The organism is Streptomyces sp. CRN 30 (genome assembly GCF_034105845.1).
The window spans coordinates 1-55458 of record NZ_JAVRHI010000447.1 but is presented as its reverse complement, the minus strand read 5'-3'; the positions used below and the strand labels follow the sequence as shown (position 1 = coordinate 55458).

The following is a 55458-nucleotide window of genomic DNA, read 5'->3' as shown; positions in this document are numbered from 1 at the left end:
CCGTGCACGTCGGCTCCCAGCAGATGACGGCCGAGGCGTGGAGCACCGCCGTCGAGGACCTCGCCGGCACCCTGCGCGCCCTCGGCCGCGAGGGCATCACCGTCGACCACGTCAACCTCGGCGGCGGCCTCCCGGCCCTCGGCTACCTCGACCGGCACGGCACCCCCCTCGACCCGCCGCTGGACAAGATCTTCGCGGTGCTCCGGGAGGGCACGGAGACGCTGCGCCGCGTCCACGGCGGCCCGCTGGAGTTCGTCGTCGAACCGGGCCGGTACCTCGTCGCCGACCACGGCGCGGTCCGCGCGCACGTCGCCCGGCTCGCCCGGCGCCGGGGACCGGACGGAGCGGACCGCCACTGGCTCTACCTGAGCTGCGGCAAGTTCAACGGCCTCTACGAGATGGACGCCCTCCAGTACCGGCTGGTGTTCCCCGGCCACCCGGACGGCCCGACCGTACCGGCCGTCGTCGCCGGACCGACCTGCGACAGCGACGACGCCTACTCCCACGAGGACGGCCTGGTCCGGGTGCCGGCGGCCCTCGCCTCGGGCGACCCCGTGTGGGTGCTGTCCAGCGGCGCCTACGCCCTCAGCTACACCACCCGCGGCTTCAACGGCTTCGCCCCGCTGCCGTACACGGTCACCGGCGGCACCCATGACTGACGCCGCCCAGGACCGCCGTACCGGTGACGCCGACGGGGACGCCGTCCACCAGCGCCGTACCGGTGACGCCGACAGGGGCACCGTCCACGACCGCCTTACCGGTGACGCCGTACGGGTGCGCGGCATAGGCGCCGGTGACTGGGACGCCGTGGTGGCGCTGGAGCGTGCCGCCTACGCGCCGCTCGGCCTCTCGGAGGGCCGGGCCGCGCTCCAGTCCCGGGCGGCGGCCTCCCCGGAGACCTGCTTCGTCCTGGACGCAGGCGGCCGCACCGCCGGATACGTCCTCGCCCTGCCCTACCCGCCGCTGGCCTGCCCGGACCTCGGCCGCGCCGAGGAGGCCGCCGCCGACCCGGCCGGCAACCTCCACCTCCACGACCTCGTCATCGCCCCCGACCTGCGCCGCCGCGGCCTCGCGCAGCACCTGCTGCGCCGCCTCGCCGGCACCGCCCGCGACCGCGGCGACGAGCGGATCTCGCTGGTCGCCGTCGGCGGCAGCGACCGCTGGTGGTCGGCGCGCGGTTTCACCCCCCACCCGGAGGTCGTCCCCGCCGGGCCGTACGGCGCCGACGCCGTCTACATGTCCAGGCCGGTGCCGGCCCCGCGCGAAGTGAGCTGACAAGTGTCCCGACCCCGCACCCCTTTCACGGACCCCTTCGCACGCGGTCTGCTGGCCACCGCCGCGCTGTTCTGCTCCCTCGGCTTCCAGTACGCCACCTGGGCGGCGCGGATACCGGCCGTCAAGGACGACCTCGGCCTGAGCACCGCCCAGGTGGGCGTCCTGCTGATGGCCGCCGGGGTCGGCGCGGCGGTGTCGTTCCCGCTGGTGGCCCGGCTGATGCGGCAGCTGGGCTCACGGCGCCTCGCCCTGCTCTCCCAGCTCTGCCTCGCCCTGCTCCTGCTCGCCCTGGCGGCGGCGCCGAACTACCCGGTGGCGCTGCTGGTCCTGCTCGCCGACGGCGTCTTCGTCGGCTGTCTCAACGTCGCCATGAACGCGCAGGGCGCCGCCCTGGAGACCCGGTTCGCGCGGTCCGCCATGGCGCGGCTGCACGCGACGTTCAGCGCCGGTTCGCTGCTCGCCGCGCTGGTCGCCTCCGCCATGACCGCGCTCACCGGATCGGTCGCGGCGCACTTCGCGGTGGCCGTCGCGCTGCTGCTGGCCCTCGGCGCGGCAGCACGCACGGGCCTGCACCCGTCCGACGGCCCCGACGAAAGGGCCGCCGCGCCCGGCGAAGAGGACGCCGCACCCGGCGAAACGGCCGCCACGGCCGGGACCCCCGGTGCCGAGAAGACCGGTGGCCGCCGCCGCTGGAGCGTGCCCGCCTCGCTCACCCTCTGGATGTGCTGCGCCATGGTCTTCGGCACGGTCGCCGAGGGCGCCATGAACGACTGGTCCGCCCTGTACCTGAAGGACGTCGCCCACGCCTCGGCCGGCCTCGCGCCGCTGGGCATCGCCGTCGTCTCCGGCGCGATGCTCCTCGCCCGGCTCTTCGCCGACGGCTGGCGCGACCGCTGGGGCGACCGGCGCGTCGTCCTCGCCGGCAGCGTCCTGGCCGGCACCGCCCTCGTCGCGGCCCTGCTGAGCGGCGGCGTGGTACCGGCGCTGGCCGGCTTCGCCGTCGTCGGCCTCGGCGTCGCCGCCGTGACCCCCTGCGTCTACGCGGCGGCGGCCCGCCAGGGCTCGGACGTGCTCACCCTCGTCGCCGCCATGGGCACCACCGGTCTGCTGGCCGGCCCGCCGCTCATCGGCTTCCTCGCCGACGCCAGCGGTCTGGCGTGGGGGATGGGCGCCGTCGCCGGGTGCGCGTTCGTGGTGGCGGTGTGCGCCACGCGCATCCGCTGGACCCCGGCCGGCTCCGCGGTCCCCGCCGGTACGGCCGCGGCTACTCCCGCAGAGCCGCCTCGGGTCCCATGACGACGACCGGCTCGCGGGCCGGGTCCAGCGCCCGCAGCAGGACGCGCATGTGCTCCTCGCTGAGGGACACACACGCGTTGGTCGGCCCGCCGTGGTCGACGTGGATCCACACGCCGCCGCCCCGGTCCTCGCCCAGCGGACGCTCCGTGTCCAGCGGGCTCGTCCCGGACACCCGGTTGTAGTCGACGGCGACGACGTAGTCGAAGGACCCCTCCAGCGGCTCACCGAGGTGCCCGTCGCCCTCGGCGGTGAACTCCGGGTTCTCGTCGTAGGGGAGCCGGGCGAACGGCGCGGGCAGCCGGCCCCCGGCGTCGCTCAGCGTGAACACGCCGACGGGGGTGCGCAGGTCGCCCGCCCAGTGGTCCCGGGTCCAGCCGCGCAGGCCGTTGTGGGCGGGCCACGGACCGGCGACGGCCCGCCAGCCGTGGTCGGCGCCCCGCTCGTACAGCAGCACTTCGGCGCGGTTGCCGTCCTCGGTGGTGCCGTGCACCACCAGCGCCTGCCGGGTGCCGGCCGGGATCCGGCCGCGCAGGGCGGGCCCGACCCCGGGCAGCGGCCGCTGCCCCGTCCGCTGCGGAGAGGCGCCCGGCGCGGGCGACCCCGCCGGCGAGGAGGAACCGCGTGGCTCCGGGGTACAGCCGGTTCCCAGCAGGCCGGTGCACACCACGGCGCCGAGCGCACAGGCCAGGACTTTCCTCAGGGTCATACCGATCTCCGACTCCGTACGTGGACTAGTCATTGCTTGACCGCTTCCGGTGCCGGTTTCCCGCGCCCCGCCCCGCCTCCCCCGTTCGGCGCAGACCGAAGGGCGCGGCCGTCACGGCCGCGCCCTTCCCGTACGGAGCCGGTGGCTAGGCCGCCGGCACCCGCGCCGCCGGACGGCCGCCCAGTACCGCGGAGAAGCGGTCCGTGACCTCGGCCAGCGCCTCGGCCGCCTCCGGCGCGACGGCCAGGCTCCCGTCGTCCTGGACGGCGATGCTCCGGTCGAGGGTGAACCAGCCCGGCACGATGTGTGCGGCGCCCATGGAGCTGAGCACCGGGCGCAGGGCGTAGTCGATCGCCAGGACGTGGGCGGTGGAGCCGCCGGTGGCCAGCGGCAGCACCGTCTTGCCGGTCAGCGCGTACTGCGGCAGCAGGTCGAGCAGTGACTTCAGCAGCCCGGAGTAGGCAGCCTTGTACACCGGTGTGCCGACCACGACACCGTCCGCCTGTTCGAACAGGGCCGCCGTCTCCACGATCGCGGGGTGGCGGAAGTCGGCGCCGAGCAGCGCCTCGGCCGGCAGGGTGCGGACGTCCAGCGGGACCACCTCATGGCCCTGGAGCCGGAGCCGGTCGTCGAGGTGACGCAGGAGCCGGGCGGTGCGGGAAGTGGCGGAGGGGCTGCCGGAGACGGAGAGGACGAGAGCCATGGGGGACCTTCCGGGTCGGGAGGAGGGGACGGTCGGGGCGGGGTCCCGCGCTCACCAGCTGCTGGACTCCACCGCGATCAGCGGCCGCAGCTCGTTGCGCAGGGTCTCCAGGAACGTGACGACCTCGGCGGCCACCGAGCGGTGCTGGAGGTCGTTGAGGACGTCGTGGTGCGCGCCGCGGACCAGCGAGTACCGGGCCCGGGGGAGCGCGGCGGCGGTCCGGGCGAGGGCCGCGTGGTCGGCGAGCGGGTCGGCGTCCCCGGCCAGCAGCAGGGCGGGGACGGTGAGGACGGCCGCGTCGGCCGCGGCGAGCAGCGCCTCGGGCACGGCGTCGTCGAGCGAGCCCCGGCGCACCCGGGAGTCGTCGGTGAGCACGGCCCGGTGGGTGGGGCAGGACGTACGGACGTCCAGCTCCTCCTCCCAGGTGGCGGCGGAGGCGGCGGCGGAGCCGCCCGGCAGCCCGGCGAGGACGACGGCGTCCGGCGCGACGGCGCCCGGGAACGCGCCCCGCCCCAGCAGCGCGGCGACCGCCGCGGCACCGGTGTCGGCGCCCACCAGGACGACGGGCCGGGCGACGTCCCCCTCGACGGCGGCACCCTCGACGGCCTCGGCCAGCCGGGCGCCGAGCCGCGTCAGCGACCCGTCCAGGTCGGCCGCGTCCAGATCGGGCGCGGCGACGACGCGGACGCGGTAGGCGTCGGCGGCGAGCCGCCGGCCGAGCCGGCCGTAGGTCGCGGGGGTCTCGCCCCGGCCGGGCACGACCAGGACCGTGCCGCGGGTGAGCAGTCCTTCGGGGGCGTGGTGGTCGGTGTACTCGGTCATGTCACACACTTCCTGAGGGGGCGGGGGCGGGGGCGGGGGCGGTCGGAGGGGCGGCGGGCCGGTGCCGGCCGGTCACGAGGTGGCGCGCGCCGCGGTGTGCCGGTTGGCCGGGACGGGCAGCCCGAGGTTGCCGCGCAGGGTGTCGGCGGCGTACTCGGTGCGGAACAGGCCGCGCTTCTGGAGCAGCGGCACGACCCCGTCGACGAAGAGCTCCAGTTCCCCGGTGGTGCGGAAGGCGAGGTTGACGCCGTCGAAGGCACCGGCGCGGAACCACTCCTCGATCGTGCCGGCCACGGTCTCGGGCGCCCCGACGAAGGGGGAGTGCCGGAACTCGTTGACGCTGTCCGCCACCTGACGCAGCGTCAGTCCCTGTTCCCGGGCCCGTTCGATGATCTTCGAGGCGCCGGTGCGGCCGCCCTTCTCGGCGAGGTGCGCCACGTCCGGGAACGGCGCGTCGAGGTCGTGGACGCTGAAGTCGTAGGCGCCGAAGGACCGGCCGAGCAGGGCGAGATTACGGTCGAAGTCGTTGTCCTCCTCGAAGATCTCGCGCTCGCGGCGGCGGGCCGCCGCGTCCGTCGCCGCCACCACCGGACCGCCGTGGATGAAGATCTTGATGTGCTCGGGGTCGCGGCCGTAGGACGCGGTGCGCCGCTTGATGTCGGCGTAGTAGTCCCGCGCCTGCTCCAGCGAACCGCCCGGCGCGTAGATGCCCTCGGCGACGCGGGCGGCCAGGTCGCGGCCCTCCTCCGACACGCCCGCCTGGAAGATCACCGGCTGGCCCTGCGGCGAACGGGAGAGGTTGAGCGGGCCGGCCACCTTGAAGTGCTCGCCCACGTGGTTCAGTTCGTGCAGCCGCGAGGGGTCGAGGAACACCCCGCGTTCCACGTCCGCCGGGAACGCGTCGTCCTCGTAGGAGTCCCACAGCCCGCGCGCGACCTCGACGGCCTCCAGGGCGCGCCCGTAGCGGGTGGTGTAGTCGAGGTGCTCGTCCAGGCCGTAGTTGCGGGACGTGCCGGTGTCGAAGCTGGTGACGACGTTCCACCCGGCGCGCCCGCCGCTGATGTGGTCGAGGGAGGCGAACCGCCGCGCCAGGTTGAACGGCGAGTTGTACGTGGAGCTGGCGGTGCCCACCAGGCCGATGTGCCGGGTGTGGGTGGCGACCGCGGAGAGCAGGGTGAGCGGTTCGAGCCGGTTCAGGTAGTGCGAGGGGTAGGTGGCGTTGATGAACTGGCTGTCGACGATGAACAGCGCGTCGAACAGGGCGTGTTCGGCGGCCTTCGCCTGCTGTATGTAGTACCCGATGTCGATGCTCGCGTTCTTCGCGACGCGCGGGTCCTTCCACAGTCCGTGCTGGCCGGGGCCGCCGACGCCGTAGGGGTGCAGGGCGAGGTGGAGCTGGGTGGTCATGGCTGTTCCTGTCTGTGTCGGGGTTCAGGCGTCCAGCATGGCGCGCAGCCGCGCCCGTTCGGCACGGTCGGCGGGGGCGCCGCGCAGCGTCGGCGCCGAGCCGACGAGCAGCCGGGTGTAGGGGTGCCCGGGGCGGTTGACGACGTCCGCGGCGGTGCCGGTCTCCACCAGCTCGCCCCGGTAGAGGACGGCGATCCGGTCGGCGGTCCCGGCGACGGAGCCGAGGTCGTGGGAGATGAACACCAGCGCCACGCCGCTGTCGCGCAGCTCCTTGAGGATGTCGAGGACCTGCACCCGGTTGGCCGAGTCCAGGGCGCTGACCGGCTCGTCGAGGATGACCAGCCGGGGTTCCGTGACCAGCGCCCGCGCCACCGCGACGCGCTGGCGCTGCCCGCCGGACAGTTCGCCGGGCAGCCGTGCGAGCAGCTCCTCGCCGAGCCGTACCCGGCCGAGGAACTCCCGGACGCGCCGGGCCGCCTCCTCGCGCGGGTCGCCCCGCACGAGCAGCGGCTCGACGAGGGACTCCTCGACGGTCAGGTCCGGGTCGAGGCTGCGCAGCGGGTCCTGGAAGACGTACTGGACGACACCGCGGCGGCGCAGGGCGCGCCACTGCCGCTCGTTGTGGCCGGTGACGTCCTCGCCGTCGACGACGACCGACCCCCCGGACGCGGGGACCAGGCCGAGGACGGCGCGGGCGAGGGTGGACTTGCCGGACCCGGTCTCGCCGATGACGCCGACGGTCTCGCCGGGTGCCACGCTCAGCGATACGCCGTCCAGGGCGCGGCGGCGCCGGCGGCGCGTGCCGTAGTGCACGGTGAGGCCGCTGACCTCCAGAACGGCGGCGGTCATGCGGTCTCCTCCGTGGGGTTCAGGAACTTCTCCAGCCCGTACTGTTCGTGCTCGGCGACGAGCAGCCGGGTGTACTCGTGCCGCGGGTCGTCGAGGACGGACCGGGTCGGGCCCTGCTCGACCACCTCGCCGCGCCGCATGACGAGCACCTCGTCGCACAGCTGGGCGACGACGGCGAGGTCGTGGGAGACGACGACGAGGGCCGTCCCGGTGGTCTCCCGCAGATCGGCGAGGAGGTCGAGGATCTCCGCCTGCACGGTGACGTCGAGGGCGGTGGTGGCCTCGTCGGCGATGAGGACGCGGGGTCCGGCGGCGATCGCGGCGGCGATCAGCACACGCTGGAGCATGCCGCCGGACAGCTCGAACGGGTACTGTCCCGAGACCAGTTCCGGGTCGCGCAGCCGCACCGCGTGCAGCAGTTCGACGGCGCGCCGGCGGGCCTCGCGGCGCTTCAGCCCGAGCTTGACCCGGACCACCTCGGCGATCTGCGCGCCCACCTTGACCGAGGGGTTGAGGTAGGACGCCGGGTCCTGGAAGACGGCGCTGACGGTGGCGCCCCGCAGCTGTGTCCACCGCGCGGGGGTGAGCGTCGCGATGTCGGTGCCCTCGATCTCCACGGTGCCGCCGGAGACCTCGAAGTGGGCGGGGAGGATGCCGAGCGCGGCGCGGCAGGTGAGGGTCTTGCCGCTGCCGGACTCGCCGACGATGCCGACGGTGCGGCCGGGGGTCAGCTCGAAGCCGACCCCGTGCACGATCTCCCGGCCCCCGGCCCGGTCGGTGATGCGCACGTCGCGCAGGGACAGCACGGGGGCGGCGGTCTCCCGAGCCGGCGCCCGGTGCGGCAGCAGGTCCTTGGACAGGGTCGTCATGACACGCCTCCGGCGGGAGCGGGGTCGGTCGGTGCGGAGCGGTGGGCGCGGGCCCGGCGGGCGCCCAGCAGGGCGCGTCCCGCCTCGCCGGAGACGTCGCGGAGGGCGTCGGCGAGGAGGTTCCCGGCCCACACCGTGGCCATGACGAGCAGCGCGGGGGCCAGCGGCGCCCACGGCTTCTGCCCGAGATAGCCGAGGTCGGAGGCGAGCAGCCCGCCCCAGGTCGGCTCGGGCGGCTGCACACCGATGCCGAGGAAGGTGAGGCTGGAGACGATGACGAAACCGGTGCCGACGGTCTGGGCAAAGGCCACCGCGATCGGCGGGAGCACCTTGGAGCGGACGTGGCGGCGGACGATCCAGCCGACGGAGGCGCCCGAGACGATCGCCGCCTCCACGTACTGCGAGCGGGCGACGTTGAGGGTGGCGGCCCGGGACACCCGGTAGAACAGCGGCGACACCAGGATGCCGGTGACGAGCATCGCCTGGCTGAGCCCGTTGCCGAGCAGCGCGATCACGGCGACCGCGAACAGCAGGAACGGCAGCGCCACCAGGGTGTCGGCGAGCCGCAGGGTGACCCATTCGAAGACCCGGCCCAGGTAGACCGAGAGGATGCCGGGGACCGCGCCGACGACCAGCGCCGTCACCGCGACCTCCAGCGAGCCGAGGACGCTGACCCGGGAGCCGTCGAGGAGCCGGCTCAGCTCGTCGCGGCCCAGGTTGTCGGTGCCGAGCCAGTGCGCGCCCGAGATCCCGGCCAGCGCGTTGTCGCTGGTCGCGAGGGGGTCCTGCGGGGCGAGCAGCGGCCCGAACACGGCGAGCAGGGCGATGAGGGCCAGTACGGCGACGGCGATACGGCCCGAGGTGAGGCCGAGGACGCGGCGCACCATGGTCACACTCCTCGCTGGGCGGCCGGCGTGACGCGGGCCAGCACCAGGTTGACGATCAGGTTGAAGGAGACGACCAGCGCGACGGAGACCACCAGGACGCCCTGGACCGCCGGTACGTCACCGGCCTGCGCGGAGTCGTTGGCGAACCGCCCGAACCCCTGCAGACCGAAGATCCACTCGGTGACGACGGAGGCACCGACCAGGGCGGGGAACTTCAGGCCGAGCGTGGCCAGCGTCGGCCCCAGGCCGTTGCGCAGCACGTGCGAGAAGAACACCCGGCGGGGACCGAGCCCCCGTACCACCGCGCCGGTGACGTAGTTCTCGCCGTAGGCCGTCACCAGGCTGGTCCGCAGCTGCCGGGCGACGTCGGCGACGACGTCCAGGCTCAGCGCGAGCGCCGGCAGCGTGATGTGCGACAGCCAGGGGCCCACGCCCTGTTCGGCGGGGACGTACCCGCCCGACGGGAACAGGCCGAGGCCGACGGCCAGTACGGTGACGAGCACGATACCGACGACGAACGCCGGCATCACCGACACCACAGTGACCAGGCCGGTGACGGCGCGGTCGATCCAGGTGGTGCGGCGCAGAGCCGCGACCGTGCCGAGGACGAAGCCCACCGTCACGCCGATGAGCAGGGCGAAGAACGCCACCGAGAGGCTGACCCCGAGGCCGAGCCCGATCAGGGTGGAGATGTCGGCGCCGTTGGTCCAGCTCGTACCGAGCTGCCCGTGCAGGACGCCGGTGAACCAGTCCCAGTACTGCGCGAGGAACGGCCGGTCGAGTCCCCACTGGGCCTCCACCCGGGCGATGGCCTCGGGCGTCGCCTCCTCGCCCAGCTGGATGCGGGCCGGGCTGAGGCCGCTGAACGACCGCAGCGCGAACGTCACGAACGTCGCGACGAGGAAGACCGGTACGAAGACCGCGACCGACCGGCCGACGACGGCGAGGACACGCACCAGGGTGTGCCGGGCCGGGGAGCGCCGGGTCACGAGGTGCCTCCGATGGTCACGCCGGTCCAGTTGAGGTGGGCGGGGTTCTTCGGCAGGTTCGAGACCGACTTGCTCTTCGCGATGAGGTTGGGCTGGGAGTACGTGAAGACCAGGGCCCTGCTCTCCAGACCGGCGCGGGTGGCGGCCTGGAGCGTGTCGGCGTAGTCGGGGTCGTCCAGCGGGGTGCGGCGCACCTCGGCCACCGCCTTCTCGAAGCCGTCCGGCTGGTAGGGCGAGCTGAGGTTCAGCGGTCCGTCGGGGCCGAAGTGGGCGGTGAGCGTCTGCACCGCGGAGTCCCGCCCGGTGGTGCTGTAGAGCGAGAACGTCAGGTCCTTGGCGAAGAACGGGGTGGCCCAGTTCTTGTCGATCCTGATGTCGACGGTGATGCCGACCTTGCCCAGCTGGGACTGGACGATCTCCGCCTGCGGGTCCTCCGCGGGGATGACCAGGTCGAGCTTGATGTCACCGGCTCCGTAACCGGCCTGGGCCAGCAGCTTCTTCGACTTCGCCGGGTCGTAGGGGTAGGCGTTCTCCGACTCCGGGTCGTAGGCCACGTACCCCTTGGGGAAGGGCTGGTCGGTGGCCTCGCCGTAGCCGAAGGTCAGTTTGTCGACGAACTCCTGGCGGTTGACGGCGTACCGGACGGCGTCGACGACCCGGTCGTCCTTGAACGGCGCCTTGTTGACGTTGAGGCTGATGTTGGAGGCGTTGAAGCCGGGCTGGACGAAGACGTCCAGGCCGGCCTTCTCGGCGCTCTCGGCCTGGCTGGGGTCGATGTCGGCGAAGTTGTAGACACCGGTCTGGAGCCCGGAGACGACCGTGGAGGTGTCCGGCGCGGAGGTCAGCTCCACGTTCTCGATGTGGATGTTGTCGGCGTCCCAGTAGTCCGGGTTCTTCTTCAGCAGCGCCTTGGTGCCCGGGATCAGCTGGGTGATGGTGAACGGACCGGCGCCGACCGGGTTCTGGTCCAGCTCCGCCGGTGACTTCGCCGCGGCGGGGCTGGCGATCTGAAGGACGCGTTCACCGAGCAACTGCGGGATCTGGTAGTCGACCTGGGTGAGGTGCAGTACCGCGTCCAGACCGTCGGCCTCCACGGACTCGATGGAGGTGAGGTCGCCGAAGAGCGCGGAGTTCTTCTGTTCCTGCGCCCGCTCGACGGCCGCCTTGACGGCCTTCGCGTCGACCGGCTCGCCGTCGCTGAACTTCAGCCCGGAGCGCAGGTGGAAGGTGACCTGGTCGCCCTTGTCGTTGTACTCCCAGCTCTTCGCGAGGTCCGGCACGGCCTCGCCCTTCTCGTCGATCCGGGTCAACGACGCGTACACCAGGGCAAGTTCGCGGAACTGTGCGCCGCTGCCGCCGACCACCGGGTCCCAGTGGGTGGGGAAGTAGGAGGAGGTCCACTTCAGGGTGGAGGCGCCGCCGGCCGCGGAGCCGTCACCCCCACAGGCGGCGAGCGCGGGCACGAGGACCGTGGTGAGTACGGTGCCCAGCGCGGCGGTGCGCAGGCGTCGGGGCGTGAGGCGTCCGGACATGTCTGTCTTCCTGGTGGGGCGGACCGGCACGGGGCGGACCGCGGACGGGGAGGGCGGGGAGCGCGCGCCGCACCGCCCCGCCGCGCGCCGGCCGCCGGACACAACGGCGGACGGCGGGGCGGGCACGCCGGACACGTCCGGCTCGGAGCGGGATGTCACGGCACGGACGGGGAAGGACGCGCAGGCGGCGGGGAGCGGCGGAGGAACGCCGGGAAGGCCCGAAGGCACCGGAACGGCCGGTGCCGGGGAACGTGGGTGGCGTCGGGTCAGCGACAGAGAGCGCTACAGGTGCGCCGCAGATCCACGTAGCGGCACACCACACCGGGGTGCGTCGTCAGCATGCGGCCATCTTTGGGGCAGGAACCACCGGCTGTCAATGGACACCGATCGATGTCTCATTGCGCGGGACGGGAATGACGGCTGATCAGCCGGGGTGCTCAGGGGCGCGGTGCGACCGCAGGGTGCACCGCCGCCTCGTCCGGGTGCAGCCACAGCGGCCCGCCCGCGGTGTCCACCCGCACGGCGCCGGCCGGGGGCCACGGCCCCCGCGCGTACACCGCCCGCTCCGGCTCGGTGAGACTCCGGTACCGCTCCAGCGCCTCCGCGGCGGACGGCGTCCCGGTGTCCGGCCGCAGCCCGGGGGAGACCGCCTCGACCGCCGCGGCGTACGCCTCGAACGGCCGCCACCCCGGCACCGCGCGGCACCCCCGCGCCCCCCGGAACAGCACCGTCGGCAGCGCGTACCGGTACCCGCCGTCGTCCGTCTCCTTCGCGGCACCGGGGTGCGGCGAGGCGTCGGCGACCGACAGCACCTCGGGCACCGGCCGGCGCGCCTCGGCCCGGTCGGCCCGCACCGCGTCCAGCACCTCGGCGCCGGCCGCGTCGGCGGCCAGCCGTTCCGCATCCAGGCCCGGGAGACCCCGTACGGCCGCGAGCGCCAGCCCGTGCGTGTCCGCCGGTTCGCCGAGGACGAAGACGGTCTCCCGCAGCCGGCGCAGCACCCGCTCGGCCACCTCGGCGCCCTGGCGCTCGGCCGCCCGCGCGAGAAGCGAGGCGGGCCACGAACTCGCCGCGACCCGCGCCAGCCGCTCCGCGCGCGGGGCGCCGGTGTGCCCGCCGACCTCGGCCACGTACCGGGCGTACCAGGCGGTCTCCGCCGCCGGGTCGGGTGCCGGGTCGTCGTCGTCATCGAAGAGGACGCAGTAGACCCGCCGCCAGGTGACCTTCCCGGCCAGCCCCGCGCGCAGCCGGCGGAAGACGGGCTCCGACCCCCAGGCCCAGGGACAGAGGGGATCGGTGTACTCGACCACCTCGACGCCCCCGTCCCCGTGGGCCCGCGTCGTCACACCGCCCCCTCGGCGGCCGGTTCCCGTGCGGGTGTCCCGGCGGGGAGCAGCGCGGCGACGGTCACCCCGGCCAGGACCGACACGGCGTCCGCCTCGATACGGCGCCACACCCCCGGCAGCCCGGTCGCGGGCCCCGGATAGTCCAGGGCGCTCAGGTTCTCCCCGCGCAGCATGATCACCTCGCCGTCGACGGCACGGACGACGTCCAGCAGGGTGATCTCGTCGGCGGGACGGCCCAGCCAGTACCCGCCCTCGCAGCCGCGCTGGCTGCGGACCAGCCCGGCCCGGCGCAACTCGCCCACCACGGACTTCAGGAACCGGAACGGGATCTGCTGACAGGAGGCGATCGTCTCGCAGGTGAGGGGACGCGCGGGTTCACGGGCCAGCTCCAGCAGAGCGCGCACGGCGTAGTCCGCCTTCGCGGAGATATGCATGCCCACATCATGCACGAGCGGGCCCCGCGCGGTGTCCGCTCCGGACGATCCGTGTCTCCTGTTGCGGGAACATTGCCGCAGGTGAAGCGCAATGGACACCCCTTGACATCCTTTTCGGGGCGGCTCTAGCGTCGCCGTCATGAGCAAGCCGTTGACGACCGCCGGTGAAGGCTTCCACCCCCATCTCCCCGACACCCGTGAGGAGTCGGCGGCGCCGCTGCGCTCCCGGCTGCACCACATCCGCGCCGACTCCCTGGACGGCGACACCGCGCAGACGGGCGGCATGCGCCGCTTCGCGGCGGTCAGCGGGCGGGCCGTCGGCTCGGAGAAGCTCTGGATGGGCCAGACCCACGTCGCGCCCTCGACGTCCTCCTCCGACCACCACCACGGGGAGTCGGAGACCGCGATCTACGTGGTCGAGGGGCACCCGGAGTTCGTCTTCCTCGACGGCTCGGGCGAGGAGCCCGAGGAGGTGCGGCTGCGGACCGCGCCCGGCGACTACATCTTCGTCCCGCCGTTCGTGCCGCACCGCGAGGAGAACCCCGACCCCGCCGAGGAGGCCGTGGTGGTCATCGCGCGCAGCACCCAGGAGGCGGTCGTCGTCAACCTGCCCGGCCTGTACGCCCTTCCGGCGCCGGAAGCCTGACCGGCCCGGGAGGTCATCCCTCCCGCAGGTCCTTCACCCGCTTCAGCTTCCCCACCGAGCGTTCGAGGGTCTCCGGCGGGACGATCTCCGCCTCCACCGTCACCCCCACCCCGTCCTTGACCTCCTTGACGAGGGACCGGGCCGCCGCCTCGCGCAGGGCGGGCGGTGTGTCCGCCCGGGACTCCACCCGGACGGTCATGTGGTCCATCCGCCCCCGCCGGGTCAGTTCCACCTGGAAGTGCGGCGCGACGCCCGGCGTCCGCAGCACGATCTCCTCGATCTGGCTCGGGAAGACGTTGACACCCCGCAGAATGATCATGTCGTCGCAGCGGCCGGTGATTTTCTCGATCCGCCGGAACGCGGGCCGCGCCGTCCCCGGCAGCAGACGCGTCAGGTCCCGGGTGCGGTACCGGATCACCGGCATCGCCTCCTTGGTGAGCGAGGTGAACACCAGCTCGCCCTCCGCTCCCTCGGGCAGCACCTCGTCCGTGAGCGGGTCCACGACCTCGGGACGGACGTGGTCCTCCCACACGTGCAGCCCGTCCTTGGTCTCCACGCACTCCTGCGCGACGCCCGGACCCATCACCTCGGACAGCCCGTATATGTCGACGGCGTGGAGATCCGTCCGCTCCTCGATCTCCCGGCGCATCTCCTCCGTCCACGGCTCCGCGCCGAAGATCCCCACCCGCAGCGACGTGGTGCGCGGGTCCACGCCCTGCCGCTCGAACTCGTCGAGCAGCGTCAGCATGTAGGACGGCGTCACCATGATGATCTCGGGCTCGAAGTCCAGGATGATCCGCACCTGCCGCGCGGTCATGCCGCCCGACGCGGGGATCACGGTGCACCCGGCGCGCTCGGCGCCGTAGTGCGCGCCGAGGCCGCCGGTGAACAGCCCGTAGCCGTAGGCGATGTGCACCTTGTGGCCGGCCCGCGCGCCGGCCGCCCGCAGGGAGCGGGCGACGAGGTCCGCCCAGACCGACAGGTCGTTCTCCGTGTAGCCGACGACGGTGGGCCGGCCGGTGGTGCCGCTGGAGGCGTGCACCCGCCGTACGTCCGCCATCGGCACGGCGAACATCCCGAACGGGTAGGAGTCCCGCAGGTCCGCCTTGGTGGTGAACGGGAACCGGGCCAGGTCCGCCAGTGACCGGCAGTCGTCGGGTGTCACCCCGGCCGCGTCGAACTTCGTCCGGTACAGCTCCACGTTGCCGTACGCGTGCCGCAGCGTCTCGCGCAGCCGTCGGAGCTGCAGCTCCTCCAGTTCCGCGCGGGTCAGCCGCTCGGCGTCGTCCCGCAGCTCCACCGGGAGCGGTTCGCCGCGCCGGGCTCCCGGGGCGTCCGAGGCGGTGGTCATCGCGGCTCCCCGGCGGGTGACGGGCGGACACTGCGGCTGCGGCCCCGGAACTCGGCGATCACCGTGCCGTCCCGCGCGACCGTCACGTCGTATATCCCGCTGCGGCCGTACCGCGTGCGCTCCTCCGCGGTGGCCAGCAGGACGTCCCCCTCGTGCGCGGGGGCGACGAAGGTGATGTCGGCCCCGGCCGCCACCGTCACCGGCCCGTGGCTGTTGCAGGCGCAGGCGAACGCGGTGTCGGCGAGCAGGAAGACATAGCCGCCGTGGGCGGTCCCGTGGCCGTTCACCATGGCCGGGGTCACGGTCATGCGGAGCACCGCGGTGCCCTCGCCCTGCCGGACCACCTCCATGCCGAGGCGCCGCGAGGCCGCGTCGGCGGCGAACATGCGCGCCGCGGGACCCCGGTCCGTCCGTCGAGTATCCGTCACTGATCACACCACCCTGTGCGCCGGCCGGACCCACGGCCGACCGACCATTCGGTATACCGCGCGGTCCGGCCCAGTAACGCAAGGAGCGCCGCGCGGTGTCAAGGGATGTGCCGCGCCGCGCCGCGCGATGCCAGGACCGTGCGGAACCCCGGCCCGCGATCGGACCGCGCCGGGCGGTTGCCGGGACCGGGGGGTCTCGCCCTACCATGGACCGAACGATCGGTCGGTCGGGGTGAGGTGGCAGGGATGACGGCAGAGCAGGCGGCACCGGCGCCGGCGGCGGGGGACGCGCCGCCCGGACTCCAGGAGCGCTTCGAGGCGACGATCGCGCGGGACCAGCGGATCGAACCGCGCGACTGGATGCCGGACGGCTACCGCCGGACCCTGGTCCGGCAGGTGGCGCAGCACGCCCACTCCGAGATCATCGGCATGCAGCCGGAAGGGGAGTGGATCACCCGCGCGCCCTCGCTGCGCCGCAAGGCGATCCTCTTCGCCAAGGTCCAGGACGAGGCCGGCCACGGCCTCTACCTGTACGCGGCGGCCGAGACCCTCGGCGCCGACCGCGCGGACCTCACCCAGCGGCTGATCGAAGGCCGCCAGAAGTACTCCTCGATCTTCAACTACCCGACGCGCTCCTTCGCCGACGTCGGCGTCATCGGCTGGTTCGTGGACGGCGCCGCGATCTGCAACCAGGTGCCGCTGTGCCGCTCCTCCTACGGGCCCTACGCGCGCGCCATGGTCCGCATCTGCAAGGAGGAGTCCTTCCACCAGCGCCAGGGGTACGAACTGCTGATGACGATGGTGCGCGGCACCGACGCCCAGCGCGCGATGGTCCAGGACGCGGTGGACCGCTGGTGGTGGCCGTCGCTGATGATGTTCGGCCCGCCCGACGACGATTCGCCCAACTCGGCCCGCTCCATGGCCTGGAAGATCAAGCGGCACAGCAACGACGAACTGCGCCGGCGCTTCGTCGACATGACCGTCCCGCAGGCCGAGAAGCTCGGCGTCACCCTCCCCGACCCGGAGCTGCGCTGGAACGAGGAGCGCGGCCGGTACGACTTCGGCACCCCCGACTGGTCCGAGCTGAAGCGCGTCATCGGCGGCGACGGCCCCTGCAACACCGAGCGGGTGGCGCGCCGCCGCGCCGCCCACGAGGAGGGCGCCTGGGTGCGCGAGGCGGCCCTCGCGCACGCCGCCAAGCAGGCGGCCCGCGCCGGGAAGGAGACGGTGGCATGACCGCCGCACCGCAGCGGGACTGGCCGCTGTACGAGGTGTTCGTCCGGGGCAAGCGCGGCCTGAACCACGTCCACGTCGGCTCGCTGCACGCCGCCGACGACCGCATGGCCCTCACCCACGCCCGCGACCTCTACACCCGCCGCAACGAAGGCGTCAGCATCTGGGTGGTGCGCAGCGAGCACATCACCGCCTCCACCCGCGACGAACGGGACCCCTTCTTCGACCCGAGCGCCGACAAGGTCTACCGCCACCCCACCTTCTACGACATCCCCGACGACGTCCCGCACATCTAGGAGCAGGGCATGAGCGACGACCACGTCTATCTGTCCCTCGCCGAGGAGCACGAGGACGACACCCGCTGGGCCTACGGCACCGGCTTCGAGGACCCCCTGCACGGCGTGGACACCGGTGTGCCCGACGGCGTCGACCGGACGGAGCTGGCCGCGCTCTGCCTGGCGCTCGGCGACGACGCTCTGGTCATGGCCCAGCGCCTCGCCGAGTGGACCACCCGCGCCCCGGAGCTGGAGGAGGAGGTCGCGCTGGCCAACATCGGACTCGACCTGCTCGGCCAGGCCAGGCTGCTCTACTCCCGCGCGGGCCAGGCGGACGGCACGGGACGCGACGAGGACGCCTACGCCTACTTCCGCGACCCGGACGACTTCCGCAACGTCACCCTCGTCGAACTGCCCGACACCGACTTCGCGTTCTGCGTCGCCCGGCTGCTGGTGTTCGCGAGCTGGCGGCTGGCCCACTTCGAGCGGCTCGCCGCCTCGCCCGACCCGGTGCTGGCCGCCGTCGCCGCCAAGGGCGCCAAGGAGCTGGCGTACCACCGGCAGTACGCGGCCGAGTGGGTCGTCCGGCTCGGCGACGGCACCGAGGAGTCGCACCGCAGGACGCGGGCCGCACTCGACGCCGTCCTGCCCCACCTCGGCGAACTGGCCGCCGCGCAGGACACCGGCGACGACGTCACGGCCGTACTGAGGCAGGTGACGCGGGCCGCCGGACTGCCCCTGCCCGAGCCGGTCCCGGCACCCGCCGGGCGGGGCCGCGACGGCGGCCACAGCGCACATCTCGCCCCGCTCCTGGCGGAGTTGCAGGGCGTGGCCCGCGCCCACCCGGGGGCGACATGGTGACCGCCCGCACCGACGCCCGCCACGCCCGGCAGATCGCCGCCCGGGTCCCCGACCCCGAACTGCCGATGCTCACCCTCGCCGACCTCGGGGTGCTGCGCGACGTCACGGTGGCACCCGACGGCACGGTCGTCGCCTCGCTCACCCCGACCTACTCGGGCTGCCCGGCCATGGCAGAGATGCGCGCCGCGGTCGTCACCCGGCTCAGGGCGGCCGGGTACGACCGGGCGGAGGTGCGGACCGTCCTCGACCCGCCGTGGACCACCGACTGGATCACCCCCGAGGGCCGCCGCAGGCTCGCCGAGCACGGAATCGCACCGCCCGGACCCGCGCCCCGCCCCGCGCCCGGCCCGGTCCCGCTGGTGCTCTCCGGCACCCGCGGCGCGGTCCCGTGCCCGCGCTGCGGTGCGACGGACACCGAGGAGACCTCCCGCTTCGGCGCCACCTCCTGCAAGGCGCTGTGGCGCTGCCGCGCCTGCCTGGAGCCCTTCGAGTACGTCAAGGAGATCTGATGGAGGAGCTGATGGCGCCCGCTGCCGCCGCCCCGGCGCGGCGGGCCCGCCGCCGCCCGGCCTTCCACCCGCTGCGCGTCACCGCGGTGGACCGGCTCTGCGAGGACGCGGTCGCCGTGGCCTTCGAGGTACCCGGGGAACTGGCCGAGGAGTTCGCGTTCGCCCCCGGGCAGTCGCTGACCCTGCGCCGCCGGGTCGACGGCCGCGACGAGCGGCGCTCGTACTCGATCTGCTCCCCGGCCGGTGCCCCGCCCCGCATCGGGGTGCGGGTGGTGCCCGGCGGACTCTTCTCCTCCTGGCTGATGCACGAGGTCGCACCCGGCGACACCGTCGAGGTGATGACCCCCACCGGGCACTTCACCCCCGACCTCACCACCCCCGGCCACCACGTGCTCGTCGCCGCCGGCTCCGGCATCACCCCGATGCTCTCCATCGCCGAGTCCGTCCTCGCCGCCGACGACCGCTCCCGCGTCACCCTCCTCTACGGCAACCGCCGCACCGGATCGGTGATGTTCGCCGACGAGCTGGCCGACCTCAAGGATCTGTACCCCACCCGGTTCCACCTCGCCCACGTGCTCTCCCGGGAACCCCGCGAGGCCGAACTGCTCTCCGGACGTCTGGACGCCGACCGGCTGGCCGCGCTCGTCGACGGCCTGGTGGACGTCGAGGGCGCCGGCCACTGGTGGCTGTGCGGCCCGCACACCATGGTCACCGGTGCCCGGCGGATCCTCGCGGGGCTCGGGGTCCCCGCCGGCCGGATCCACCAGGAGCTGTTCTACGCCGGTGCGGAGCCGGCCCCGCCCGTGCGCCGGGCGGAGCCGCACCACGACGGGCCGGTGAGCCGGGTCACCGTCGTCCTCGACGGCCGCTCCACCGAGTCCCCGCTGCCGCGCGACGCCACCCTCCTCGACGCGGCCTCCCGTGTCCGCCCCGACCTGCCCTTCGCCTGCAAGGGCGGCGTGTGCGGCACCTGCCGCGCCCGGATCACCGAGGGCGAGGCCGACATGCGCCGCAACTACGCGCTGGAGGAGGCGGAGATCACCGCCGGATACGTCCTGACCTGCCAGTCCTACCCGGTCTCCGACACCCTGACCGTCGACTACGACGGCTAGGACTACGAGGGCGGGGCCGGCAGCGGCATCGCGGCCAGGGCGCGGGCCGCGTGCACCAGGTTGGAGGCCATGGCCCTGCCGGTGGACACCGACCAGTCGTGGCCGCGTTCGTCGTCGAGGAAGTCGGGGCCGGGGCCCGGACCGAGGTGCCAGTACGTCCACGCCTGGCCGGGGACGGTGTAGCCGATGTCGACCAGACCGCCGTTGATCTCGCTGATGACGTGGTGGGCGCCGTCCTCGTTGCCGGTGACCACCACCCCCGCCACCCGGTTGTAGGCGACCGGCCGCTCCTGGTCGTCGGTCTCGCTCAGCATGGCGTCCATCCGCTCCAGCACGCGCTGGGCGACGGAGGAGGGGCGGCCGAGCCAGGTGGGGGAGGCGATGACGAGGATCTCGGCCGCGAGCAGCTTCTCGTGCACGGCCGGCCAGTCGTCACCGTCCCCCATGTCGCTCTCCACCCCGGGCCTGATGTCCAGATCGACGGCCCGGACGGTGTCCACCGTCACCCCGTGACCCTTCAGCGAGGCGATGACGGTGTCGGCGAGGGCCTCGGTGTTCGAGGGCTCGGGAGACGGTTTCAGGGTGCAGTTGATGACGAGTGCGCGCATGCGTCCGAGCCTTCCCCCGAAGGCGCGTCACAGACGGCCCGCGGAGCACCGTCACCCGCTCGGCGCGGTATCGCCGTCTTTCCCCATGAGGACCGGAACTCCCTGCACCGGCTGAAGGCCGACGAGGCCTACGAGATCGGCGAGCCGGACATCCCGTACGGGCGTACCTCTCCGTCACGGAGATCGTGCGGGCCGCCCGCGGCGCCGGCGCGGACGCCGGTGTCCTGGAGCTGACCGGCAACAAGGCCGTCGCGGGCGGCGGCGGACGCGGCATGCGCCGCGTCGAGGTGCAGATCCTCGCCGACGGCCACGGCGACGTCATCCACCTCTTCGAACGGGACTGCTCGGTGCAGCGCCGCCACCGGCGCGCCGTAGCCGAGTTCCGCATCCGGGGAGTGGCCACCAACAGGTCGAGGGCGGTGACCTCCTGGTGGAGCTGGGCTGAGCCCGCGTGTGCGCGAAGCTGATCGGAACGGCTCCGGCGCGAACATATATTGACATGTAACAGTCAACGCCCGCAGAGTCGTGGTCCGACAGTGCCGTCGACCGACCGACGAGGAGCGTTGCCGCCATGCCGAAGTTCCCCGCTGTCTCGCGCCGTTCACTGCTGGGTACCGCCGTCGCCTCCGGGGCGCTGGCCGCCGGCGCCGCCGTACCGGCCCTGGCCGCGGCGCCGACCGGCCGCGTCCCCGACCGCCGCCCCGGTCAGACCCCGATGACCGGGGTCCCCTTCGATCCCCGCGCCACCGTCCGCGTCGGAGTCGTCGGACTCGGCAACCGCGGCAGCCTGATGGTCACCGGCTGGGCCGCCGTGCCCGGCTGCACCGTCACGGCCGTCTGCGACATCCGCGCCGACCGCGCACGGCGCGCCGCCGACCTGCTGGCGGGCAAGGGCGAGCCGCGCCCGCGCGAGTTCGGCGGCTCCGCCGACTCCTACGCGCGGATGCTGCGCGACGCCGACCTGGACCTGGTGTACGTCGCCACCCCGTGGGAGTTCCACCACCGGCACGGCAGAGCCGCCCTGCTCAGCGGCAGACACGCCATGGTGGAACTCCCCGTCGCCACCGAACTGGACGAGCTGTGGGACCTCGTCGACACCTCCGAACGCACCCGCAGACACCTGATGCTGGCCGAGAACTGCTGCTACGGCCGCAACGAGCTGGCCATGCTGCGGATGGCCCACGCCGGACTCCTCGGGGACCTCACCGACGGCCACGGAGGCTACCTCCACGACCTGCGCGAGCTCCTCTTCTCCGACACGTACTACACCGACTCCTGGCGCCGGCTCTGGCACACCCGCTCCACCGCCTCCCTCTACCCCATGCACGGACTGGCACCGATCGCGGTCGCCATGGACATCAACCGCGGCGACCGCATGACCACCCTGCGGGCCACTGCCACCGCGCCCCGGGGACTGGCCGACTACCGCGAGCGCTTCGTCCCCCGCGACCACCCGTCGTGGAAGGAGACGTACATCAACGGCGACCTCGTCACCTGCCTCATCGAGACGGCCCGGGGCCGCACCGTCCGCGCCGAGCACGACGTGAGCCGCCCCCGCCCCTACAGCCGTATCAACACCCTCGCCGGCAGCCGCGGCATCGTCGAGGACTACGCGGGCCCCGCGCCCACCGGCGCCCGCGTCTACCTCGAACCCGACCACAGCGGCCACGCCTGGCAGGACTTCGACGGCTACCGCAAGGAGTTCGACCACTGGCTGTGGCGGACGATCGGCGACGACGCGGAGAACAACGGCGGCCACGGCGGCATGGACTACGTCCTGCAATGGCGCACCGTCCAGTCGATGCGCGCGGGACTGGTCCCGGACATCGACGTCTACGACTCGGCGGCCTGGTGCGCGCCGGTCCCGCTGAGCGCCGCGTCCCTGGCCCGGGACGGGCGGCCGGTCGAGTTCCCCGACTTCACCCGGGGCGGATGGCGCGCGAAGCGGCCGGGCCTGGACTCGGAGCAGACCGCGATGCCGCCGGTGGGCTGAGACGCGGAGGGCCGTGTTCAGCGGGCGGGCGGGGCGAACTCCGGCTGGTCGAGCAGGCGCAGCCAGCTTCCGTCGGGCTGGCGCCGGACGACCTGGGCGCGGGCGCCGGTCCCGTCCCGCGGCGGGGTGGAGGTGAGGGCGATGCCGTCGCTCACCAGCGTCGGCAGCGGTGCCTCGGGCTCGAAACGGGGGCGCCCCGCCAGCACCTTCTCCCACAGCACGCGGATCGCCTCCCGGCCCACCGTCACCTCGCCGGGAGGAAAGGCGAGCACCGCGTCCTCCTCGTAGAGCGCGGCCACCCCGGCGGCGTCACCCGCGTTGGACCGCTCGACGAAGAGCCGCGTGATGTCCTCCGGCCGCGCGGCCTTCTCGTAACCGCCGTACTCCGGCATGAGTCCCTCCTGACCTCGAATTCCGACGCGGTCCAGCCTGGTCGGCGGCTGATCAGAAGTCCAACGGATGGTTCTGCTGAAAACTAGAATCAGCGTTCATGGAACTGAGGCAGCTGGAGTACTTCGTCGCGGTCGCCGAGGAGCGGAACTTCACCCGGGCCGCCGAGCGCGTCCACATCAGCCAGTCCGGCGTCAGCGCCCAGATCCGCCGGCTGGAACACGAACTGGGCACCGAACTCTTCGACCGGTCCACCCGCACCGCCACCCTGACCCCCGCGGGGACGGCGGCCCTCGCCCACGCGCGCGCCGCCCTCGCCGCGGCCGCCGCGGCCGGCCGGGCCGTCGAGGAGGTGACCACACTCGTCCGGGGCCGGCTGACGGTCGGCATGGTCGCCGGGTGCACCGTCACCCCGCTGTTCGACGCGCTCGCCTCGTTCCACCGGGCCCACCCCGGCGTCGAGATCTCCCTCCTGGAGGACGTCTCCGACCGGCTCGTCGCCGGGGTGCGCGGCGGCACCCTCGACCTCGCCCTGGTCGGCACCGCCGCCGCCCCGCCGGAGGGGCTCGGGTCGCTGACCGTTGTCAGCGAGCGGCTCGTGGCGGCGTTCCCGGCCGGACACCCCCTGGCCGGCCGGCGCCGGATCACCCTGCGCGACCTGACCGCCCACCCCCTGGTGTGCATGCCGCCCGGCACGGGCCTGCGCACGGCCTTCGACCGTGCCTGCGCCGAGCGGGGACTGCGGCCCGTGATCGCCCTGGAGGCGAGCGCCGCCGACGCCGTCGCCGGTCTCGCCGCCCGGGGGCTCGGCGTCGCCGTCCTCAGCGCCTCGATGACCGCCGGCCACGACGGACTGACCGCCCGCCAGGTCGACGACCTCACCGTCCCGGCGCTGCTCGCCCTGGTCTGGAAGGACGGACACGGCCCGGCGGTCCGCGAGGCGGTCGCGCACAGCCGACGGGCCTTCGGCGAGCGGCAGGACTGACACCGCCCCGGCCCGGACACCACCCCTTCGAGTTAATCGCCCCCGGTCCCGCCCGTCCGCGCTCCCGTCTCCCTACACTCGGCTCCGGGCGGGGCCACCCGACATCCGGGCGGCCCCGCGGGGGAATCGCGTCGCCGAGAGCGAGCCGGGCCACCCGGCCGCGGGCCGCTGTCACCCCGGCATCCGGCCCGCCGTCACTGCGGCATCCGGCCCGCCGTCAGCCCGGCATCCGGCCCGCCGTCGATCGAGTGAACACCCGACGGAAACGGGCCGTCGGCCGGGCCGGCCGTGCAGCATCGACCCGCACACGTCCCGCGCCGACCAGGGAGACCCCCGTTGCGCCGCTCACCGTTCGCCCGCGCCCTGCTCGTCACCGCCCTGCTCCCCGCCGCGCTGCTCCTCGGCGACGGCACCGCCCGTGCCGGCGCCACCTGTCACGCGACCCGCGTCCATGCCCCCGTCCACGCCGGCGACAGCCCGGCTACGAAGGTCGTCCGGTATCTCGACCCCGGCGTGCCCGTGAACGGCACCCGCCAGGGGGCCGACGACATGTGGCGCGTCTCCCGGCCCGCCGACGACACCCGTCTCGGATACATGCGCCCGGACGACCTCACCTGCCAGGCCGGCTGAGCTTTCACGGCGTCCACACACAACACGCCCCGTTTCCCGGCCTGATGTGGCCGGAAAGCATTCATCCGCCGGTGGTCTCGACTTTCCGCAGAAACGGTCATGCACGTCCGGCGTCTCGAACATCTGCCCAATGAACGTGTTTGACAGGCCAGTTGGTTCAGGGGGCGGCGCCTCATCCCCATTACCACGGACCGACCCTCCGACCGCACGTTCGGGCCGAAATCAGATGCCGGGCGGAGTGTGCGGATAGTCAGATCTCGGAAGGCGGCGAGGTGACTAGCATGAGCCCGTACCCGGTCCGGAAGATCGCCGTCCCTTTGGACGTCCCCTTCCGTTCCCCTGGTCGTCGTGTGTCGGTCGACCGTTTCTCCTGCTCTCCAGACCGAGGGACCGCGGAATGTCAGTGCCTGCACCATCCAGCCAGCACCGGTCGGTGAACGCCAGCCGAGCCGTTCCGGTCGTGCCCGCCGCCGTCCTGGTGGTCGCCGCCGCGGCCGCCGGAGCCGCCCTCGCGATGGCCCCGCGAGGGGCCCGCACCTGGACGCTGGCCGCGGTGGCCGTCGCCTGGCTCTGCCTCGCCTGCACCGTCGTCGTCAGCACGGTGCTGATCCGGCGCGCCCGCCGGACGAGCCTGCGCCAGGGCGACGACGTCACCCAGGCCAGAGCCCAGGCCGCGCAGACCGCCGCCGAGTCCGCGCACCTGGTCAGCGTCACCCTGCCCGCCGTCGCCAAACGGCTGCGGGACGGCACGGGCGCGAGCGAGGCCCTCGCCCACGCGACCCAGCCCTCCGACCCCCAACTGCGCCAGGTCGTCCAGACCTTCGCCGGCCAGATAGAGGACGTCGTCCGGCACGCCGCCGCCGGCGAGGCCGAACGCCGGCGGGCGGCCGAGGAACTCGACCGGACCAGCACCGAACTGCGGCGGCTCGCCGAGGAACTCCTGCCCGTCGCCGTGACCCGGCTGCGCGAGGGCACCTCGGCCGACACCGTCCTCGCCGAACTGGACTGGCCCCGGGACGCCGCGGTCCGCGCCCCCGCTGAATCGTTCGTCCGCGAACTCGCCCACAGCGAGCGCCGGGCCGCCGCCGCCCAGGCCGCCTCCGCCAAGGCGCTGAGCCGGGTACAGGCCAAAGCGGTCAGCATGCTCGCCGACCTCCGCGAGATGCAGGACCGGCACGGCGAAGAGGTCTTCGGCGACCTGCTGAGGCTCGACCACAGCACCTCGCAGCTCGGCCTCATGACCGACCGCCTCGCCCTGCTCATGGGCGGCCGCTCCAGCCGCGCCTGGAACAAGCCCATCGTGATGGAGTCCATCCTGCGCGGCGCGGTCGGCCGGATCGCCGCCTACCAGCGGGTGCGCCTGCACTGCTCCACGGGCGCCGCCGTCACCGGGTTCGCGGCGGAGGGCGTGATGCACCTCCTCGCCGAACTCATGGACAACGCAGCCAACTTCTCCCCGCCGATCGACGAGGTCAACGTCTACGTCGAGGAGCGCAGCGCCGGCATCGTCGTCACCATCGAGGACAGCGGCCTGAAGATGGCCGCCGCCGCGATGCGCCGCGCCGAGGAGTCGGTCACCGGACGCACCACCGACCTCGCCTCCCTCCAGGGGACGCGGCTCGGCCTCGCGGTCGTGGGCCGGCTCGCCGTCAAGTACGGCATCAGCGTCAACTACCGCCCGTCCTCCCGCGGCGGCACCGGCGTCGTCGTCCTGCTGCCCCGCCAGCTCCTCGCCCAGCAGCGGGAACCCGCGCCGGCCCGCACCCCGCGCCGTACCGCCGCACCCGCGGCCACGCCCGAGCCCGCCGCCACCCCGGCGGAACCCGCCGCGCCCACGGCGTCGACCGCCTCCGCGCCCGCGCGGCCCGCCGCCACGTCACCGGGGTCCGCCCCCGCCGTCGAGGAGCCCGCCGCCGTGACGCCCCCGCCGGCCACGCCCCGCGTCGCCGTCCCCGGGCAGGCGGCAGCGCCCCGCACCCCGGTGGACAACACACCCAACGGGCTGCCCGTGCGCAGCCCCGGACGGACCATGGCCGAGGCCGACCGCGAGCGCGAGGAACGCCGGAGCAAGGACGCCACCGGCACCGACACGACCGCACCGGACCGTTCCGCCGTGCGCGACGCGGGCTCCCGCTTCGGCGCCTTCCACCGCGCACGCCAGTCCGGCAGGGACACCACCGGGCCGGACAGCCGCACCGAGCCCGAGCCGCCGGCCGCTCCGTAGCCCCGGCCCCCGGCCCCGTCCGGGGCTTCGGCGCCCACCACTCCCTGCCTTCGTACGTGAGATTGGAGGAACGGGCCGGTGACCGGTCAGCCGGGCACCACCGTCCCATCACCACCATGCAGACCACCGACAACAGCCTCACCTGGCTTCTGCAGAACCTTCTGGAGCGCACCCCGGGAACCCGGCACGCCCTCGTCCTGTCCCGGGACGGTCTGAAGCTGTGCTGGTCCGAACACCTCACGCTCGACCGGGCGGACCAGCTGGCGGCGATCTGTTCGGGCATCCAGGCCCTCGCCCAGGGCGCCTCCGTCGAGTTCGGGGACGGCACCGGGGGAGTACGCCACTCCATGACGGAGTTCCACGGCGGACTGCTCTTCATCGTCGAGGCCGGACAGGGCGCGCACCTCGCGGTCATCGCCGAGGAGAACGCCGACCCCGGCGTCGTCGGCCACCAGATGACCGAACTCGTCGAGCAGATCGGCGAGCACCTGCGCGCCGAACCCCGCCGGTCCGCACCCGGGGGAGCCGCCTCATGACCCCGCGCAAACCCGTCGACACCGGCGACCCCGACCGGCTCTACACCGTCACCGGTGGCCGCAGCCGCGCCGACGACGTCTTCGACCTGGTCACCCTCGTGGTCCGGGAGAGCGAGCCGACGGCCGGGATGCAGTCCGAGCACACCCGCATCCTGACGATGTGCCGGCACCCGACCGCCGTGGTCGAGATCGCCGCGGAACTGAGGCTGCCCATCACTGTGGTGCGCATCCTGCTCGGCGACCTCCTCGCCATGGGCCGGATCACCGCCCGGCACCCGCGCGCGGCCGCGTCCGTCGCCTCGCTCCCCGACTCCGCCCTTCTCAAGGAGGTGCTCCATGGGCTCCGCAACCTCTGAGCTGCCCGCAGGCCACGTCCCGCTGGCCGACGCCGCCGAGACCGGCTTGAAGATCGTCATCGTCGGCGGGTTCGGGGTCGGCAAGACCACCCTGGTCCGCTCCGTCAGCGAGATACGGCCGCTCAACACCGAGGAGGTGATGACCCAGGCCGGCGTCGGAGTCGACGAGACCAGCGGCGTCGCCGCGAAGACCACCACCACCGTGGCGTTCGACTTCGGCCGCATCAGCCTCAACGAGCGCATGGTGCTCTACTTGTTCGGCGCCCCCGGACAGGAGCGCTTCTGGTTCCTGTGGGACCGGCTCTTCTCCGGCACCCTCGGCGCGGTCGTCCTCGTCGACACCCGCCGCATGGACGACTCCTGGTACGCCATCGACCGGCTGGAGCACCACGGCACCCCGTTCGTGGTGGCCGTCAACCGGTTCGACGACGACTCCGGCGGACACTCTCTGGAGGAGATCCGCCAGGCCCTCGCCCTGCCCGCCCACGTTCCGCTCATCGAGTGCGACGCACGGGTCAGACGGTCCGGCAAGGACGTCCTGATCACCCTCGTGGACCACCTGTACGCCCTCGCCATGGCCCGGGAGACGACACCGTGACCGAGACCGGATCCCCTTCGCCCGACGCGCCGCCCCCGGGCTGCCCCGCCCACGGCGGCGGCGCGATCCGCCTGGCCGGTCTGGAGTACCAGCAGACACCGTCCGAGCTCTACCGGTCGCTGCGCCGCGAGCACGGCGCGGTGGCGCCGGTCCTCCTCGACGGGGACATCCCCGCCTGGCTGGTCCTCGGCTACTCCGAGCTGACCTACGTCACCAACCACGACGAGCTGTTCGCGCGGGACTGCCGCCGCTGGAACCAGTGGCCGAACATCCCGCCGGACTGGCCGCTGATGCCGTTCGTCGGGTACCAGCCGTCGGTGCTGTTCACCGAGGGCGAGGAGCACCAGCGGCGGGCCGGGGTGATCACCGAGGCGCTGGAGGGCGTCGACCAGTTCGAACTGGCCCGGGAGTGCCGGCAGATCGCCGACCGGCTCATCGCCGACTTCGCCGGCAGCGGCGAGGCCGAGCTGATGACCGCCTACGCGCACGCCCTGCCGATGATCGCCGTGGTCCAGATGTGCGGCATGCCGCACTCCGGCAGCGACACCCAGAACCTCGTCGACGACCTGCGGATCTCCCTGGACGCGGCGGAGGGCGACGACCCGGTGGCCGCGTACGGCCGGGTGGGCGAGCGGCTCGTGCAGCTGGTGAAGGAGAAGCGGGAGCGGCCCGGCGCGGACGTCACCTCCCGGATGCTCCAGCACCCGGCGGGCCTCGCCGACGAGGAGATCGTGCAGGACCTGATCTCCGTCATCGCCGCGGCCCAGCAGCCGACGGCCAACTGGATCTGCAACACGCTCAGGCTGCTGCTGACCGACGAGCGGTTCGCCGTCAACGTCTCCGGCGGGCGGCTCAGTGTGGGCGAGGCCCTCAACGAGGTGCTGTGGCTGGACACGCCCACGCAGAACTTCATCGGCCGGTGGGCGGTGCGCGACACCCAGCTCGGCGGACGCCTGATCCGGGCCGGCGACTGCGTGGTCCTCGGCATCGCCGCGGCCAACACCGACCCGCAGATCTGGCCCGAGTCGCACGTGGGTGCCGAGAACTCCGCGCACCTGTCGTTCAGCAACGGCGAGCACCGCTGCCCCTATCCGGCGCCGCTGCTCGCCGACGTCATGGCGCGCACGGCGGTCGAGACGCTCCTGGAGCGGCTGCCGGACCTGGTCCTGGCGGTCGAGCCGGAGGAGCTGACCTGGCGCGACTCGATCTGGATGCGCGGGCTGACGGCGCTGCCGGTGGAGTTCACCCCGGTGGTGCAGTAGTCCGGCCCGGTGGGGCCCCTTTCGGGGCCCGTGCCTCCTTCAGGCGCCGACGGGGGTGAAGCGCACCGGGACCGACTGCGGGCCCCGGGTGAACACGCCCTGCTCCACCGGGTCGAAGCCCTCCGCCAGCCGTATGTCGGGCATGGCGTCCAGGAGCTGGCCGACGCCGATCTCCACCTCGGCCTTGGAGAGCAGGGCGCCCACGCAGAAGTGCCGGCCCAGCGCGAAGGCGAGGTGGTCGGCGGCGGCGGAGAACGCCTTCGTCGTGGTCAGGTCGGACCGGAAGAGGTCGAAGCTGTCCGGGGCGCGGTAGCGCTCCGGGTCCCGGTTGGCGGCGCCGATCAGGCAGGTGACGGTGGCGCCGGCCGGTACCGTGCCGCCGCTCAGCTCCACCTCCGTCGCCGACTGCCGCATGATCATCTGGACCGGCGGGGCGAAGCGCAGCGTCTCGGCGAAGGCCCGCGGGATCAGCGAGCGGTCCTCGCGGACGGCGGCGAGCTGGTCGGGGTGGGTGAGCAGGTTGGCGAAGATACCGGCGATCGCCTTGTCGGTGGTCTCCCCGCCGGCGGCGAGCAGCAGACTGCAGAACGCCTTGATGTCCTCGTCGCTCATCCGCACGCCGTCGACCTCGGCGGCGCAGAGCGTGGAGAGCAGGTCGTCGCCGAGGTTCTCCCGGCGCTGCCGGATGATGGGCAGCATGTACTCGGCGAACTCCGCCCGGGTGCGCTCCCCGTCAGCGGTGACCCGCGGGTCGCCCGAGAGGTTGCCGAGGAAGGCTATGACCGCCGTGTACCAGCGGTGGAACTGCGCGTGGTCGGCCTTGTCCAGGCCGAGCATGTCGGCGATGACGTTGACGGGGAAGCGGGTCGCGTAGTCGCTGACGATGTCGGCGGAGCCGGTGTGCCGGAACGCGTCGATCAGCTCGCGGGAGTTGCGCTCGATCACCGGCAGGAACTTCTCCTGCAGTTCGGCGCCGCGGAAGGCCGGTGCGACCAGCGCCCGCCGCACGGCGTGCTCCCGGCCGCTGAGCTGGAGGATCGTTTTGCCGTGCACGGGTTCGAGCTGCCAGTCGTAGTTGTCGGTGGTGAACTGGCCGGCCTTGTCCTTGAAGACGCGCTCGACGTCCTCGTACCGGGAGACGATGTAGCTGTTGGTGGCTTCGTGCCAGATGAGCGGGGCGCTCTCACGCATCACCCGGTAGGCCGGATAGGGGTCGGCCGCGAACTCGGGGGAGAGGATGTCGGGTACCTGCTGAGCCGTGGACATGGGACTCCCTGGGGGCGGTAACGGGCTTACGCCCCAAGGCTATTGATCATCCGTCGGACATGACAGGGGGTCCCGCCCGGCACTGTGGCACTGGGTGGGTCTTGGCCGAAAACCGCCCCTCCCGGTCGTCCTGGCGCGCCCCTCAGGGACGGGCCAGGACGAGGGACGACCCGCCCGCCCGGATGCCCTCCGCCGCCGCCCCGGTCAGGTCGGCGTCGCTGACGATGGTGTCGAACGCGGTCAGCGGCGCCACCCGGTAGCGGCCGAAGGTGCCGTACTTCGACGAGCCCGCCACCAGGACGGAGTGCGCGGCCGAGGCCATGGCCGCCTGCTTGACCTCCACCTTCGACTCGGACGGGGTGGTGATGCCGCGCAGCAGGTCCCAGGAGCTGGTGCTGATGAAGGCGATGTCCAGGGCGAGCCGGCGCAGGGTGTCGGCGGCGAGCCGGCCGACGCTGGAGCGGTTGGAGACGTCGACCCGGCCGCCGACGTGCACCAGGTCCAGGTGCGGGGCCTCCATCAGCAGGCCGTTGGTGGTGAAGTCGTTGGTGACCACCGTCAGGCTCCGCAGCTGGGTGAGGGCCGGCACCATCGCCAGCAGGGTGGTGCCCGCGTCGAGGTAGACGGTCATCCCGTCCTGCACGAGCCGCGCCGCCTCGGCGGCCATGGCCCGCTTCTGCTCCTGATCGACCTGGGTCTTGTCCAGGAAGCCGGGCTCGCTGTGGATGGTGCTGGCGATCCGCACACCGCCGGGGACGGAGAAGACCAGCCCCTTGCGCTCCAGTTCGGCGATGTCGCGCCGCACCGTCATGTGCGAGACCCCGAGCAGCCGGGTGATCTGCTGGACGCTCAGCACCCCGTCGCGCCGCAGGTGCTTCAGCAACTGCTCACGGCGCTGGTCGGGGATGAGCGGCGGGTGCTCGCCGTCCGCGGTCATGGTCTGCCTCTCCTCTCGACCGTGCTGACGTTAGCCGATGATCATGCCGGTGACGGTCCGGGGACCGTCACCGGCTCGCGGCGTCAGCCGTGGACGAACGTGCTGAGCAGCAGCACACCGCCGAGGCTGAGCAGCGACTGGAGCGACAGCATCAGCGTCCAGGTGCGGAACGTCTGCGCCACCGACAGCTGGAAGTACTCCTTGAACAGCCAGAACCCGGAGTCGTTGACGTGCGACAGCATCACCGCGCCGGATGCCGTGGCCAGCACCATCAGCTCCGGCGAGGTGCCGGGGGAGGCGGCGAGCAGCGGCGCCACGATGGCGGTGGCCGCGGCCGTCGCCACGGTGGCCGAGCCCAGGCAGATCCGCAGCAGCGCGGCGACCAGCCAGCCGAGCAGCAGCGGGGGTATCGCCCAGTCCACGGCGTAGTCGGAGATCAGCTGGTCGATGCCGGTCTCCGTCAGCATCGCCTTGAAACCGCCGCCGGCGCCCAGGATCAGGATGATCGCGCCGACCGGCCCGAGGCCCTTCGCCGCCATCTTCTGGAGCTGGCCGAGACCGAAGCCGGAGCGCACGCCGAGCGCGAAGAAGGCGAAGACCACGGCCGCGAGCAGCGACAGCACCGAGTTGTTGCAGGCGTCGAAGAACTGGTACGGCAGGGTGCCCTCGGCCGTGTTGGCGGTGCCGAGCGTGCCGATGAGCATCAGGCCCGGCGGGAGCAGCACGGTGATCATCGCCAGCGCGAACGAGGCCGGCTTGCGGCGGTGCTCGGGCTCGACCGTGGCCGACTGCACGGGACCCTTGTCCAGGTCGGGCGCGGGGCCGAACCACCGGCTGACCAGCTTGGTCAGCACCGGCCCGGTGAGCACGGCCATCGGGATGCCGATGACCAGACCCCACAGGATGGTCAGGCCGGTGTTGGCGCCGTAGGCGGTGACGGCCAGGGTGGGGGAGGGGTGCGGGGGCAGCAGGCCGTGCGAGACGTAGAGGCCGGCGGCCATCGGCAGACCCACCCAGAGCAGGTGGGTGTTGCTGCGCTTGGCGACGGTGTACACGAGCGGCACCAGCATGACGAAGCTGACGTCGAACAGGTGCGGCATGCCGATCAGCAGCGCGGCGGCCGTGATGGCGGCCGGGATCCACTGGACCGGCCGGGAGCCGATGAACACGGTCGCGATCCGGTCGGCGCCGCCGGAGCCGAGCAGGATGCCGCCCAGCAGAGTGCCCAGACCGATGGTCGGACCGCTGCTGGAGAGGGCGTCGCCGAACCCGCCCTGGAACGCCTCGACGGCACGGGCGGGGGCGATGCCCGCCGCGACGCCGAGTCCGAGGGCGGCGAGGCCGAGCGCCAGGAACGGGTGGAGCCTGGCCTTGGTGATCAGCAGGACGAGGACGACGACGGAGCCGACCCCGAGGAGCAGGTGCTGGAGGTCGGTACTCACGAGGTGGTGGTCCCTTCGGCGGTGTCCGGGCAGCCGCGCGCGGCGCGGCCGGCCCGCCAGGCGCGCAGCAGCCCGGCGTCGGGGTCGGCGAGGTCGGCCACCCGGATCAGCTCACCGGCGGCCACCGGCCGGGCGAGCGTGGCGTGGGCGGCGAGGTAGAGCGGCGCGATGTCCTCGGGGGCCTCCTCGCCGCGCAGCAGCACGGCCTGGACGCCCGTGACGTCGTGGTGGTGGCCGCCCATGGCCAGGACGGTCCCGGCGGGCAGCTCCTCGCGCACGCGTCCGGCGAGGACGGCGTACGAGCGGGGATCGGTGCCACCGGAGGGGCGGCCGTGCAGGACCGCGGAGAGCAGGCTGACCGGTGTCTCGACGCCCATCAGGTGGTACGGCAGGTACACCGCGGCGTACCGGCCGTCGGCGCTGACGACGTGGCCCTTGACGCGCAGCGTCTCCCAGGTCACCGGGTCGTCGGTGCGCACGACGACGAAGACACCGCCCGCGAAGGACGCCTCGCCGGGCAGCCGCAGCGCGCTGAAGACGTCCACGGCGCCGGTGCGGCGCAGCACACCGCCCTCCTCGCGCGGGCGGTAGATGTCGGCCAGCTCGGCGATGCGCGCGACGGGGTAGTGCAGCAGCTCGGTGTCCGGGCGGAAACCGGTGTTGTTGGCGACGACGGCCATCTCGCAGTAGTCGGCGGTGGCGCCGGTCGGCAGCGCGGCCACGGCGGCGGCGCGGGCGTCGAGCGTGCCGCGCACGTCCTCCCCGAGGCCGAGGAGGGCGGACAGCTCCGCCGCGGGCACGGTGGTGTCGAGCTGGGTGACCGTGCCGGCCTCGGGGTCGTACACCAGGTCGTACTCGGTGGACTTGCCGATCGCCACGACGTCGAGGCCGAGCAGCTCGGCCCAGGTGACCAGGGAGATGAGGTTGGCGGGCTGGTCACCGTCGGCGGTGGTGTAGACGAGGCCGCGCTCCTCGGCGAGGCCCGCCAGGTACAGGCCGGAGACCGAGTCGACCTCCTTGCTGACCATCGCCACGTGGCGGCCGTCGGTCAGCGCCCGCTCGGCCATGGCGAGGCCGTCCGCCGGGGAGCCGGTGGCCTCCACGAGGATGTCCCAGGGCGCCGCGGTGAGCAGCTCCGCGTCGGCGACCAGCGCGATCCCGCCGCGGGCGGCGGTGGCGGCGACGGCCGCGGCGTCGGCGCAGTCGGTCAGTTCCTCGTCGCGGTGTCCCAGCTCCTTGAGCATGGCGCGCAGCCGGGGGAGGTCCCGGTCGCAGAGGACCGCGGGGACGAGGCCGGGCAGCCGCCGGGTCTGGGCCAGGAGGGTCCGCGCGAACCCGCCGCCGGCCCCGCTCAGTGCGTACCGCACCGTCCGGTCGCCGGTGTCGGCGAACAAGTGATGCAGGTTCATGGGTGCCCTCCTGAATGAGCGCGCAAGGCAGTGTCTGTGCTTCTCGTGCAGGCCGGTTCTTGAGCGACGGATGCCGGAGCGGCGGGAAGCCGGGGCGACGGTGCCGAGAACGCGCGGTCAAGAAGCTGCGGTGAACAACGTGTATCACCAGATCTCACCTGCGTAAAGTCTGGTAACATAATTTCACAGATCATCACGGCGGGCCGTGCGGGCCGCGCCGGACGCAGTACCAACGCAGGAGGCTTGATGCCGACCCTCGGGGCCATCGCAGACGACTTCACCGGCGCGACCGACCTGGCCACCATGCTGGTGGCGCGCGGCTTCCGGACCGTCGTCGCCGTCGGGGCGGACGAGGCCGCCGCCCTCGCCGACCCGGACGAGTGGGACGCCGTGGTCGTGGCCCTGAAGTCCAGAACCACCCCGGTCGAGGAAGCGGTCGGCGTCTCGCTGCGCGCGCTCGACGCCCTGCGCGCGCTCGGCTGCCGGCGCTTCTACTTCAAGTACTGCTCCACGTTCGACTCCACCCCGCGCGGCAACATCGGACCGGTCACCGACGCCCTGCTGGAGGCGCTCGGCGAGCGGCGCACCGTAGTGGTTCCGTCCTTCCCTGCGACCGGCCGCACCGTCTACCGGGGCCGGCTCTTCGTCCACGACGACCTGCTCGACGAGAGCCCCATGCGGCACCACCCGCTCACCCCGATGCTGGACTCCCGCCTCCAGGCGCTGCTCGCACCGCAGACCACGCACCCCGTCACCCGGATCGGCCTCGACACCGTCCGGGCCGGCGCGGAGGCCCTGCGCACCGCCCTCGCCGGCCCCGAGCACACCGACGCGCTCACCGTCGTCGACGCCGTCGACGACACGGACCTCACGGTCGTCGCCGCCGCCACCGAGGAGTTCGGCCTGATCACCGGCGCGGCGGGGCTCGCGGTCGGCCTCACAGGGCCGCACGCGGGAGAGGCCCGCGCCCGGCCCGCGTCCGTCCCCGGCGACCCGGGCGTCGTCCTCGCGGGCAGCGCCTCCGCCGCCACCCGCGGCCAGGTCGCCCACGCCCTCGGCCGGCTCCCGCACCGCCGGCTCGACCTCGCCCGGCTGCGCGCCGACTTCGACGCCACCGTCGCCGACCTCACCGCGTTCGTCCGCGACCACTGGGCCACCGACCCCGGCAAGCCCCCTCTGATCTACGCCGTCGCCACCCTGGAGGACGTCGAGACCGACACCCCCGAGGGCGCCGAACCCCCCGCCACACTGGTCGAACGGGCGCTGGCCGCCTGCGCGGTCGCCCTCGTCGAGGCGGGCGCCCGGCGGATGCTGGTGGCCGGCGGGGAGACCTCGGGCGCGGTCGTCACCGCCCTGAAGGCCCGCACCCTCGGCATCGGCGCGCCCATCGCCCCCGGCGTCGCCTGGGCCCGCACCGAGGTCCGCCCGGCCGGCACCGGCCACACCGTCGACCTCGCCCTGAAGTCCGGCAACTTCGGGGACACCGACATCTTCACTCAGGCATGGGAGCAGCTCGTATGACCGCCGCCGCGCAGGAACTCGCCGCGACGGCGGCCCACCTCGCCGGACTGGGGCTCAGCCCCGGCTCCTCGGGCAACGTCAGCGTCCGCGACGGCGACCGCGTCCTCATCACCCCGACCGGCGCCGACCTGGCCGCCCTCGACCCCGACGCGCTCTGCGTCCTCGACCTCGACGGCGGCCACGTCGCGGGCCCGAGGCCGTCCAAGGAGTTCCCCCTCCACCTCGCCTTCTACCGGCGCGAGAGCGACACCCGGGCCGTCGTCCACCTGCACTCCCGGCACGCCGCGGCCGCCTCCTGCCGCGCCCCCTGGTCCGAGCTGAGCGCCCTGCCCCCGCTCACCCCCTACTTCGTCATGCGGGTCGGGCAGATACCCCTGCTGCCCTACGCCCCGCCCGGCGACCCCGCCCAGGCCGACGTCCTGGAGCGGCTGCCGTTCCCCTGCCGCGCCGCCCTGCTCCAGAACCACGGGCCCGTCGTCGCGGCCGGCTCACTGGCCGCCGCCGCCGAGGCCGCCGTCGAGGTCGAGGAGACCTGCGCCCTCTCGCTGCTCCTCGGCGACCGGCCGGTACGCCTGCTGACGCCCCCCGAGGCGGCGGCGCTGGCCGCGAAGTACGGCACGTACTGGACGGAGAGCGGCGAACGGACCGGCGCGGGCGCGCAGGTCTGACGGCGCGGTGCCGCCGCCGGCCCCCACCGGCGGCGGCCCCCGTCAGCCCGCGGTCAGCCCGCCGCCAGCTCGGTCAGCTGATCCAGCGTCCCGTTGAACCGGTCGTGGTCGCCGACCGTCGGCCCCGTCGAGGTGTACTGCCACATGGTGTGCTTCGTCCATCCGGCGGGCAGGGTCCCCGGCGTGCTGGCGTACCGGGCGATCCACAGCGGATTGGCCCCGAACGCGTCACTGTCGCCGGTGCACTGCTTCCACCAGCTGGTGGAGGTGTAGATCACCGCGGCACGCCCCGTACGCGCCTTGTAGCGGTCCACGAAGTCACGGATCCACGACACCAGCTGACCCGGCGTCCGGCCGTAACAGGACGACCCGTACGGGTTCCACTCGATGTCGAGGACGCCCGGCAGCGTCCGGCCGCCCTCGGCCCATGCCCCGCCGTGGTCGACGAACCAGTCGGCCTGCGCGGCACCGCCCGCGGTGTCCGGCGTCCCGAAGTGGTACGCGCCGCGGACCATGCCGACGTCGTACGAACCGCCGTACTGCCGGCCGTACTCGGGGTTGGTGTAGGACGTGCCCTCGGTGGCCTTCACATAGGCCCACTTGACCCCGCTGTTCCACAGGGTCGGCCAGTCGACGACGCCCTGGTGGCTGGAGACGTCCACGCCCTCCGTCTGGGCGGCTCGGGCGCCGGGGACGGGACGCCCGTGCTCGCCGTCGTGGGCCAGGACGCCCATGCCCATGTGGGCGGTGCCGCGGACCGGTGTGTCACCGGCACCGCGGTCGGGGGTGTCACCGGCCGACGCCGGGACGGTGAGGAGAGGGGACAGGATGGACAGTGCGGCGAGCAAACTGCCCGACGCGAGCAGGCGGAAGCGGCCGTCCGCCACGGCTATGGGTCTGCGCACGCGTCCCATCCGACCGCCCGCGCCGCCGCGCCGCATCCCACGCGCGGCCGGACGGGCGGCGCGCCCCGACGGCACCGGCCGTATCCGTCAGCGGGCCGTCTCCGCGTCGCCCGCCGTCCTGAACTCCACGGCGACGACGCCGTCGACGTGCCGGCACAGCTCCTCCGGCCGGGCGGCCGGCACGTGCTCCGGGAGCCGGCCGGTGAGGACCACGTGGCCGTGCACCACGTCCACCTGCACGGCCGAGGGGGCCAGTCCCAGGGTCTTGAGCAGGACCTCCTCGATGATCTCCGTCCGGATCTCCCGGTCCTTGCGCAGGAACACCCGCAGCAGGTCGCTGCGGCTCACCACCCCGATCAGCCGCTCCCCGGAGTCCACGACCAGCAGCCGCTTGATGTTCTGGCGGGCCATCACCCGGGCCGCGTCCACCACGTTCCAGTCCTCGCGGGCGCAGAGCGCCGGGGACGTCATCAGCCCCGCGGCGTCCGTGGCCGACGCCTTGGCCGCGCCGGGCGGCCCCGGCACGCCGTCCTCGTCGCCGCCCCAGATCTTCTGCAGGAGGTCCGCTTCCGACACCACCCCCACGGGACGGTCGTCCGCGTCCACGACGGGCACGGCGGTGATGTCGTACTCCTGCAGCAGGTGGGCGATCTCCTTGAACGGCGTGCCGCGCTGGACGCGGACCACGGCGTCGCTCATCAGATCGCGCACCTTCTGGTGGTTCATCTCGGATCTTCCTCTCCGCTGCCGGCCCCTGCGGCCGGCATCCGACCTTCCGCAGGTGAGAACGGACGGCGGGCCTCAGGGGTGCCCCGGTACGGCGCGGTGTCATGCGGAAGGGGCATCCCCGGGGCGGTCCGTTCGAGCGGGGCCGCCCGGCGCGAGGGGATAACGGTGGACGGCGGGCAGACCCGGGAACAGACCGGGCCGGTAGGTGTCGAGGACGTGCGCGCTCGGTGTGAACAGCGGCCGCCCCAGCGCGGGCAGGTCCGCCGGCTCGTGCCACTCCCAGCGGTGGATCAGCCGGGGCTCGGTCACGGCCGGTTCCCCGCTCCACCGGGGTACGTGCACCGCCGCCGTCACCCGGGGCATGGCATCGACGGAGTCCAGCAGCAGGGCGAGCAGCCGCACCGCGCCGGGCTCCGCCCGCAGCCCCGTCTCCTCCGCCAGCTCCCGCACCGCCGCGGCGGCGAAGTCCTCCCCGGCGTCGGTCCTGCCGCCGGGCAGCTCCCACACGCCGCGCGTGGACCAGCCCAGCAGGACGCGCCCCGCGGGGTCGGTGACGACGACACCGGCCCCGGTCAGCGCGTGCGGCGCGGGCCTGCCCCGCGCGGCCCAGACCGGCGGGGCCGGGGCCGGGTCGCGCAGGACGACGAGGGCGAGGCCGTCCGCGTCGTACCGGCCGACGCTCCGCCAGCCCGCGCCGAGCAGCCCGATCTCCTCCTCGTCGAGGGCGATGCCCCGCCGGTCCTCCGGTACGTCCGCCGCGAGCGGGGTGATCACACAGAGGGCGCCGCCCGGCCGCAGCCGCTCCCGCAGCCGCCGCGCCACCCGGGTGCGGTCGCGCACGAAGGCCCAGGAGAGCCGGAAGACGATCAGGTCGTACGCCGGACGCGGCAGGTCCTCGCAGGGGTCCCGCTCGATGTCGTGCGGCAGGTACCGCACCGTCCGCGCGGCCGGGCCGTGTTCCCCGGCCTCCTCCGCGGCCCTGGCCAGGGCCGCGGCCGAGCGGTCCACGGCGTCGACCTCGTACCCCGCCCCGGCCAGGTGGCGGGCGAGACCGCCGAGGCCGCAGCCGACGTCCAGGGCGAGGCCGCCGCCCTCCGGCGCGGGCACGTGCTCCGCCAGCAGCCGCCGCTCCGCGTCCGTCGGCGGCCGGAAGGAGCCGCCCCCGGCGTAGAACTCGTCCCACCCGTCCCGTCCGTCCGGACCGTCGTGTCCCACCGCAAGACTCCTCGCTCGCTCCGTTGCCGCACCCGTGCACGGACAACCCTGCCACCCTCACGGCTCCTCCCTCACCGACGCCCGGCGCCCTCCTGCACAGCGCTGACGCCGCTACGGCAGGCGCATGAGGGCACGGTTCCGGCACCGTGCCGGGCCCGGTCGTACGACCCGGACGAGCGCGTTGACGCCGCCCGCGTACGGCAGGACGGTGCACTTTTCGGACGCGGGACAACGGCGTTCAGCGACAAGGGGGCACCCGACATGGCACCTCGACCGACGGACCGTGTGCTCGACGACCTCGTGAACAACCGGGGCAGGGGAGCCCCGCTGCGGAAGAAGCTCGCGGCGACCCCCGACCGCAACTGGCTGCTGGCCCTCGTGCTCCACAGCTGCGCGAAGTCCGCTGAGGGCGCGCAGCTCACCGACCTGGAACAGGCCATCGTGTCGGCCTTCCGCAAGAACGGCGTCACCGACGAGCAGATCCGCCAGCACGGCGGCGCGGACCAGCGGATGCCGCGGCAACTGCGCGACGAGCTGTTCCCGAAGCGGTTCGCGCAGCTCGACGTCAAGCAGTCCTACTCCCTGCGCGACCTGGCCAAGGACGCCCCGGCCATCGTCCAGTCCGTCCTGTCGATGCCGACCGTCACCCAGCTCGACGTACCGGCGATCCACGCCGGCACCGCGTCGCTGTCGGACTTCCCGCTGCCCTCCCGGGCGCTGCTGCGCGAGCACGCCACGGCGATGACGGTGGCGGTGGACCCGGAGGCGGCGGTCCCGCGCACGGCGGCGCCGCCGGAGGCGCGGATCAGCATCAAGGCGACGTCGTTCCGCTGCATCGACCGGCAGACGGACAGCATCTTCGACCCGTCCAACGAGCCGTACTGGATCTTCGGTTCGCTCGGCAGCGGGGTCACCGTCACCACCCGGTCGCAGATCTTCGGTGACGTCGACGGCGGCGAGACGCGGAACTTCACCTCCACCGACGGCTGCGTCTGGGGCCAGAACTGCGCCGCCCAGCCGCTCCCCGACACCGAGATCGGCTCGCTGGTCTCCCTCTGGGAACACGACGAGGGCAACGCGGAGGACATCCGCAAGGGCGTCGCCGCGGCCTTCGCCGCCGCCGCCGGGGTGCTGGCGGCCTCGGGCGTCGCCGCCTGGATCGGCGCGGTCACGGCCGGCGTCGGCGCCGTCGTGGTGTGGCTGCTGGGCTTCCTCGACGACGACCACATCGCGGACCAGACGTTCGTCTTCAACCGCGCGGTCGTCGCCAAGCAGCTGCCCAACGTCGGCTCCTCGTTCAATGTGACCCGCCGCTTCACCGACGGTGACGGCGACTACGAACTCACCCTCCGGGTGGCCCGCGCCACCTGAGACGGCGACAGCGGGCGGCGGACGGCTCACACGCGCGCGTGCGAGCCGTCCGCCGCCGGCGCGTGGTGGTGGCGCCACCCCGCCGCGACGCGGCGGGCGTCCCTCAGGTGCGGATGACCGGGCGGCAGATCCGCGTGGACGTGTACGCCGTGGACCGGCCACAGGCGTACGGCGGTCAGCGCGGCGACCGTCGTGAGCAGGCCCAGCGCGGTCACCGCCGTGCCGAGACCGGCCGTCGCGCCCACCCAGCCGGCCAGCGGATACGTCAGCAGCCAGCACGCGTGCGACAGCGAGAACTGGGCCGCGAACGCCGCCGCCCGTTCCCGCTCCGGGGCCGCGCGCCGCACCAGCCGCCCTACCGGGGTGAGCACCGCCGCGCACGCGGCGCCGAACGCCGCCCACACCGCCAGCAGCGCGGGCCAGCGCCAGTCACCGGCGCGCGCGGCCGTCACACCCCCGAGCCCGGCGAAGACGACGACCAGCGCCACCGCGCCGCCCAGCATCACCGTCCGGTCCGGCACCCGTTCCAGCAGCCGGGGGAGTGCCAGGGCCACGGCCATCGAGCCCGCGCCGTACGCCCCGAGCGCGAGCGGCAGGTCGCTCACGGAACGTCCCATGAGGCCGGTGACGTAGACGACGGAGTTGACGGTGACCACGGCGCTCGCGGCGGCGACCGCCAGGTTGAGGGCGAGCAGCGCGCGCAGCGCCGGGACGCGGACGAAGAGGCGGATCCCCTCGGCGGCGCCCGTGGACCGGACGCGTCCGGCCGTCCCGCGCGGCAGGGCGGCGGAGTCGACGAGCGCGGCCGAGGCGAGGAACCCGAGCGCCGTGCCGGTGAAGAGACGGTCGTGGCCGACGACGGCCAGCAGCGCGGCGGCCAGCACGGGGGAGAGCAGGCTCTCCAGGTCGTAGGCGAGCCGGGACAGCGACAACGCGCGCGTGTAGTCGCGTTCGTCGGGCAGCACCTCGACCACGACGGCCTGGAACGTCGGGGTGAACACCGCCGACGCGGACTGGAGCACGAGGACGAGCACGTACACCTGCCAGACCTCGCCGACGAACGGCAGGACGAGCGCCACCCCCGCGCGGACCAGGTCGGCCCCGATCAGGACCGCCCGGCGCGGCAGCCGGGCGGCGACCGCGCCCGCGAACGGGGCCAGTGCCACGTACGCCACCATCTTGATCGCGAGCGCCGTGCCCAGCACCGACCCCGCACCGGCGCCCGCGAGGTCGTGCGCGAGCAGCGCCAGCGCGACGGTGGCCAGTCCCGTGCCGGTCAGGGCGAGGACCTGAGCGGTGAGGAGGCGGCGGTAGACGCGGTGGCGCAGGACGGTGGACATACGGAGAGCGTAGCTTTCATGTGCGCACATGCGCACGTGAATGCCGTGATGTGCTGGCCTAGGCTGTGGCCATGTCCGAGAGCGGCTCCGTGTCACCAGCGAACGACGCGCACCTGCGCGCCCCCGACAGCGCCCGGCTGGCCGAGGCGACCGGCGTCTTCGCGATGCTCTCCGACGCCACCCGGCTGCACCTGCTGTGGCTGCTCGCCCAGGGCGAGTCCGACGTGGGCACCCTGGCCGAGCGGTGCGACGCCTCGCGCACGGCCGTCAGCCAGCACCTGGCCAAGCTGCGCCTGGCCGGACTGGTGAGCACCCGCCGAGAGGGCCGGCACATCCACTACCGCCTCGGCGACGGACACCTGCGCCGCCTGGTCCTGGAGGCCCTCTCGCACGCGGACCACCGGGTCACCGGCGCGGCCCCGCACGACTGAACGGCGAGTACGTCGTCCCGGCCGACGCGGAGCCTACGCGGCGCCGGGCCGGACGCCGACGTGGCGCAACCCCCGGTCGAGGACGGTCAGGAGCAGGAACACCGTCCCCGAGCCCAGCATGAACCACGCCAGCTCGTGCAGGCCGCCGGTGCCCGCGTGCGTGCCGTACGCGGCGGCGGTCGCGGCCGAGGCGACCATCGAGCCCAGATACATGAACGTACGCAGCAGACCGGCGGAGGAGCCCGTCCGCTCCGGGTCGGCCTGGTGGTAGACGGAGTTCTGCAACGCCAGGTTGTTCAGCCCCTGCGGCACACCGCAGACCAGCGCGACCAGCAGCAGCGTCCAGACGGGGCTGCGGGAGTCCAGCGTCAGGATCAGCGCGCAGGCGGCCAGCTGCCCGACGGCACCGGTCAGCAGCTTGCCGCGCACCCCCGCGCGGCGGCCGGTGAGCGCCGCGACGACGAGACCCGTCAGGAAGAGCGGCAGCTGCACCAGACCGGCCTGTGACGGGGAGAGCCCGCGGCCCTCCTCGACCCACTGGGTGAAGCCGTACAGGAACGCGTACGAGACCACGTACGCCACCAGCGCGCGGGCGTAGGTCGCCAGCAGCGGCAGATTGCCGGCGAGCACCCGCAGGTCGATGAACGGCACCCCGGCGCGCAGCTCCCGCACCGCGAACGCGCCGCCCGCGACCGCACCGGCCACCGGCAGGTACCAGGCGTCCGCGTGGGGGTTCATCAGGAAGAGCAGCAGCGTCACGAGCGTCGCCGCGAACAGGGCCATGCCCGGCAGGTCCAGCTCGGCCGTCACCCGCCCGCCGCCGGTGCGGCGCGCCCGCTCCCCCTTCGGCAGCCGCACCGCGCCCAGCAGCACCGCGGCCACCGACAGCGGGATGTTCACGGCGAAGGTGGCGCGCCAGCCGCCCACCGCGATCAGCAGCCCGCCGAGCGAGGGGCCGATCACCGCGACGGTCTGGTTGGCCACCGCGAGGACGGTCAGCAGACCGGCCGGACTGTCCACGCCGGTGCGGTCGGCCTCGCTGCGCAGCAGCGCCATGGCGGCCGGATAGCCGGCGCAGGTGCCGAACCCCAGCAGCACCCGGGCGGCGATCAGCACGCCCAGGTTCGGCGCCAGGGTGCCGGCGAGCCCGGCGATACCCACCAGCGAGGTGCTGATCAGGAACAGCCGGCGGGGACCGAAGAGGTCGATCAGCCGGCCGACCACCGGCTGGCCCAGGGCCGTGGCCAGGTACAGCGCGGAGACCAGCCAGGCCGTCTGCGAGGGCGGCGCCCCGAGAGCGGCGCCGATGGGCACGAGGGCGACGGCGACGATCGTGGAGTTGATCGGGTTGAGCACCGAGCCGAGGACCATCGGGGGAATCAGCCCGCGGTCGAAGCGTCCCGCCGGTGCGCCGCTCCCCGCGTCCTGCGGCGCGGTGCGGGGGTCTCGCGTCGGCGGGGCTTTCGGATCGTCGCTCATGGTTCCACCGTAGATTTCGACAGGTAGCCCTGTACAGTTCAGCCTGTACAGTTTGCCTGGGCTTGACCGTCGCGAAGAGGTGCCGCGACGTCGCCGCCGAGCGCCCGCCATGCCTGATGCTCCGTCAGCTCACCCGGCGGACCCGCGAGTTCCGGATCTTCCGGGTGTTTCCTGTGAGGCTCCGGGCACCCGGAACCGCGGAAACCGACCGACAAGGGACACAGGGGAGCGGACGACGTATGACGAGAGCGGGTAAGGCGTTCCGGATGGGTACGGTCGGCGTCGCCGGAGTTCTGGCCGGCACCCTTCTGACCGCTTGCGGAAGCGACGGGGACGCGGACGGCGACGGCAAGGTCGCCGGCTCGTCGGCGAGCGCGAGCGGGAGCGCAAGTGGGAGTGCGAGCGGGAGCGCGAGCGTGGGCGGGAACGGCGGGGAGCAGGGCGCCGCGGCGGTACGCGCCGCGTACGACAGGACCGCGGAGTCCGGTACGGCCCGGATGACGCTCAAGGTGACCACCGCCGCCCAGGGACAGTCGATCAGCGCCGGCGGCAAGGGCGCCATCGACCTCGACGAGGGCGACAGCACCATGACCGTCAGCGCCGCCGGGCAGAAGATCGAACAGCGCGTGGTGGACGACGTCCTCTACCAGAAGCTCCCGAAGGGCACCGAGGAGCAGACCGGCGGCAAGCCCTGGGTCAAGATCGACCTCAAGAAGGCCGCCGCCGCGCAGGGCGTGGACGCCCAGGGCATCGGCGACCCGGCGCAGACCGCCGCGTACGCCAGGGCCATCACCGAGAAGGACGTCGAGGAGACCGGGACCGAGCAGGTCGGCGGGGTGGAGACGACCCGCTACCGCGTCTCCGTGGACGTCGCGGAACTGCCCGGCGGCGACCGGTTGCGTGAGCAGGTCGGCGAGAGTCTGCCCATGGACGTCTGGCTGGACGAGGAGGGCCGCATCCGGCGCCAGCAGATCGACATGACGGTCGAGGCACCGGCGGCGAGCCCGTCCTCCGACGGGTCGTCCTCCGCGCAGCGGGTGAAGGTCCGCACGGTGACGGAGTTCACCGACTTCGGCACCGAGGTCGACGCCGAGGCGCCGCCGTCCACCCAGGTCACCGACATGACGGACAAGGTGCTCTCCCAGCAGGGCCGGTCGGCCGGCTGACGGGTCGGCCGGGGCCGGTCGGCCGGCTGACGGGTCAGCTCGTCCCCGCCCCGCTCATCCCGTCGCTGCGCGCCTCGGCGGACGCGGCGGGAGCGGTGAGGTGGTCCAGGACGTTGGTGATCTGCAGCATGCGCTCCAGCACCCGCGGCCGGTCGTCCAGATGGAGCGTGGCACCGGCGGCGCTGGTGCGGCGGTGGACCATCAGCAGGGCCGCCAGACCCGAGGAATCGATCCACTCCAGGTCGTGGAAGTCCAGCCGCACGTCCCGCAGCCGGGCGGACCGGCCGAGGCAGGCGGTGACGGTCTCGACCAGCTCCTCGCAGGTCTCGTGGTCCAGCTCGCCGGCGACGCGCACGGTCAGCGCGGTCGGCTCGCCGATGATCGTCAGGGACAGTTCGGTGGTCGTGTGCTGCGTCATGCGCGGGTGTGGGGGCCGGGGACAGGACGGGCGGGACGGCTGCCGAGCGCGGCGGCCCCCTCGCGGAGGAGATCCAGGGTACGGGGGAAGTCGCGGAGCTGACCGGCGAGGAGGTCGAGACCGGTGACGAGCGACCGGGCGGGAACGTTTCTGGCCTCCAGGATGTCCGCCGTCCAGTCCAGGAACGCGACGAAGGCCCCGGCGTCGTCGACGTACAGCGCGGTCGCGAGGAAGTCGACGATGTGGGCGATGTCCTCCGCCGTGCGCTCGCGCTGGGCGGCGTCGTACCCGCGCATCGCCGGGAACGCCGCCTCCAGGTCGGCCAGGGTCTGCCTCACCAGCCGGCCGTGGCTCCTGACGACCATCGTGTACTCCTGGTCGGACAGGTGCGGCAGGTCGTCCACCGCCTGTCGCGCCACCGCCGGGTCCGGCCGGGACAGCCCCGCCGCCAGCACGTCCGCGGCGCCCCGGGCGTCCTGGGCCCACGCGTCCGCGCCCAGCGCGCGGGCGTAGCGGCCATCGGGGCCGAAGGCACGGCCGCCGGCCAGCACCGGCACCCCGATGGCCTGGCAGGCGGTGATCGCGGCGTGTGCCGTGGGCAGATGGGTCGTGATCGACCCGGAGAGCAGGACCGCGTCGGGCACAGTGTGGTGCAGGTGCGCGACCAGGTGCGGCGTCGGGGTCTGGGCGCCGAGGTAGTCGACCCGCCAGCCGCGCAGCGACAGCACCTCGGAGACCAGCCGCGCCGGGAAGGCGTGCCACTCGCCGTCCACGCAGGCGACCGTCACCCGGCCCCGGTGCGCCGGGCGCGCCGCCTCCGACGACCGGCGGTGCACCAGGGCGGCGACGACCCGCTCGTTGATGGCGGTCGCGGCGTGCTCCTGCGCCACCGTGATCCGGTCGGCGGCCCACTCGACGCCGACCCGCTCCTGCACGGCCGCGATCACGTCCATCAGCAGCGTCTCGCGGTCCGCGCCGTCGGCCAGCCCGTCGTGGACGACGTCGACCGCCGCGTGTTCGTCGCCGAGCGCTACCGCGTGCCAGAGCCGGTCCCGCAACTCGGCTGACATGGCGGGGTGATTCACCCGTTCCTCCTGCTGTTCTTCCCGTCCGCGTGTCCGCCGACGATCGTCAGCGGTCCGGTCCTCGGGGCGCTGACGGCGATCGTGGCCATGTCGTCGTGACGGCCGGACCGCAGCCACTGCGCGGCCAGCATCTGGACGCGCTCCACCACCGCCTCCGAGGGCAGCCCGGCGCACTCCGCCAGGGCCCGTTTGAGGCGCTGTTCCCCGAAGAGTTCGTCCCCCAGTGGCCCGCCGCGCGCCTCGGTGATGCCGTCGGTGTACAGCAGGCACGTCTCGCCCGGCTGCAGCACCGCCTCGACCGTGTCGGCGTTCACGCTGGGCAGCGCCCCCACCAGCGTCCCCCGGGTGGGCACCTCCTCCACCGTGCCGTCCTGGCGGACGATGAGCGGCGGCAGGTGCCCCGCGCTGGTCAGCCGCAGCCGCACCCGGCCGGCCCGGCGCCGTACCGAGGCCAGCACCAGCGTCGCGAACCGGGTGTGGTGCGAGGTGAGCAGCGCGCCGTTGAGCAGGTGCAGGACCCGCTCGTGGTCGTCGGCGAGCGGCAGCAGCGCGTGCAGCGTGTTGCGGATCTTGCCGGTCAGCACGGCCGCTTCCAGGCCCTTGCCGGCCACGTCACCGAGGACGACGAACGTCTCCCGGGTCGGGTCGTCGCCGGGGTGCACGTCGTAGAAGTCGCCGCCGATCCGCTCGTGGTCCTTGGCGGAGCGGTAGCTGCCCGCGTACTCCACGCCGTGCACGGTGCGCAGTACGGGCGGCAGCAGTTCCCGCATCAGGGTGGAGGTGATGGCGGCCTGCTCCGTGTACAGGTGCGCGGCGGAGAGCGCCGCGCCGGCCCGAGCGGCGAACAGCCGCGCGAAGACCTCTTCCCCCTCGGTGAAGGCCTGTTCGGTACTGGAGCGCAGCAGGACGAGCGCCCCCGCCGGCACTCCGTGGCCGGGCAGCGGCGCGACGATGACGGAGCCGACGGGGCCCGCGAAACCCTCCGGGACGACCCAGTCGGGGATGTCGGCGGGGTTGATCCAGCGGGCCGGCACCGGCGGGAACCCCTGCAGGGCCTCGGTGAGTCCCGGGACGGTGTCGGTGTCGATCTGCCGGGAGGTCTGCGTGACGGGACCCCCGCGCCGGGCGTGGGTCAGGGGTTTGCGGCGTCCCTGCACGGGGGCGACGAGCACGGCCGCGTCGGCGAAGTGCTTGGCGGCGAGACAGGCGGCGACCTCCATGCACCGCTGCACGTTGAGCGTGGACAGCAGCGCGGTGGAGACCTCGGTGAGGATCGCCGACCGCTCCTGCGCGCTGTGCAGGGCGCTTTCGGCGAGCCGCCGGTCGGTCTCGTCGATCAGCCACCAGACCACGTCCCCGTCGGGGGAGGAGGAGGGGTACGCCTCGTAGAGACGGTCGTTGATGCTCCCCGCCGACGGGCCAGGCGGGGTGCCGGAAAGCGCGCCGGAGACCCGGCCGTGCGCATCGGAGAGCCAGGACGGTACGACATCGTTCAGCCGGGCCCCACCGGCGACTCCGGGCAGCAGTACGCGGGCGGCCTCGTTCATCTCCAGGAGACCGCCGTGCCGGTCGACGACCAGCACAGGACAGGGGGCATCACCCCACGTGGCACCGACGGTGACGTCGGCGTCGCGCGGGCTTGCAGAGGAACCGCGGGCAGCGCACACAAGCGGGGGCACGCGGGGAACGCGCCCCACCACCTTCCTGTCCATGGACAATAGATGTCTTCCGGCAACAGTCCCGCATCGGGTGCCGCAGTGCAACCCACCCCCCGGCAAGCTCCCCGAGCATCACACGGGGGCGTGAACCCGCGCCCGGCGGAGCCCGCGCGTCAGGCGCGCTCCGCCGCTTCGGCGCACTGGCGTGCGAGCAGCGCCATGCCGTGCGCCCCGGCGACCCGCCGTGCCTCGGACAGCAGCCCGGCGGCCTCGGCGCGGTGTCCGGGCCGTCCGGTACGGAGCAGGGCGCGGGCCTGCGCCAGCCGCAGCCGGGCGAGTTCGGGCTGGGACGTGCGGGCCGGCGCGGTGGCGCGGCGGAAGTGGACGAGCGCGTCCTCCGGTTCCCCCGCGGCGAGCGCGAGCAGTCCGCAGGCGCGGGCCGTCGACCCCACCAGAACGGTCGGCCAGCCCGCGAGCCCCAGTTCCTGCCCGCCGTGCGGCGCCAGCCGCTCGCGCAGCGGCGGCACGGTGCGCGCCAGTACTTCCCGGTGACCGCCCGCCAGGTCCAGCGCCGCGCACGTCTCGGCCAGCAGCACCAGCGTGGGCACCGCCCAGCCGGACGGCGGGAAGTCCCGGAACGCCCCGGTGTCCGCCGCCAGCGCCGTGAGCAGGTCGGCGCCCTCGGCGTGCCGCCCCGTCTCGCACAGGGCGAGCGCCAGTCCGGCCCGCCAGACCGGGAAGTAGGCGTGCTGCTCCACGTCCTTGACCAGATCGGTGCCGAGCAGTTCGGCCAGCCGGCCCTGCTCGCGCAGCAGCCAGTAGACCTGGCCGAGGCGGGTCTGGCGCAGATTGTCGGCCGGGACCGCGAGGTCGGCGCGCAGCCGCTCGGTGAACTCGGGCGACCGCCGCCACACCCAGTCGGCCGCGGCGGCGAACCGGCCGTGCCACAGGTCGAGCAGGGTGTCCAGCGTGCGCTGCTGCCAGCCCGCGAGGGCGCTGCGGCTCTCCGCGGCGTGCTTGCGGTACTGCTGGGCGGTGGCCAGCGCGCTGTAGACCCGCCCGGTGCGCAACTGGTCCACCGCCAGCGCCATCAGCGCCTCGCCCCGGAAGTACGGGGTTCCCTGCCGGGCCGCCGCGTCGCGCAGCCGCTCCGACAGGGCCAGCGCGTCCGCCGCCGGCATGAAGTCGTAGCGCGCCCACCGGCATTCGGTGAGGACCTCGCAGCGCACCTCGTCGGCCGCGGACTGCCGTGTCGCGGCGTCCGTGGTCCGCGGCAGCCGGCGCAGGGTGTCCTCGGCGAGCCGCGCGCCCTCGTCGGCGCCCGCCCCGCCCACCGCCGTGTCCGGACCGACCGCCATGGACAGCTTCTTCGCCAGATGCGCGGAGAGCCGCAGCCGCAGCCCGGTGGTGTGGGCGTCGTCCCCGCGCAGCGCGGCCAGGCCGTCACCGATGAGGTGGCGCAGTTCGTGGTCGACCTGCCCGGGGTCGGACCAGCGGCGGGCCATCCGGATCACCGCCTCGGCGCGCGCGTGCGGATCGCCCCGCGCGCTGTCGTACGCCGCGCGGTAGTGCCGGTCGGCCTCGCGCATCTCCCCGGCCGCCTGGCACAGATCGCCCCGCCGCAGCAGCCGGCGGAAGGCGGCCTCCGGCCCAGGTGTGCCGTCCAGGGGCCCGACCAGCTTCACGGCGTGTTCGCCCGCCCGGTCCGGCAGCGGCTTCGGGCCGGTGTCCCGGCCGTCCCTCGGCACCAGCCCGGCCAGTGCCCCCTTGGCGTCCAGCACCTCGTCGCACCGGCGGGCCAGTTCGGGGGAGACCCGCCGCAGTCCGGTCTCGATACGGCTGAGGAAGCTGCGGCTGCAGAAGACCCGGGCGGCCAGCTCGCCCAGCGAGAGCCCGGCCGCGGTCCGCCGCCGGCGCAGCTCGTTCCCGAAACCGCCCGCCCCGTCGCTCTGCGTCGTCATCCCCCCAACGGCCGCCTGCCCGCTCCGTGTTGCCAGAAGCGCGTTGGCAACAGCCGATCGCCCCGCGAACCCGCCGGGGCGAACGAATCTGTCCGTGAGGGAGCTTACCGGGAGGAACGGCACGCTCATCGGCAGACGGGGGAGTGGTCATGAGTTCGGACGATCCGAAAGTAGTGGCGGCGATCGATTTCGGCACCCACGGAACGGGGTTCGCCTGGGCGGTCCGAACCCCACGGGACGAAGGCCCCCTGCCCCGACGGCAGGAGAAGAACCCCCCGAACCGACCGACACGCGACGACGCCCCACCGAACCGCACACCGCACGACGCCACCCGACGCGACACCGCGTCACGCGCCGGGGCGCCGCGTGAGGGTGGGTCTCGGCGTGGGGCGTCGGGTGTCGGTGGGTCTCGGGGCGGGGCGTCGGGGGAAGGTGAGCCGCCGGGGGCGGCGTTCGGTGAGCGTGGGGTGGTGCGTCGTGCTGTGCGGTTCCCCGGGTGGTTCGCGGGTGGGCGGCTCGGTTATCCGAAGAATCTGACGGCGCTCCTCGTCGACGACGAGGGCACCACCGTCGCCTGGGGATTCGACGCCCGCGACCAGTGGGCCAAGGCCCTCGACGAGGGCCGGGGCGACGGGCTCGGCTACGCCTACGCCTTCAAGACGGCCCTGACCGGCGGGGCGGCGGCCGGGCTGCCGGTCGTCGGCGGCCGGCTCGACCTCGCCGACCGGGACCGCGTCACCGGCCTGATCGCCGCCTACCTCGAAGAGGTCCGCGGCGTGGTCATGGCCGAGATCAGGGCCCTCGGACACACCGAGCACGAGGTCCGCTGGTGCGTCACCGTCCCGGCCGTCTGGGACGACGTCGACAAGTCGGTGATGCGCCGGGCCGCCGTCGCCGCCGGCTTCCCCGACGACCCGGAACGGCTGCTCCTGGCGAGCGAACCGGAGGCCGTCGCGCTCTCCTGCTACCTCCGCATGACCGAGAGCGACACGCCGGACAGCGCCCGGCTGCCCCTCGACGAACCCGGGGTGCGGTTCGTCGTCGTCGACTGCGGCGGCGGCACCGTCGACATCACCGCCTACGAGACCGACCGCACGCTGGGACGGTCCGTCGGACTGCGCGAGACCGGCGTCGCCACCACCGGCCGGCTCGGCTCCGAGTACGTCAACCAGGCGTTCCGCGACAAGGCCCTCGCCGACCGGTTCGGCGCCGCCGTGCTGCGGCGGATCGAACGGGACCACGCCGGTGACCTCCTCGCGATGTGCGCCCAGTGGGAGCGCCACAAGACCACCGCCGAACTGGCGTGGGACGACGACGGCACCGCCCGCGTGGCCGACGCGGCCCTGATCGACGTACCGCCCGGCATCTGGGACCTGCTCGACGGGACGGTGTGCGCCCGGCTGACCCGGGAGGCGGGCGGCGCGCCCCGGCGGCTCCGACTCGCCCCCGAGGAGGTGCAGAGCCTGCTCGACGAGGTCGTCGGCGGCATCGTCGAGAAGGTCGAGGAACAGCTCGCCGGCATCCGCCGCACCGCCGCGCCCGGCGCCCGGCCGGAGATCCTCGTACTGGCCGGCGGCTTCGCCCGCTCGGCGTGGCTGCGCGACCGGATGCGCCGCCGGTTCGGCGCCCGGCACCGGGTCCTCGTCCCGCCCGACCCGGCGATCGCCGTGCTGGAGGGCGCCACGCTCATCGCCCACGACCCGAGCGTCCTCATCTCCCGCCAGGCCAAGTACACCTACGGCTTCGGCACCTCCATGCCCTTCGAGGACAGCAGGGACAGCGTGGAGCGGATGTACCGGGACGACGACGGGGAACTGCTCTGCGTCGGCCGGTTCCTGGTCGCCGTACGGCGCATGGACCCGGTCCGGGTCGACGACGCCTTCCCGTTCCAGGTCTGCCCGGTCCGCCGGGACCAGCGGCGGATGGAGGTCCGCCTGTACCGCACGGCCCGCCCCGACCCGCGCTACGTCGACGAGGAGGGGAGCGAGGAGATCGGCCGCATGACCGTCGACATGCGGGACACCGTCGGCCGCCCGCTGCGGGAGCGGCCGCTGGTCCTGCTGTTCTACTTCGGCGCCTGCGATCTGCGGGTCGAGGCGTTCGACCCCGGTACCGGCGGGACGACGAGGGTGACCGTCGACTTCGCGCGCCTGTGAGGGCGGCCGCACGCACGCTTCCCCCGGGTGTCATTCGGGGAACCGCAGCCGGCCGGCCACGATCGCGCGGGCCACCTCCAGCAGCGGCCGGTCGTGGCGCCAGGCGTGCGTACGCAGACGCAGCAGGGCCTGGTCGACGGGGAGATCCAGGCGCACGCTGAGTACGCCGGCCGCCTGGTGGACCTCCGCGCGGTGCAGGTCGAGACCGGCGACCGGCGGGTTCCCCGTCGCCAGCGAGGCGAGGGGGGTGTGCAGCAGCAGGTCGAGAGCGACGTGGGAGAAGAGGTCGAAGCGGTCCACCTGGCCGGCCGGGAACGGCCCGGCGGCGGCGCGGTACCCGGTGAGGACGCCGACGGTGACGACGCCCAGGCACAGCGGCGCGGCGATCACGGAGCGGGCGGCGAGGCGGCCCGCGGCCGGGACGAGGACGGGCCAGCGCGCCGCGGGCACCTCCCGCAGATCCGGCACGGTCACCGTGCGGCCGGTGCGCAGGGCGTCCCAGACCGGCCCCTCGCCCAGGGTGAACTGGAGGTCGTCCAGGGCGGTGCCGAGCGTGTCGGCGGAGTCGTACCAGAGCAGTTCCAGACTGCCCCGGGCGGAGCGCAGGCTCAGGGTCAGCGCCTGCACGCCCAGCAGCCGGGCGGTGTCGGCGGGCGACGCGGCGGACAGGTCGCCCCCGGCCAGGGCGGCCCGGCGCAGCCGGGCCACGAGCGTGCTGAACTCACCGTCGGACATCACGCACCCCACCGGACGGTCGGTGGCGGGGGCACGTGAGGCGGCCGCGGCGGTGAGGGCCGGCGGCTCACCGGGCCGGGAGGAGGTCGTCGGGCGTGTCGCCCCGGGCGATCCGCGTCGCGAGGACGGTGATGTTCTGGTGCCGGGCCCGTGCGTGGGCGCGCAGCCACGCGAACGCGTCGTCCATGTCGACGTCCAGCCGGGCGGAGAGGACGCCCTTGGCCTGCTCGACGACGAGACGGCTGTCCAGGGCGGTCCGCAGCCGGCCGATGACGATCGCCTCGTCGGCGGCATCGTGCCGGTCGGCGAAGGAGGCGGCGGTGGCGTCCGCCAGGGACTGGGTCAGCCGCAGGTCGCGGAGGTCCACGTAGGGCGGTCCCGTCATGAACAGGTTGAGAGCGCCGAGGAGCATGCGCGGCAGCCGCAGGCTCACGGCGGCCACCGCGGTGACGCCCATCTCGCGTGCGTACGGGGCGAACCGGGGCCAGCGGTCGCGGCCGCGCCCGGCGAGGAGGACCAGCGGCAGCGGCCGCCGGGAGCGCGAACTCTCCAGACAGGGGCCTTCGCCGAGGTCGAACTGGAGCTCCACCAGCTGGCGGCACAGTTCGTCGGAGGCGGTGGCATAGGTGACCCGTTCGGCATCGCCCCGGTGCTCCAGGACGGTGATCCCGGTACTGCGGACCGGCAGCAGCGCGCACGCCTGCGCGGTCAGGTCGTGGAGGAGTTCCAGCGGGTCGAAGTCCGCGGTGCGGCGGGAGAGGTCGAGGACGGCGTCGGCGATGCGCAGTTCGCGGTCGGTTGTGGGCATGACGGCCTGCCGATCGGCTGGCTGCCGTCTCCGTGACGGAAGCGGGGGCCAGGGCCCCGTCCGGCGACGGAAGGGATGGTCGGCCTCTTGAACAGGCCGTAGGCACGCCCGCTGACAGGGGAAGCCGGTTGTCGCCTCTTTCCGTATGGCCCGCCCGGGGCCGCCGCGCTGACCGGTTCCACCCGGCCGGAACGGCCCCACGGTGCGCACCCAACGTACTCCTCTCCGCGTCCTCGACACAGGGCCGGTTGTCCCTCGCCGGCCGCGTGGAGCGGCGCCGCCGGGATCAGCGGGCCGTACCTGGGTACGCGGACCGCGACCGAGGGAGGAGTGTCATGACGACGTACGTCATCTCGGTGCCGGGGACCTTCACCGAGGGTGCCGAGGACGGCACGCGGGCCGAGCTGGCCCGGGCCCTGCGCCCGGCCGACCCGCACCGCACCCAGTTGGGCGACGAGGAGGACCTCGACGTGCTCACCGTCAACGACGACGGCACGTTCACCGTCCGTCTCACCGTCGACGCGGACAGTGGTCCGGAGGCGGAGGGCAAGGCACGGCGGCTCGCCGAGTCCGCCCTGGCCACCGCCGGCCTGGACGGGAACCGCGCCCCACTGGGACCGGCGGTGATCACCGGTATCGATTCCGACATCTGACGGCACCGGCGGGCGCGGACGGCGCGGGACGGCCCGGGACGGGCCCACGACGGCTCCGACGGGCCGGTCCCGCCGTCCGCGCCTACGGTGGTCAGCACGAGGAAGTCGGAGGTCCGAGGGGAACGGACCGGTCGCGAGGAGTGGTGGCATGCCGGTGGAAGCGAACCCGCTGGACGGCAGGACGGCCGTCGTGACCGGAGCGGCACGCGGTCTCGGCGCGGCCCTGGCCCGTGAACTGTCCCGGCGCGGCATGCGGCTGGCCCTGCTCGGCCGCGAGGAGGCGACCCTCGCCCGGGTGCGGGACTCCCTGCCCGGCGAGTCCTGCTGCTGGGAGGCCGACGTCACGGACGACGCCGGCATGGCACGGGCCGCCGCCGGGATCCGGGAGAGATTCGGAGCCCCGTCGGTCGTGGTGGCCAACGCGGGCGTCGCCGAGGGCGGGCCGTTCGCCGAGTCCGACCCCGCGACCTGGCGCCGCGTGATCGAGGTGAACCTCGTCGGCAGCGCGGTGACCGCCCGCAGCTTCCTGCCCGGCCTGTTCGCCACCCGCGGCTACTTCCTCCAGGTCGCCTCGCTCGCCTCGATCGGGGCGGCGCCCCTGATGAGCGCGTACTGCGCGTCCAAGGCCGGTGTGGAGTCGTTCGCCCACGCGCTGCGCGCCGAGGTCGCCCACCGGCGGGTGGGGGTCGGCATCGCCTACATCAACTGGACCGACACCGACATGATCCACGACGCCGACCAGCACGCGGTCCTGCGGGAGCTGCGCGGCCACATGCCGCCGCCCGCCCGCAAGGTCTACCCGGTGGCGTACGTGGCCGGCCGGCTGGCCGACGCGGTCCAGCGGCGCCGGCCGAGCGTCTACGTACCGGGCTGGCTGCGGGCGACCCAGCTGGTGCGCGCCGCCATGCCGCCGGTCGTCACCGCGCTGTCGCGGCGTGAGCTGCCGCGCCTCGCCGCCGCCGAGCCGTTCGAGGCGACGGGCCTGCTGGGGGC

55 protein-coding genes and 1 pseudogene (1 of these 56 only partly in view) are annotated in these 55458 nt (G+C 73.9%); 26 read left to right on the top strand and 30 right to left on the bottom strand.

The window, feature by feature from the left end; translation table 11 throughout:
- The 3 genes in view from UW392_RS50425 to UW392_RS50415 are tightly spaced (at most 3 nt apart) and all read left to right on the top strand, a layout consistent with a single transcriptional unit that may run on beyond the window.
- On the top strand, positions 1-659 hold the 3' portion of the coding sequence (locus tag UW392_RS50425) for a type III PLP-dependent enzyme (RefSeq protein WP_320782147.1). Its footprint begins 541 nt before the window's first position; the window shows 659 of its 1200 coding nt (coding positions 542-1200); its start codon lies beyond the left edge, outside the window; it ends in the stop codon at positions 657-659.
- Positions 652-1275, top strand: coding sequence for a GNAT family N-acetyltransferase (locus UW392_RS50420; RefSeq protein ID WP_320782146.1), 624 nt, complete (start codon positions 652-654; stop codon positions 1273-1275). The genes UW392_RS50425 and UW392_RS50420 overlap by 8 nt, the downstream gene beginning before the upstream one ends.
- A 3-nt stretch (positions 1276-1278) precedes the next feature.
- On the top strand, positions 1279-2571 hold the full coding sequence (locus UW392_RS50415) for an MFS transporter (protein WP_320782145.1): 1293 nt from the start codon (positions 1279-1281) through the stop codon (positions 2569-2571).
- On the opposite strand, the gene UW392_RS50410 is transcribed toward UW392_RS50415, so the two are convergent.
- The 11 genes from UW392_RS50410 to UW392_RS50360 all read right to left on the bottom strand — a co-directional run bounded on the left by UW392_RS50410 (position 2540) and on the right by UW392_RS50360 (position 13115).
- Positions 2540-3277 (bottom strand): L,D-transpeptidase family protein, encoded by a 738-nt coding sequence (locus UW392_RS50410; RefSeq protein WP_320782144.1) that lies wholly within the window; start codon positions 3275-3277, stop codon positions 2540-2542. The two genes, UW392_RS50415 and UW392_RS50410, sit on opposite strands and share 32 nt — an antisense overlap.
- Positions 3278-3422: 145 nt before the next feature.
- Entirely contained in the window at positions 3423-3980 is a 558-nt protein-coding gene (ssuE, locus tag UW392_RS50405; RefSeq protein ID WP_320782143.1) for an NADPH-dependent FMN reductase, read from the bottom strand.
- 51 nt (positions 3981-4031) lie between these two features.
- Positions 4032-4802 (bottom strand): alpha/beta hydrolase, encoded by a 771-nt coding sequence (locus UW392_RS50400; protein ID WP_320782142.1) that lies wholly within the window; start codon positions 4800-4802, stop codon positions 4032-4034.
- 72 nt (positions 4803-4874) lie between these two features.
- Positions 4875-6209 carry an NtaA/DmoA family FMN-dependent monooxygenase gene (locus UW392_RS50395; protein WP_320782141.1) on the bottom strand — a complete coding sequence of 445 codons (1335 nt, stop codon included), beginning with the start codon at positions 6207-6209 and terminating at the stop codon, positions 4875-4877.
- Between the two features lie 24 nt (positions 6210-6233).
- The gene (locus UW392_RS50390; protein WP_320782140.1) at positions 6234-7058 is read right to left on the bottom strand and encodes an ABC transporter ATP-binding protein; all 825 of its coding nucleotides are present in this window, start codon (positions 7056-7058) and stop codon (positions 6234-6236) included.
- The gene (locus UW392_RS50385) at positions 7055-7927 is read right to left on the bottom strand and encodes an ABC transporter ATP-binding protein (protein ID WP_320782139.1); all 873 of its coding nucleotides are present in this window, start codon (positions 7925-7927) and stop codon (positions 7055-7057) included. Before UW392_RS50385 ends, UW392_RS50390 begins: the two co-directional genes overlap by 4 nt.
- Positions 7924-8814: an ABC transporter permease gene (locus UW392_RS50380; RefSeq protein WP_320782138.1), complete on the bottom strand. Its 891-nt coding sequence runs from the start codon at positions 8812-8814 to the stop codon at positions 7924-7926. Before UW392_RS50380 ends, UW392_RS50385 begins: the two co-directional genes overlap by 4 nt.
- Positions 8815-8816: 2 nt before the next feature.
- On the bottom strand, positions 8817-9803 hold the full coding sequence (locus tag UW392_RS50375; RefSeq protein WP_320782137.1) for an ABC transporter permease: 987 nt from the start codon (positions 9801-9803) through the stop codon (positions 8817-8819).
- The gene (locus tag UW392_RS50370; RefSeq protein WP_320782136.1) at positions 9800-11335 is read right to left on the bottom strand and encodes an ABC transporter substrate-binding protein; all 1536 of its coding nucleotides are present in this window, start codon (positions 11333-11335) and stop codon (positions 9800-9802) included. The genes UW392_RS50375 and UW392_RS50370 overlap by 4 nt, the downstream gene beginning before the upstream one ends.
- 437 nt (positions 11336-11772) lie before the next feature.
- Entirely contained in the window at positions 11773-12681 is a 909-nt protein-coding gene (locus UW392_RS50365; protein WP_320782135.1) for a DsbA family protein, read from the bottom strand.
- Entirely contained in the window at positions 12678-13115 is a 438-nt protein-coding gene (locus UW392_RS50360) for an Rrf2 family transcriptional regulator (RefSeq protein ID WP_320782134.1), read from the bottom strand. Before UW392_RS50360 ends, UW392_RS50365 begins: the two co-directional genes overlap by 4 nt.
- 139 nt (positions 13116-13254) lie before the next feature.
- Here UW392_RS50360 and UW392_RS50355 point away from each other — a divergent pair, with 139 nt between their 5' ends.
- Positions 13255-13761: a cupin domain-containing protein gene (locus UW392_RS50355; protein ID WP_320782133.1), complete on the top strand. Its 507-nt coding sequence runs from the start codon at positions 13255-13257 to the stop codon at positions 13759-13761.
- Between the two features lie 13 nt (positions 13762-13774).
- Here UW392_RS50355 and paaK read toward each other — a convergent pair whose 3' ends face one another.
- Both paaK and paaI read right to left on the bottom strand, forming a co-directional pair.
- Positions 13775-15112 (bottom strand): phenylacetate--CoA ligase PaaK, encoded by a 1338-nt coding sequence (gene paaK / locus UW392_RS50350; RefSeq protein WP_320782132.1) that lies wholly within the window; start codon positions 15110-15112, stop codon positions 13775-13777.
- Complete coding sequence (gene paaI, locus UW392_RS50345; RefSeq protein WP_320782131.1) at positions 15109-15498, bottom strand: hydroxyphenylacetyl-CoA thioesterase PaaI; 390 nt, start codon at positions 15496-15498, stop codon at positions 15109-15111. Before paaI ends, paaK begins: the two co-directional genes overlap by 4 nt.
- Positions 15499-15786: 288 nt before the next feature.
- Between paaI and paaA the strand changes: the two genes are divergently transcribed.
- Genes paaA through paaE form a run of 5 tightly spaced genes read left to right on the top strand, consistent with a single transcriptional unit; the run spans position 15787 to position 19530 of the window.
- Complete coding sequence (paaA, locus tag UW392_RS50340; RefSeq protein ID WP_320782130.1) at positions 15787-16776, top strand: 1,2-phenylacetyl-CoA epoxidase subunit PaaA; 990 nt, start codon at positions 15787-15789, stop codon at positions 16774-16776.
- Complete coding sequence (gene paaB / locus UW392_RS50335) at positions 16773-17069, top strand: 1,2-phenylacetyl-CoA epoxidase subunit PaaB (RefSeq protein ID WP_320782129.1); 297 nt, start codon at positions 16773-16775, stop codon at positions 17067-17069. The genes paaA and paaB overlap by 4 nt, the downstream gene beginning before the upstream one ends.
- A gap of 9 nt (positions 17070-17078) precedes the next feature.
- Positions 17079-17909 (top strand): 1,2-phenylacetyl-CoA epoxidase subunit PaaC, encoded by an 831-nt coding sequence (gene paaC / locus UW392_RS50330; RefSeq protein ID WP_320782128.1) that lies wholly within the window; start codon positions 17079-17081, stop codon positions 17907-17909.
- Complete coding sequence (paaD, locus tag UW392_RS50325) at positions 17903-18418, top strand: 1,2-phenylacetyl-CoA epoxidase subunit PaaD (protein WP_320782127.1); 516 nt, start codon at positions 17903-17905, stop codon at positions 18416-18418. Before paaC ends, paaD begins: the two co-directional genes overlap by 7 nt.
- On the top strand, positions 18418-19530 hold the full coding sequence (gene paaE / locus UW392_RS50320; RefSeq protein ID WP_414497539.1) for a 1,2-phenylacetyl-CoA epoxidase subunit PaaE: 1113 nt from the start codon (positions 18418-18420) through the stop codon (positions 19528-19530). The genes paaD and paaE overlap by 1 nt, the downstream gene beginning before the upstream one ends.
- A gap of 2 nt (positions 19531-19532) precedes the next feature.
- On the opposite strand, the gene UW392_RS50315 is transcribed toward paaE, so the two are convergent.
- Complete coding sequence (locus UW392_RS50315; RefSeq protein WP_320782126.1) at positions 19533-20138, bottom strand: flavodoxin family protein; 606 nt, start codon at positions 20136-20138, stop codon at positions 19533-19535.
- 63 nt (positions 20139-20201) lie between these two features.
- On the opposite strand from UW392_RS50315, the pseudogene UW392_RS50310 reads away from it, so the two are divergent.
- Both UW392_RS50310 and UW392_RS50305 read left to right on the top strand, forming a co-directional pair.
- Positions 20202-20512: pseudogene (locus UW392_RS50310) on the top strand (biotin carboxylase N-terminal domain-containing protein); the annotation flags it as partial.
- 197 nt (positions 20513-20709) lie between these two features.
- Positions 20710-22131 carry a Gfo/Idh/MocA family protein gene (locus tag UW392_RS50305; RefSeq protein WP_320782125.1) on the top strand — a complete coding sequence of 474 codons (1422 nt, stop codon included), beginning with the start codon at positions 20710-20712 and terminating at the stop codon, positions 22129-22131.
- A 17-nt stretch (positions 22132-22148) separates the two neighbouring features.
- On the opposite strand, the gene UW392_RS50300 is transcribed toward UW392_RS50305, so the two are convergent.
- A complete protein-coding gene (locus UW392_RS50300; RefSeq protein WP_320782124.1) occupies positions 22149-22523 on the bottom strand; it encodes a YybH family protein in 375 nt (124 codons plus the stop codon).
- Between the two features lie 98 nt (positions 22524-22621).
- On the opposite strand from UW392_RS50300, the gene UW392_RS50295 reads away from it, so the two are divergent.
- The 7 genes from UW392_RS50295 to UW392_RS50265 all read left to right on the top strand — a co-directional run bounded on the left by UW392_RS50295 (position 22622) and on the right by UW392_RS50265 (position 29112).
- Complete coding sequence (locus tag UW392_RS50295) at positions 22622-23506, top strand: LysR family transcriptional regulator (protein ID WP_320782123.1); 885 nt, start codon at positions 22622-22624, stop codon at positions 23504-23506.
- A gap of 336 nt (positions 23507-23842) precedes the next feature.
- Positions 23843-24136 carry a hypothetical protein gene (locus tag UW392_RS50290; RefSeq protein WP_320782122.1) on the top strand — a complete coding sequence of 98 codons (294 nt, stop codon included), beginning with the start codon at positions 23843-23845 and terminating at the stop codon, positions 24134-24136.
- Between the two features lie 397 nt (positions 24137-24533).
- Complete coding sequence (locus tag UW392_RS50285) at positions 24534-26360, top strand: ATP-binding protein (protein ID WP_320782121.1); 1827 nt, start codon at positions 24534-24536, stop codon at positions 26358-26360.
- Between the two features lie 116 nt (positions 26361-26476).
- On the top strand, positions 26477-26896 hold the full coding sequence (locus UW392_RS50280; protein WP_320782120.1) for a roadblock/LC7 domain-containing protein: 420 nt from the start codon (positions 26477-26479) through the stop codon (positions 26894-26896).
- Positions 26893-27252 carry a DUF742 domain-containing protein gene (locus UW392_RS50275; protein ID WP_320782119.1) on the top strand — a complete coding sequence of 120 codons (360 nt, stop codon included), beginning with the start codon at positions 26893-26895 and terminating at the stop codon, positions 27250-27252. Before UW392_RS50280 ends, UW392_RS50275 begins: the two co-directional genes overlap by 4 nt.
- Positions 27233-27850, top strand: coding sequence for an ATP/GTP-binding protein (locus UW392_RS50270; protein WP_320782118.1), 618 nt, complete (start codon positions 27233-27235; stop codon positions 27848-27850). Before UW392_RS50275 ends, UW392_RS50270 begins: the two co-directional genes overlap by 20 nt.
- Positions 27847-29112: a cytochrome P450 gene (locus UW392_RS50265; protein ID WP_320782117.1), complete on the top strand. Its 1266-nt coding sequence runs from the start codon at positions 27847-27849 to the stop codon at positions 29110-29112. The genes UW392_RS50270 and UW392_RS50265 overlap by 4 nt, the downstream gene beginning before the upstream one ends.
- Positions 29113-29151: 39 nt before the next feature.
- On the opposite strand, the gene UW392_RS50260 is transcribed toward UW392_RS50265, so the two are convergent.
- The 4 genes from UW392_RS50260 to UW392_RS50245 form a co-directional block, all read right to left on the bottom strand.
- Entirely contained in the window at positions 29152-30378 is a 1227-nt protein-coding gene (locus UW392_RS50260) for a cytochrome P450 (RefSeq protein WP_320782116.1), read from the bottom strand.
- A 142-nt stretch (positions 30379-30520) separates the two neighbouring features.
- Positions 30521-31315: a DeoR/GlpR family DNA-binding transcription regulator gene (locus UW392_RS50255; RefSeq protein ID WP_320782115.1), complete on the bottom strand. Its 795-nt coding sequence runs from the start codon at positions 31313-31315 to the stop codon at positions 30521-30523.
- 83 nt (positions 31316-31398) lie between these two features.
- Positions 31399-32757, bottom strand: coding sequence for a gluconate:H+ symporter (locus UW392_RS50250; protein WP_320782114.1), 1359 nt, complete (start codon positions 32755-32757; stop codon positions 31399-31401).
- Positions 32754-34166 (bottom strand): homoserine dehydrogenase, encoded by a 1413-nt coding sequence (locus UW392_RS50245; RefSeq protein WP_320782113.1) that lies wholly within the window; start codon positions 34164-34166, stop codon positions 32754-32756. The genes UW392_RS50250 and UW392_RS50245 overlap by 4 nt, the downstream gene beginning before the upstream one ends.
- Positions 34167-34412: 246 nt before the next feature.
- Here UW392_RS50245 and otnK point away from each other — a divergent pair, with 246 nt between their 5' ends.
- Together otnK and UW392_RS50235 are read left to right on the top strand one after the other, a co-directional pair.
- A complete protein-coding gene (otnK, locus tag UW392_RS50240) occupies positions 34413-35687 on the top strand; it encodes a 3-oxo-tetronate kinase (protein ID WP_320782112.1) in 1275 nt (424 codons plus the stop codon).
- Positions 35684-36355 carry a class II aldolase/adducin family protein gene (locus tag UW392_RS50235; RefSeq protein WP_320782111.1) on the top strand — a complete coding sequence of 224 codons (672 nt, stop codon included), beginning with the start codon at positions 35684-35686 and terminating at the stop codon, positions 36353-36355. Before otnK ends, UW392_RS50235 begins: the two co-directional genes overlap by 4 nt.
- 53 nt (positions 36356-36408) lie before the next feature.
- Here UW392_RS50235 and UW392_RS50230 read toward each other — a convergent pair whose 3' ends face one another.
- The 3 genes from UW392_RS50230 to UW392_RS50220 all read right to left on the bottom strand — a co-directional run bounded on the left by UW392_RS50230 (position 36409) and on the right by UW392_RS50220 (position 39204).
- On the bottom strand, positions 36409-37269 hold the full coding sequence (locus UW392_RS50230) for a lysozyme (RefSeq protein WP_320782110.1): 861 nt from the start codon (positions 37267-37269) through the stop codon (positions 36409-36411).
- 78 nt (positions 37270-37347) lie between these two features.
- On the bottom strand, positions 37348-37986 hold the full coding sequence (locus UW392_RS50225) for a CBS domain-containing protein (RefSeq protein WP_320782109.1): 639 nt from the start codon (positions 37984-37986) through the stop codon (positions 37348-37350).
- Between the two features lie 102 nt (positions 37987-38088).
- A complete protein-coding gene (locus UW392_RS50220; RefSeq protein ID WP_320782108.1) occupies positions 38089-39204 on the bottom strand; it encodes a bifunctional class I SAM-dependent methyltransferase/NUDIX hydrolase in 1116 nt (371 codons plus the stop codon).
- Positions 39205-39465: 261 nt separating this feature from the next.
- Between UW392_RS50220 and UW392_RS50215 the strand changes: the two genes are divergently transcribed.
- Complete coding sequence (locus UW392_RS50215; RefSeq protein WP_320782107.1) at positions 39466-40575, top strand: hypothetical protein; 1110 nt, start codon at positions 39466-39468, stop codon at positions 40573-40575.
- A gap of 26 nt (positions 40576-40601) precedes the next feature.
- Here UW392_RS50215 and UW392_RS50210 read toward each other — a convergent pair whose 3' ends face one another.
- Positions 40602-41915: an MFS transporter gene (locus UW392_RS50210; RefSeq protein ID WP_320782106.1), complete on the bottom strand. Its 1314-nt coding sequence runs from the start codon at positions 41913-41915 to the stop codon at positions 40602-40604.
- 71 nt (positions 41916-41986) lie between these two features.
- Between UW392_RS50210 and UW392_RS50205 the strand changes: the two genes are divergently transcribed.
- Positions 41987-42346 carry a metalloregulator ArsR/SmtB family transcription factor gene (locus tag UW392_RS50205; protein WP_320782105.1) on the top strand — a complete coding sequence of 120 codons (360 nt, stop codon included), beginning with the start codon at positions 41987-41989 and terminating at the stop codon, positions 42344-42346.
- A gap of 33 nt (positions 42347-42379) precedes the next feature.
- Here UW392_RS50205 and UW392_RS50200 read toward each other — a convergent pair whose 3' ends face one another.
- Positions 42380-43717 carry an MFS transporter gene (locus tag UW392_RS50200; protein WP_320782159.1) on the bottom strand — a complete coding sequence of 446 codons (1338 nt, stop codon included), beginning with the start codon at positions 43715-43717 and terminating at the stop codon, positions 42380-42382.
- A gap of 347 nt (positions 43718-44064) precedes the next feature.
- Between UW392_RS50200 and UW392_RS50195 the strand changes: the two genes are divergently transcribed.
- Complete coding sequence (locus UW392_RS50195; protein WP_320782104.1) at positions 44065-44991, top strand: hypothetical protein; 927 nt, start codon at positions 44065-44067, stop codon at positions 44989-44991.
- 34 nt (positions 44992-45025) lie between these two features.
- Here the strand turns inward: UW392_RS50195 and UW392_RS50190 are convergent, their stop codons facing one another.
- From UW392_RS50190 to UW392_RS50175, 4 genes are all read right to left on the bottom strand, one after another.
- A complete protein-coding gene (locus tag UW392_RS50190; RefSeq protein ID WP_320782103.1) occupies positions 45026-45409 on the bottom strand; it encodes an STAS domain-containing protein in 384 nt (127 codons plus the stop codon).
- Entirely contained in the window at positions 45406-46479 is a 1074-nt protein-coding gene (locus UW392_RS50185) for a B12-binding domain-containing protein (RefSeq protein ID WP_320782102.1), read from the bottom strand. Before UW392_RS50185 ends, UW392_RS50190 begins: the two co-directional genes overlap by 4 nt.
- 11 nt (positions 46480-46490) lie before the next feature.
- A complete protein-coding gene (locus UW392_RS50180; RefSeq protein WP_320782101.1) occupies positions 46491-48077 on the bottom strand; it encodes a PP2C family protein-serine/threonine phosphatase in 1587 nt (528 codons plus the stop codon).
- Between the two features lie 248 nt (positions 48078-48325).
- Complete coding sequence (locus tag UW392_RS50175) at positions 48326-50113, bottom strand: helix-turn-helix transcriptional regulator (RefSeq protein WP_320782100.1); 1788 nt, start codon at positions 50111-50113, stop codon at positions 48326-48328.
- A gap of 470 nt (positions 50114-50583) precedes the next feature.
- Here UW392_RS50175 and UW392_RS50170 point away from each other — a divergent pair, with 470 nt between their 5' ends.
- Complete coding sequence (locus UW392_RS50170; protein ID WP_320782099.1) at positions 50584-52269, top strand: hypothetical protein; 1686 nt, start codon at positions 50584-50586, stop codon at positions 52267-52269.
- Between the two features lie 30 nt (positions 52270-52299).
- On the opposite strand, the gene UW392_RS50165 is transcribed toward UW392_RS50170, so the two are convergent.
- Both UW392_RS50165 and UW392_RS50160 read right to left on the bottom strand, forming a co-directional pair.
- Positions 52300-53004, bottom strand: coding sequence for a GAF and ANTAR domain-containing protein (locus UW392_RS50165; protein WP_320782098.1), 705 nt, complete (start codon positions 53002-53004; stop codon positions 52300-52302).
- A gap of 67 nt (positions 53005-53071) precedes the next feature.
- Positions 53072-53812 carry a GAF and ANTAR domain-containing protein gene (locus tag UW392_RS50160; RefSeq protein ID WP_320782097.1) on the bottom strand — a complete coding sequence of 247 codons (741 nt, stop codon included), beginning with the start codon at positions 53810-53812 and terminating at the stop codon, positions 53072-53074.
- Between the two features lie 335 nt (positions 53813-54147).
- On the opposite strand from UW392_RS50160, the gene UW392_RS50155 reads away from it, so the two are divergent.
- On the top strand, positions 54148-54465 hold the full coding sequence (locus UW392_RS50155) for a hypothetical protein (RefSeq protein ID WP_320782096.1): 318 nt from the start codon (positions 54148-54150) through the stop codon (positions 54463-54465).
- A gap of 148 nt (positions 54466-54613) precedes the next feature.
- Positions 54614-55458: SDR family oxidoreductase (locus tag UW392_RS50150; RefSeq protein WP_320782095.1), on the top strand; the 845-nt coding region annotated here is incomplete at its 3' end.

Coding starts and splice junctions, on each gene's coding strand:
- paaD (WP_320782127.1), top strand. CDS start 17,903: ATGGTGACCGCCCGCACCGACGCCCGCCACGCCCGGCAGATCGCCGCC.
- UW392_RS50380 (WP_320782138.1), bottom strand. CDS start 8,814: ATGGTGCGCCGCGTCCTCGGCCTCACCTCGGGCCGTATCGCCGTCGCC.
- UW392_RS50300 (WP_320782124.1), bottom strand. CDS start 22,523: ATGCCGGAGTACGGCGGTTACGAGAAGGCCGCGCGGCCGGAGGACATC.
- UW392_RS50410 (WP_320782144.1), bottom strand. CDS start 3,277: ATGACCCTGAGGAAAGTCCTGGCCTGTGCGCTCGGCGCCGTGGTGTGC.
- ssuE (WP_320782143.1), bottom strand. CDS start 3,980: ATGGCTCTCGTCCTCTCCGTCTCCGGCAGCCCCTCCGCCACTTCCCGC.
- UW392_RS50215 (WP_320782107.1), top strand. CDS start 39,466: ATGGCACCTCGACCGACGGACCGTGTGCTCGACGACCTCGTGAACAAC.
- paaC (WP_320782128.1), top strand. CDS start 17,079: ATGAGCGACGACCACGTCTATCTGTCCCTCGCCGAGGAGCACGAGGAC.
- UW392_RS50395 (WP_320782141.1), bottom strand. CDS start 6,209: ATGACCACCCAGCTCCACCTCGCCCTGCACCCCTACGGCGTCGGCGGC.
- UW392_RS50280 (WP_320782120.1), top strand. CDS start 26,477: ATGCAGACCACCGACAACAGCCTCACCTGGCTTCTGCAGAACCTTCTG.
- UW392_RS50260 (WP_320782116.1), bottom strand. CDS start 30,378: ATGTCCACGGCTCAGCAGGTACCCGACATCCTCTCCCCCGAGTTCGCG.
- UW392_RS50195 (WP_320782104.1), top strand. CDS start 44,065: ATGACGAGAGCGGGTAAGGCGTTCCGGATGGGTACGGTCGGCGTCGCC.
- UW392_RS50270 (WP_320782118.1), top strand. CDS start 27,233: ATGGGCTCCGCAACCTCTGAGCTGCCCGCAGGCCACGTCCCGCTGGCC.
- UW392_RS50200 (WP_320782159.1), bottom strand. CDS start 43,717: ATGGTCCTCGGCTCGGTGCTCAACCCGATCAACTCCACGATCGTCGCC.
- UW392_RS50285 (WP_320782121.1), top strand. CDS start 24,534: ATGTCAGTGCCTGCACCATCCAGCCAGCACCGGTCGGTGAACGCCAGC.
- paaB (WP_320782129.1), top strand. CDS start 16,773: ATGACCGCCGCACCGCAGCGGGACTGGCCGCTGTACGAGGTGTTCGTC.
- otnK (WP_320782112.1), top strand. CDS start 34,413: ATGCCGACCCTCGGGGCCATCGCAGACGACTTCACCGGCGCGACCGAC.
- paaI (WP_320782131.1), bottom strand. CDS start 15,498: ATGTTCGCCGCCGACGCGGCCTCGCGGCGCCTCGGCATGGAGGTGGTC.
- UW392_RS50315 (WP_320782126.1), bottom strand. CDS start 20,138: ATGCGCGCACTCGTCATCAACTGCACCCTGAAACCGTCTCCCGAGCCC.
- UW392_RS50230 (WP_320782110.1), bottom strand. CDS start 37,269: ATGGGACGCGTGCGCAGACCCATAGCCGTGGCGGACGGCCGCTTCCGC.
- UW392_RS50360 (WP_320782134.1), bottom strand. CDS start 13,115: ATGCATATCTCCGCGAAGGCGGACTACGCCGTGCGCGCTCTGCTGGAG.
- UW392_RS50305 (WP_320782125.1), top strand. CDS start 20,710: ATGCCGAAGTTCCCCGCTGTCTCGCGCCGTTCACTGCTGGGTACCGCC.
- UW392_RS50400 (WP_320782142.1), bottom strand. CDS start 4,802: ATGACCGAGTACACCGACCACCACGCCCCCGAAGGACTGCTCACCCGC.
- UW392_RS50275 (WP_320782119.1), top strand. CDS start 26,893: ATGACCCCGCGCAAACCCGTCGACACCGGCGACCCCGACCGGCTCTAC.
- UW392_RS50160 (WP_320782097.1), bottom strand. CDS start 53,812: ATGCCCACAACCGACCGCGAACTGCGCATCGCCGACGCCGTCCTCGAC.
- UW392_RS50295 (WP_320782123.1), top strand. CDS start 22,622: ATGGAACTGAGGCAGCTGGAGTACTTCGTCGCGGTCGCCGAGGAGCGG.
- UW392_RS50385 (WP_320782139.1), bottom strand. CDS start 7,927: ATGACGACCCTGTCCAAGGACCTGCTGCCGCACCGGGCGCCGGCTCGG.
- UW392_RS50225 (WP_320782109.1), bottom strand. CDS start 37,986: ATGAACCACCAGAAGGTGCGCGATCTGATGAGCGACGCCGTGGTCCGC.
- UW392_RS50185 (WP_320782102.1), bottom strand. CDS start 46,479: ATGTCAGCCGAGTTGCGGGACCGGCTCTGGCACGCGGTAGCGCTCGGC.
- UW392_RS50210 (WP_320782106.1), bottom strand. CDS start 41,915: ATGTCCACCGTCCTGCGCCACCGCGTCTACCGCCGCCTCCTCACCGCT.
- UW392_RS50235 (WP_320782111.1), top strand. CDS start 35,684: ATGACCGCCGCCGCGCAGGAACTCGCCGCGACGGCGGCCCACCTCGCC.
- UW392_RS50190 (WP_320782103.1), bottom strand. CDS start 45,409: ATGACGCAGCACACGACCACCGAACTGTCCCTGACGATCATCGGCGAG.
- UW392_RS50205 (WP_320782105.1), top strand. CDS start 41,987: ATGTCCGAGAGCGGCTCCGTGTCACCAGCGAACGACGCGCACCTGCGC.
- paaK (WP_320782132.1), bottom strand. CDS start 15,112: ATGACCACCGCCTCGGACGCCCCGGGAGCCCGGCGCGGCGAACCGCTC.
- UW392_RS50390 (WP_320782140.1), bottom strand. CDS start 7,058: ATGACCGCCGCCGTTCTGGAGGTCAGCGGCCTCACCGTGCACTACGGC.
- UW392_RS50420 (WP_320782146.1), top strand. CDS start 652: ATGACTGACGCCGCCCAGGACCGCCGTACCGGTGACGCCGACGGGGAC.
- paaA (WP_320782130.1), top strand. CDS start 15,787: ATGACGGCAGAGCAGGCGGCACCGGCGCCGGCGGCGGGGGACGCGCCG.
- UW392_RS50175 (WP_320782100.1), bottom strand. CDS start 50,113: ATGACGACGCAGAGCGACGGGGCGGGCGGTTTCGGGAACGAGCTGCGC.
- paaE (WP_414497539.1), top strand. CDS start 18,418: ATGGAGGAGCTGATGGCGCCCGCTGCCGCCGCCCCGGCGCGGCGGGCC.
- UW392_RS50245 (WP_320782113.1), bottom strand. CDS start 34,166: ATGAACCTGCATCACTTGTTCGCCGACACCGGCGACCGGACGGTGCGG.
- UW392_RS50370 (WP_320782136.1), bottom strand. CDS start 11,335: ATGTCCGGACGCCTCACGCCCCGACGCCTGCGCACCGCCGCGCTGGGC.
- UW392_RS50355 (WP_320782133.1), top strand. CDS start 13,255: ATGAGCAAGCCGTTGACGACCGCCGGTGAAGGCTTCCACCCCCATCTC.
- UW392_RS50155 (WP_320782096.1), top strand. CDS start 54,148: ATGACGACGTACGTCATCTCGGTGCCGGGGACCTTCACCGAGGGTGCC.
- UW392_RS50165 (WP_320782098.1), bottom strand. CDS start 53,004: ATGTCCGACGGTGAGTTCAGCACGCTCGTGGCCCGGCTGCGCCGGGCC.
- UW392_RS50255 (WP_320782115.1), bottom strand. CDS start 31,315: ATGACCGCGGACGGCGAGCACCCGCCGCTCATCCCCGACCAGCGCCGT.